Raw genomic sequence first — 56,847 nt, 5'->3', positions numbered from 1 at the left:
GCATCACCACCGACCTCCGCGCCGGCGTCAACGTGGGCTCACGGCTCACCGAGGTCGACGCCCGACTGACGTCCCTGCGCGGCGTACAGTCCGACATCGGGGCACGACAGTCCCAGATCCTGAGAGCCGAGGACACCCTCTTGGACACCAAGACCACGCTCGAGGCGCATCGCGCCGGCATCATGGACCTCGATCTCGGCCAGGCCGTGCTCGACCTGCAGATGCAGAACACGTCGTACCAGGCGGCCCTCGCGGTCACCGCCAAGGTGCTGCAGCCCTCGCTGATGGACTTCCTCCGATGAGCGCGCAGGCAGCCCGCGAGGTCAGCGGCTCCGTCGTCTCGTTCACCGCGCCTCCGTTCGGTCTCGAACCGCTCGTCGACTTCGCCCTCGAACGCATCGAGGGTGCGACCGGCCTGTTCGCCCTGCGCGCCGCCGGCTCGGAGACGCGTCTCTTCGTGCTCGACGCGTCGGTGCACCTGCCCGACTACTCGCCGGTCGTGACCGACGAGCAGACCGACTCCCTCGACCTGCACGACCCCGCCGAGGCCCTGCTGCTCGTCGTCGCGACGCCCGCGGCGACCGGCATGACGGTCAACCTGTTGGCGCCGATCGTCGTCAACGTGCGGACCGGCGCCGGCGCCCAGCTGATCCTCGAGGGCCAGGACTGGCCGCTGCGCGCCGAGCTCAGCCCGCGCGCGTAGGCGGGTCGCCGGGCCAGGCCGCGCCGTCGGCCGGGTCATGCCGTCGACCGGGTCAGGCCGTCGGCCGGGCTGGGCACCGGCTGCGAAGCCGGTCACGGTGTGGTGACGACGGGTGCGGTCGCGCCGGTCGTCCGCTTGCCTTGACCGCAGGAGGCGCGATCATGATCACGACACCCCGCACCACACGGCACCGGCTCGCCGTCGGCACGATGGCGGCGGTCACCGCCGTCCTGCTCGTCGGTTGCACCGCCGGGGCCGACGCCCCCGGATCGGGTGGCCAGGCCGCCACCCGCCCGGCGTCCGAGACCCCGACCGATCCGACCGCCGTCGCGGGCCCCGCCCCGGTCGCGCCGACCACCGGCACGGCCGGCGTCACCGTCGCGGCCGACGCCGAGCCGACGGACGTCGCCACCGACCTGGCCGCGCCCTGGTCGGTCGTGCGACTCGACACCGGATCGTCGTTCGTCAGCCTGCGCGACACCGGCACGGTGCTCGAGCTGCTCGCCGACGGCAGCACGCGCGAGGCCGGCACGATCGACGGCGTCGTCCACGAGGGCGAGGGCGGGCTGCTCGGCCTCGCCGTCCTGCCCGGGTCGCCGTCGTACCTCTACGCCTACGCCACGACGTCGGACGACAACCGCGTGGTGCGGGCGCCGATCACGGGCGAGGCCGGCTCGTACGGCCTCGGCGAACAAGAGGCCGTGATCACGGGCATCCCCAAGGCCAGCAACCACGACGGCGGCCGCATCGCCTTCGGCCCCGACGGCCTGCTCTACGTGACGACGGGCGACGCGAACCAGCGGCCGAACGCCCAGGACCGCGGCTCGCTCGGCGGCAAGATCCTGCGGGCGACGCCGGTCGGCGGGGTGCCCGACGACAACCCGACCGCCGGGTCGCTCGTCTACACGCTCGGTCACCGCAACCCGCAGGGCATCGCCTGGGACGCCACCGGCGCGGCCTGGGCCGCCGAGTTCGGCCAGAACACCTACGACGAGCTGAACGCCCTCGAGGCCGGTGCGAACTACGGCTGGCCCGAGGTCGAGGGCCGGGGCGAGGTCGAGGGCTTCTCGAACCCCGTGCTGCAGTGGTCGACCGACGAGGCGAGCCCGAGCGGGCTGACCGCCGTCGGCACCACGCTCTACCTGGCCGGGCTCGGCGGCGAGAAGCTGTTCGAGATCCAGGCCGCCCCCGGCTCCGAGGCGCAGCCGGTCGAGCTGTTCACCGGCTCGGCCTCGCTCGGTCGCATCCGCGACGTCCTGCCCGGGCCCGACGGCACCCTCTGGCTCGTCACGAACAACACCGACGGGCGCGGAGCACCGGCCGCCGACGACGACCGCATCGTCAGCGTCCCGCTCACCCCGCTCCCGTAACGGCCCGTCCGACCCGAGGAGGCGCGGGTCGTGATCTGCACGCGACCCGAGGAGGCGCGGGTCGGGTCGCGCACATCGGCCCCGACACTCCCCCACACGCTGCGCGCCGCGCGGCCTGTTCGGGGGCCGGGCGGTTACCCTCGTACTCGATGAGCCAGCACGACCGACCCGACACGACAGCACCCGGCAGCGCCCGCCCCCAGACCGTGCCGCCGGGTCTCGCCGCGCCCGTCGTCCGGGGCATCGGGGGTGCCGGCGGATTCGACCCGATCAGCCTGCGCACGGCCGTCGACGTGCCGGCCGCCGAGGCCCGGCTGGCCGCCCTCGGCCAGAGCCGCAGCACGGACGCCCTCGGCGAGCGGGCCGACCTGCTGCGCCTGCTCGGCCGACTCGACGAGGCCCTGGCGATCGCCGAAGAGGCCTTCCGCCTGGCCCACTTCACCGGCGACCGCGCCGACTCGACGGCTGCCCGCATCCGCCGAGCGCACATCTTCCGCGAGCAGGGCAAGCTCGACCGGGCCCTGAACGACCTGCACACCAGCCGCATCACGTCCGCCACCGAAGAGTGGCGCGAGCTCGAGGCGGCCGCCGCCGAGCTCGAGGGCTACACGCTCTACGACCTCGGCCGCAACGAAGAGGCCCGCGAGACGCTCGCGAAGGCGCTCGAGGCGTACGAGGCCTCCGGCGCTCCGCGCGACCGCACCAACGGCCTACGGGTCGCGATCGAGGGCGTCATGCGCGCCTACCTCAGCGACACCGGCCCCCAGCCCCGCCTCGAGGCCCCGGCCGCGGGCGACACCAACCCGGTGCCGCTGCAGCCGCTCGCCCCCGCCTCGCCTGCCGCCCCCGCTCCCGCCCCCCGGGCGAACGCTGCCCAGGGGCGCGTGCAGGTGCCCCGCTTCGACGGCATCGCCGGGCTCTACGGAGGGTCGTCGGCCCCAGCCACGGCCTCCGACGTGTCGTCGGCGTCCGACGCCGACTCGGGCTCGAGCTCGAGCTCGGTCTCGGACTTCACGTCCACCTCCGCCTCCACCGACGACGGAGGCGCGGTGCCGGCCCGTCAGCCCATGGACGCCGCGCGCACGGCCGCGATCAGCTTCGACCCCGAGTCGATGCCCGACGAGGCCGCCGCGTCGCCCGTCGCCGAGGCCGCTGCCGCCCGGGCCGAGAAGGTCGCGGCGACGGCTCCCGCGGCTCCGCGGGACGGGGGGCTCTGGGGCAAGATCAGCCACCTCGCCGAGCGCGCCGCCGGCCACCGCGACCGCGACTCCGACGAGTTCGACGCCGAGCGCCGTGCCGCCCCGCGTCCCACCGACGGCGACGGGCGCCCGGCCGGCGACCGACCCCGCACCGGGGGCACCGGCGTGACCGGCGTGGTCGACGGCCTCCCGCGCGACGACGAGCCCACCACCTGGCCTTTCCCGCGTCGCTGACCCGCGCCTCCTGACCCCGACGTGGCCGACCTCGACCGGGTGCGGCGCTGGGCCGCCGCGCTCATCGACCTGCACCTCGACCCCTCCGTCTGGAGCTTCGGCTTCGACAACGCGAAGACCCGCGCGGGCCTGTGCAACTACACGACCAAGCGCATCACGGTCTCGCGGCACCTCGCGGGCCGCTACGACGACGACGAGATCCACCAGGTGCTGCTGCACGAGGTCGCCCACGCCCTCGCCGGGTCGCGCGCGGGGCACGGCCCGAAGTGGAAGGCCGTGGCGACCGACCTCGGCTACGTCGGTTCGCGCCTGCACGACGGAGCCATCGCCAGCGAACTCGCCCCGTGGGTCGGCGTCTGCCCCGCGGGGCACGAGCACTACCGGTACCGCCAGCCGGCCCGGCCGCTCGCCTGCGGCCGCTGCTCGCGGCGGTACGACCCCGCGCACCTGATCACCTGGACGAAGCGCGAGGTCTGACGCCGCGCCTCCCGGCACGTCGCCGTGCCGAGCCCTGGCGTGCCGTTCGATGGGGATGCGACAGGCAGGAGGCGCGTAACCGGTTAGGGTGGTCAGGTGCAGACCGGACAGTGGCTCAGATCCGACACCGACACCCGGTGGTTCTTCGACTCGGGGGCGCTCAGCCTCGACTTCGCGTACCTCGGCGGGTTCCGGGCCGGGTCGCGCTTCGGGCCGGAGTCCGGCCTCGACCTGCCCGCCGACGGGTCGACGCCGTGGGACGGCCTGCTGCTGCCGGCCGACCTCGACGACTGGACGCGCGAACGCTTCGACGGCATCGCCGGTTCGGCCGGCGACCGCGAGCTCGCCGACGCCCGGGGCCTGCGCGACGCGATCGCCCGGCTCGCCGTGGCCGCGGCCGACGGCACCTCGACCGACCCGGACGACGTCGACACGCTCAACCTGTTCGCCGCGCTGCCGGACGTCCCTCCGTCGCTCGAGGGCGGCCGCCGCCAAGCGGGGGCCGGGCGCCTGCGGCTCGGGCAGGCGATGGCGTCGGTGGCGCGCGACGCGGTGACCCTCTTCACGACCGTCGGGTTCGGTGGCGGACCGGACTCGCGCCTCCGTCGGTGCTCGAACGAGGCGTGCGGGCTCGTGTTCTTCGACGAGTCGCGGGCGGGCAGCCGCCGCTGGTGCTCGATGCAGCGGTGCGGCAACCGGGCGAAGGTGCGGGCGCACCGGGCACGGGCCGCACGGGGCTGAGGCGGCGTCGGCCACGACGGTCGGCGCCGACACCGGCTGGCCCGACCCGACCCGGCGCTGCCCAGCCCCGCCCTGCCCAGCCCTGCCCAGCCCTGCCCCGCCCTGCCCAGCCCTGCCCAGCCCTGCCCCGCCCTGCCCAGCCCTGCCCCACTGCGCTACGCCGCCACGAACTGAACACCCCGCCACGAGATGTCGTGGCGGGGTGTTCAGTTCGTGGCGCAGTGCGTCCGGCGACGAGCGTCGAGCGGCGTGCGTCCGGCGACGAGCGTCAGTCGACGACCGAGACGTCCTTCCAGAAGGCGACGTAGCCCGAGTAGTCCTTGCCGACGCGGTCGAACGAGGTCGGGATGGGCGTGGGGTAGCTCCAGGCGCGGTCCTGCAGCAGGTCGTCGCCCGACTTCACGCTGAAGTACTGGGTGTCGCCCTTCCACGGGCAGTGGTACTGCGTCGGGCTCTCGGTGAGCAGCTCGGTGTGGACGCTCGCGGGAGGGAAGTACCAGTTGCCCTCGATCGAGATCAGCTCGTCTTTCGCGGCCTCGGCGACGACGGTTCCGTCGGTGAGCACTGCCTTCATGGTTCCTCCTGCGGGTCGGGGCGACGTCAGGGTCGCTCTCGCTGCAACGCTACGCCGGCAGGGTTGATTCCTCGACGGAGCCTGCCCGGACGACCACGGCGACGCCCTCACCGGACGAGGAGGCGCGGGCCGCGTCGACCACGTCACCCCGGTCGGTCGCCACCAGCTCGGCGGCCGAGGCCGACGCCGTCAGCAGGTGCGACGAGGCCCGCCGCAGCGCCACGGCGGCGGCGCACGCGGCAGCCGCCTCGGGTGACGAGAAGTCGATGCCGACCGCGGCGAGCGCGTCGACGACCGTGCCGGCGGCGAGCTGGTCCTCGACGGCGGGCCGGAACCCGTCGGGCTCGACCGCCCCGGCGGCGACGATCGCGACGAGGGCCCGGTCGCCTCGACGGGCCTGGCGCTCGACCACGTGCCGGGCGACGTCGGCCGCCGCGTCCGCCGCGGTGACGAGCACGAGGTCGGCGTCGCGAGCGACGTCGGTGAGCTCGGCGACCGCCCGCACGGTCTCGTCACGGCTCAGCGTGCCGTGGCCGTCGAGCACGTCGACCACGACGACGACGTGAGCCCCGGGTGCGACGCGCGCCGCTCCGGCCACCCCGTGGTCGAACCTCACCTGGTACTTCTGCTGGCCGTGCGAACTCATCGGACCAGCCTAGGCAGCCGCTATGGGGCGTCGCCCGTGCGTGACGCGACATGACGGACCGGGCCGACGGCCGCGATCAGGCGGCGGGAGTTGGATCGGTGCATGCACGTGCAGCTCAAGCTCCGCCTCGCCTGTTCCGTCGACGTCGCGACCGACGCCCTGCGCGACCCCCGCGTGATGGTCGCGGTGACGAAGCCGCTCGTGGTCTACCGGTCCGAGTCGCCGTCGGGCTTCCCCGACCGCTGGACCGAGGAGGCGCACCCGGTGTCGGCGAGCATCCTCGGCGTCCTGCCGCTCGGCAGCACGCACGTCGACCTCGACTGGCACGAACGCGACGGGGCGTGGATCCAGCGCGACACGGGACGCGGGACGAGCGGCCAGTTCGCCCGCATGCGCATCAACCACCGGATGGCCGTCGTGCCGGACGGCGCGGGGCACACGCTGTTGCGCGACCGCCTCGAGTTCCACGCCGGTCCGCTCGGCGTGCTGCTCTGGCCCGGTCTCTGGGCGACCTGGCAGTGGCGGGCCCTGCGCATGAAGGCCCTCGCCCCCACCTGGCGCGGCGCCTCGACCCACCCCAAGCACGCCTGACCGTCGGTCGGCACCGACCCCCTCGAGCGGCGTCCAGCAATCCGCCTCGGCAGGGGGTCCGCGCAGAACGCGGGGGTCGCCCGCATATCGGCCGGCGTCAGCCCCAGAAGCCGGCGTGCACGGCGGACGCCTCGTCGAACAGGGCCGGGCCCGACACCGACACCGCGCCTCCGCCCCGGGCGAAGACCTCGCGGCAGGGCAGGTCGAGGGTCGACTCGCCTTCTTGCTCGGTCACCATGCCGAGCAACTGCTGCTCGGCGAGCGCGTAGACGACCCGGCCGATGCCGGCCCAGTGGATCGCGCCGGCGCACATCGCGCACGGCTCGGTGCTCGTGTAGAGCGTCGCGGCCTTCAGCGTCGGCTTGTCGAACCGCTGCGCCACGAGCCGGACGAGGTTCGTCTCGGCATGGCCGGTCGGGTCGCCTTCGGTGACGACGGTGTTCACGGCCTCGACGACGTCGCCACGAGCCGTGAGCAGCAGCGAGCCGAACGGGTGGTTGCCGTGGTCGCGGGCATCTCGTGCGACCTCGATCGCGCGGTGCAGCTGCACCAGGTCTGCCGGGGTGACGGTGGGATCGGTGGTCGTGGTGTCGGTCGTCATGGGGCGAGCGTAGCCACGGGGCGCCCGTGCCCGGGGCCACGAGGGTGGGCTGTGGACGGGTGCGCGACCTGTGAGGGAGCCACGGGCGCGGCGGTGACCGCCTGCGTACGGTGGCAGGGGTGACCGACCCGACCAGCGCCTCCTCGTCTCCCGCCGACACCGCCGCCGACACCGCCGCCGACACCTCGGCCGAGACCACCGCGCCGGCGCCCGCATCGACGCCCGCCCAGGGCGCCCTCGACATCGCGTCGTGGCGCCGGACGATCCACGGGCTCTACCGCGACGTGCGCGAGGCGACCGACCTGGCGGCGGCACACGACCTGTGGCGGCGCACCCGTGACGACCTGTTCTCGACGCACCCGTCGACCCCGCTGCTGCCCGAGGACCGCCCCGACTTCACCGGCCTGCCGACGAAGCCCTACGACCCGGCCTGGCGCTTCGAGGTCGCGGTCGAGCCCGCCGCGCCGCGCCGGATGGTCGTCGAGACCGGCACCGACGGCGACGTGCTGTTCGACCTGGTCGGCGTCGTCGACGTGCCCGGCGTCGGCAGCCTCGACGTGTGGAAGCTGGCGCAGTACGCGGGCGGCCTGTTCATCCCGGTCAAGGACGCCCTGGCCGGCAAGCCCGGCGGCACCTACGGCGGCGGACGGTACCTGATCGACTCGGTCAAGGGCGCCGACCTCGGGGCCGGCGGCGAGCCCGGCACGATCGTGCTCGACTTCAACTTCGCCTACAACCCGAGCTGCGCCTACGACCCCGCCTGGGCGTGCCCGCTCGCGCAGCCCGGCAACACGGTCGCGGTCGAGATCCCCGTCGGCGAACGGTACGGGCGCGCGCACTGACCCAGGCCGTCGAACCGGCCGACCCCGCCGGACCAGAACCCTCGACGCAGGAGGCGCGGTGCTGCCACCGGCCTCGACGGGCTTCCAGCCCCCCTCAGTTCGCCGGGCCCACGTACTCGCCGTCGGACGGGAGCTCCCACCCGGCGAACTCGTCGTCGGCGTGAGGGTCGAAACCGGGCGGTGGCGACGGCGGTGCCGTGGCTTCTTCGGAGGTACGTGTGTCGACCGGGTTCGGCCTGTCACCGGGCGCAGAGTGTGCTGCCTCGTCCCAGGGGCGGAAGAAGAGGAGCCGGGCAGTCGCGGTGAGGACCATGGCCGTGACGACGACCGACACGATCGGGCCGACACGTCGCGTCGATGAGCGCGTCACCGGATCTCGATCTTGTGGACCGTGGGCCCGAAGGAGAAGTGGTAGCACTGCGACCAGTTGCTGTGCCCTGAGCGCCAGACCGAGTTGTACATCGTGTTGTCCGCTTGGTACATCACCCGGCCGGTGTTGTTGCCGGGGCAGAGGCTGCGGACGTTCCAGATGTTGACGAAGCGGTTCCCCGCGTTGCTGAAGCAGTAGGTGTTGCCAGACCAGTCGATCACCCGGTACCAGTCGAGCCTCGTCCCGCACGGCGCGGGGACGGTCAGCAGATCGCTCTGCCGAGCCATGGCTTCCTTCAGTCGGGGAAGGTCACTCGCCGGGCCCACGTACTCGCCGTCCTCCAGGGCTTCGGCACCGTCCTGCGCGGACTCCTCCGCTGCTGCGATGGCATCGATCGAATCCGTCGACCGTCCGGCGACGGGAAGCGACGTCGGAGCCGGCTCGGGCGTGAAGTCGCCGGCAGCCGCCGTGAGCGGCGCCCCCAGGACGAAGAAGACGATCGCCGCGAGTCCGGCCAGGGGTCGGGTGGCAGTCATGTGGTCCTTCCGTTCTTCGGTGCGGACGGTTGTGCACCTGGTATTCATACCGCATGACTGGCATGCTTTCTAGATGTTTCGGACAGAACTTTCACGGCGCCAGGCTCTGAGCGTGGCAGCCGTAGCCATCGGCGCCCCTCTGCTGGCCATCCCCTTCACCGCCCGCCCTGCGGCGGCTTCCGAACAGGACGACGAACCAGCCGGCGGCCAGTTCTTCCTGACAGGCGACGCCACCCACGAGATCGGTGTCCTCGAGCAGGGTTTCGCCGCCGAGCACCTCGTCCAGGTGGCCCTGTCGGCCGCGGTGACCGGAGCCGCAGGGGAGCCGTTCTCGCTCAGCCTCGAGTTCGATCCGCGGCTGTACGACACCAGCGACGGGCTCATCGTCGAGCGGGGCACGAACCTGACCTTCGTGGCGCTGTCCGAACCGTCCCTGCTTTCTCCGACTCGGACCATCGTGACCGCCGACGTCCCGGCCCTCGAAGGGTCCGAGCGAACTCCTCCAGCCGAGGCAGCCCTCTCGCTACCCCTCCGACCAGCCGAGCGGTATCCGGACGACGACATCGGCCCCGTGACCGACACCGCCCTGACCGTGACGCTCACCGACGGCCGTTCGGCTCGCACCACCTGGGGCACGACCGCCACGACCCCGCTGGCCGCGGTCTGGGGTGTCGAGCTCTCGGCGGGCTGGTCGGACCTCGCAGTGACACAGGAGGGCGACTTGCGTCAGTACCGTGTCCCCACCACGGTCCGGTGCGCGAGCGTCGGCCCCGGCAGCGTCCCGGGCGGTGCCGTGCTGACCGTCACCCTCGACGGGACGCTGACCACGCCGCCCTCTCTCACCTCCGCACTGATCGACGACGCCGAGAGCGATGTCTCGCGCTTCACGGTGACCGACGAGAGCGTCGACGGCACACGCTTGCTGCACGTGGCCTTGCCGGACGCGCTCCCCGCCGGAACGACGGTCACGCTCCTCTTCGAACCGGCACCCGTCACCGCTCGATCCCGCCCGAAGGTCACGTCGATCCACGTCGCCACCGTCACGCTCGCCGCACCCGATCAGCCGACAGCCCGCCGCCGCACGACGGGTGCCGACGTGGCGGTCGACATCAGCCCCTCGGGCACTCCCCTGACCACCGACGCCGCCACCGGCACGATCTGAAGGGCAACCGATGACGAGAGATCCATGGGTCGAGAAGTCCCAGAAGCACCTCAACGACACGTACGGCAGCCACTCGTGGTTCACCCGCCTCGCCGTCGACGGGCAGAGTGGCTGGTCGACCATGTTCGCCCTCACGCGCGCCCTGCAACACGAGCTGGGCATCTCGGCCAAGTCGGACTCGTTCGGGCCGACGACCATGTCGACCCTGACCTCCAAGGTCGGATCGCTCTCGGCCGGCAACGCCGCGGCGCACCGGGCGATCACCGCGTTGGCCCAATGCGGGCTCTGGTGCAAGGGCTACCAAGGAGGCGCGACCTTCGGTTCGTTCACCGCCGACGTCGGCGCCGGCATCGTGTCGATGCGCGGCGACATGGGCCTGTCACCTGATCCTTCACTCACGCCCAAGGCGTTCAAGAGCCTCTTCACGATGGACGCCTACGTCCGGATCGGTGCCGGCACGAATGCCGTCCGTGCCGTCCAGAAGTGGATGAACTCGAGGTACCACTCTCGGCAGGACTACTTCATCGTCCCGTGCGACGGCATCTTCTCGCGCGACGTGCAGCGGGGGCTCATGCTGGCCCTTCAGTACGAGATCGGCATGGCGGACGGTGTGGCCAACGGAAACTTCGGCCCCGGCACCCAGGCGGGCATCAAGAGCAGCGCTCTGGTTTCCACAGGCTCGCGAGACAGCGGCAAGGCGTTCGTCCGCCTCTTCCGGGCGGCCCTGACCTTCAACGGCTACGAGGCGCCCTTCGACGGTGTCTTCGGCGCGAGCACAGCCACGGTCGTGCGCGCGTTCCAGTCCTTCGCCGAGCTGGGCGGCAACGGTTCGGGCGATTACCGGACGTGGGCCTCCCTCCTGGTGAGCACGGGTGATCCGACGCGCCCGGGCACCGCGGCGGACGCGTCGACTGTCCTGACGCCCGAGACCGCGGCCTTGCTCACGGCCCACGGCTACACGGCCGTCGGGCGCTATCTGTCCGTGGCCGCCAAACGGCTGGCACCGGGCGAGCTGGACGTCATCTTCGACGCGGGGCTCAAGGTGTTCCCGATCTTCCAGGAGTGGAACAACGCGCCTGGCTACTTCACCGAGGCGGCCGGCTACGGTCAGGCCGTCGCCGCGGCGAAACGGGCTCGCAACCTCGGCTTCACGGCGGGGACGACGATCTTCTTCGCGGTCGACTACGACGCCACTGCGGCCGAGATCCCCGCGCTGATCATCCCGTATTTCCGGGGCATCGCCCGGGGCATCGCCTCGTCGCGCCTGGTGCAGTACAAGGTCGGCATCTACGGCACGCGCAACGTCTGCGCGAAGGTGTCGGAGGCGGGCCTCGCCACCAGCTCGTTCGTGAGTGGCATGTCGACCGGTTACAGCGGCAACCTCGGCTTCCCCCTGCCGAAGAACTGGGCCTACGACCAGGTGCTCGAGTACAAGCTCTCGGCGGGCGGCACTTCCCTCGAGCTCGACAAGGACATCGCCTCGAGCCGGGCCGACCCGGTCGGGCGGGGGCAGGTGCTGCCGGTTCCCGTTCTCGATCGCTCGAGCTCACCGAGGTACGACGAGGCTTTCTCCTGGATCTTCACCGAGTGGAATGTCAGGGCAGAATCTGTCGGGGCGAGCGGAATCAGCGCATGGGAGTACAACGACATTGTTCTGCAGCGCATGCAGAAGCCTGAATACTGGACCCAGGACACGAAGTGGCAGGTGTTCACGCCCCCTATCGAAGGCGACGATCCATCCAGCTCACACCTGAAATCCCTCGCACAGGTACGAGCGCGGTTCGAGACAGTCGACGTTCCGACCAGACCCGGCACCGACTGGTATGACGTCGCTCACTTCGCGGCCACAGCTCGGAGCTACATGCGCTTCGGCGTGCCGGAGGCCACCCCTGAGGCATCGGTGGGCGACTTGGGAGGATGGGCTCTCGACCTTGTCACGTGTTGGCGAGACTACGTAAGCGAATGCCGTGAAGGTACCTTCCGGCATGGCGTCCGTCAATGGATGCGTGAGCGCGTCGGCGGACAGGGCGGTTCCTTCTCACGCGAGGACTTGGTCGCTGACGTCGATGCCTATCTTGCTGCCCGGTGGATGTTGGCCGACAAGGACCGGACCTTGAGCGATGTCGTTCGGGAGATGCGCCTTAAGGAAACGAGCGACTCCCGGTGGCGCGCTAGTCAGTTCTATGCTCGCCGTTTCGGGTCAACGACGACCACCGTTGAATCCGCCGCTAGGAGCATGTTCGTCAGAGGTTGGTGGGTTGACTTGAGATTGCAAGCGCCTGCGGCGCTTCTCCTCCTTGGCTCAAGACTGCCTGGCGAGAGCAACGATGCTCGCGACCCCGACGGGACCGAACTGGCGGGCGAACTGCACGAGCTAGGTGTCGGTTTCCGCGAACGTGTCCAGGATCTTGTTCGCGAAGGGCTGTGATGACCTGGAAGAGAGCATCGTGGGTGGGACTCGGGGCCCTGGGGGCGCCGCTTTACCCGTTCCTCGTCCTCCAACTCTTCTATGAAGCCTCCTTGAGGCCATGGTCTCCTGTCCTGCTGCTGCTGACTCTGACGGCCACCACGCCACTGGTCATCTCGACACGAGCCCTGTCCCCGGCGAAACAAGACGATTTCCAGTCCGGAAGGCCAATTCGCGTTGCTCACCTCGCCTGCTCTCTCGCCGGATCGTGCCTTCTTTTGATACAGGGCCTGATTATCACCGCCGATCCGAACCTGTCGCACGTAGTTCTGGGCTTGGCGCCGATTGCGATGTTCCTCTGTCTGCTAGTCGGGCCATCGCTGGTGAGTCTCGTGCGCTTCGACGTCCAACAGGCCCCGAGCGTTCCAGCGAAGCAACGAGCGCTTCACATCGCCGGGTTGGCTGCCGCATTCATAGCAGCTGCATTCGTCGCGTCCCTCGCATCTCTGCCACCTGCTCACTAGGCCGCAACCGCGCTCGACCAGGCCGAGCCGAATTCAGCGTCGTGACTGATGCACCTTGCGGCTCGACAGCACTGAGGCAGTCACGCCATGGTGGTGAAGGGGTTGCAACGGTCACGACCCAGCCAAGGAGGGTGTCTCGTCGGAATCAACGACCGAGCTTGGTTATGACTGCTGCGACTCGGGCTGGGCATGACGAGCTCGACGCGGGTGGAATGCCGAAGACACATGCGGCTGGCCCGGCAGTTCGCCCTAGGCATCTTGTGGCTGCCTCCGGGGGTGTGGGCTTCGGTGCTCTTGGCAAACCACGTGTTCGCGCTGCAGGGATGCGCCACGGCCAATGCCCCGAACCGGTCACGCCCTCCGAGAGGGCGACAGCGGCCCTCGCGCCCACGCTGTTGACCTTGACGTCGGTGAGCGTGTGCCGTCGGGAGGAAGACCCCTGGCCGAGAACGGAGTGGCCAATCATCTTGGCGGCCATCGTCACCGGAGCCGTCTCGTTGCTCTCCGGACTACTTGCTGTCGTTCTTGCGACGGATGTCTCGCTCCCCAACTCCCCTGACGAGTCCATTCCGGAAGGCGTCGTCGTCATCACCATCTGCCTCCAATCGCTGATGGCCGTCCTGATCGGTTCCGTCACGGCACTCCGGCTGTTCACCTGGCGCTCGACCGTGAGAAGACGCCTCACCGAGGCAACTGTTCTGCTCGTCCTGGTCGGGGCTGCGCTCGTGGGACTCTCCGTCATCGGGAGCCAACTGCTCTGCGCGTGACGGAGCCCTCGAGACGCGACACGCGCCTCCTCGGCTCGTCCGCAACACGGGCGTGACGCGCGCTGCACACCCGTGCAGACCACACCCGTCGCGTTTTCGGGCCCCAGCCGCTAGGCTGGGGTCACTTGCGAGCCGGTCCGATCGGCTCCCTGCGTCGTAGCACGCCCCTCACCGCCTCTCCGTCCTGGCACACACCCAGGCAGAACAGCAGGCGCGCGAAGCTCACTCTGCGGCGAAACGATCGTGCACACCTGCACCGTCGCCACACCTCGAGCCCGGCTACGACAGCCGTTCTCCCGGCACTGCCCCGCCCTCGTGCGAGCACGTCCCCGACGTGCCCTCGCACCAGCAGGTGGTCAGGCAGCCTCGGCCCGGCTCGACACCGATGCCCCGAAAGGTGCACCACATGTCAACGAACACCCTCGACCAGGCGAACACCGCCGCCGAGAACACCGACGCCACGACCGTCGACGAGACGGCCGACGCCGTCACCTTCAGCTCGCTGGGCGTGCCCGCCCCGATCGTGAAGTCCCTCGCCGCCGAAGGCAAGACCACCGCGTTCCCGATCCAGGTCGACACGCTGCCCGACACCCTCGGCGGCCGCGACGTGCTCGGCCGCGGCAAGACCGGCTCGGGCAAGACCCTCGCCTTCTCCATCCCCATGGCCGCCCGCCTCGGCGGCAAGCTCGCCGGCGGCAACCGCCGCGCCGGGCGCCCCCTCGGCCTCGTGCTCGCCCCGACCCGCGAGCTCGCCACCCAGATCGACGCCGTGCTCGCCCCGCTCGCCGAGGCCTACGGCATGCGCACCACCACGATCTTCGGCGGCGTCTCGCAGAACCGTCAGGTGCAGGCCCTCAAGGCCGGCGTCGACATCATCATCGCCTGCCCCGGCCGCCTCGAAGACCTCATGAAGCAGGGCTTCGTCAAGCTCGACGCCATCGAGATCACCGTGCTCGACGAGGCCGACCACATGGCCGACCTGGGCTTCCTGCCCGGCGTCACGCGCATCCTCAAGGCCACCCCGAACGACGGCCAGCGCCTGCTCTTCAGCGCCACCCTCGACAACGGCGTGGACAAGCTGGTCAAGCAGTTCCTCCACAACGAGGTGCTGCACTCGGTCGACGAGGCCAACTCGCCCGTCGCCAAGATGACCCACCACGTCTTCGAGACGCCCGACGTCGACAGCAAGAACGCGCTGATCCAGAAGCTCGCGAGCGGCCAGGGCCGCCGCATCCTCTTCATGCGCACCAAGCACCACGCGAAGAAGCTCGCCAAGAAGCTCACCGAGTCGGGCATCCCCTCGGTCGACCTGCACGGCAACCTTTCCCAGCCGCAGCGTGACCGCAACCTCGCCGCCTTCCAAGACGGCAGCGCCCGCGTCCTCGTCGCCACCGACGTCGCCGCCCGTGGCGTGCACGTCGACGACATCGAGCTGGTCATCCACGTCGACCCGCCGACCGAGCACAAGGCGTACCTGCACCGCTCGGGCCGCACCGCCCGCGCCGGGGCCGAGGGCGACGTCGTCACCCTCGTCATCCCCAGCCAGAAGCGCGACGTCGCCCAGCTGATGAAGAAGGCCGACATCCGCCCGACCATCACCGCCGTGACGCCGAACTCGCCCGAGGTCGACGCCCTCGTCGGCCAGGTCGCCGCCTACGTCAAGCCCTCGCCCAAGGCTGCCGTCCAGCAGCAGCAGGGTGGTGGTGGACGCTCGCAGGGCGCCAACGCCCAGCGCAAGCGCGCCGCCCGTCAAGACAGCACCGGTGCCCCGATCGCCCGCAAGGACCGTTCGGGTCGTCCCAGCCAAGGAGGCGCGGGTCGCGGCTCCGAGGCCGGTCGCGCCGGTGCCGGTGCCGGTCGCTCGGCCGGCTCGCGTGACGGCGGCCGCCAGGGTGGCCGCGACGGCGCGCGTCGCGACGCCGCCCCGCGCGGTGGCGCCTCGACCTTCTACTCGACCGAGTCCGGCCGCGGCGCCGTGACCCCGGTCGCCGACGACGCCCGGGGTGGCCGCGACGGAGCTCGCGACGAGACCCGTGGCACCCGCCAGACCGGTCGCCGCGCCCAGAGCAGCGGCACCCAGAGCGACGGCGGCCAGAGCCGCACCAACGCCGTCCGCAACGACCAGGCCGAGTTCGCCGCGTCGCTCGGCGGCTCGCGCGACGGTGGCGGCTCGCGCGACGGTGGCGGTCAGCGCTCCGGCGGACGCCGCGCCTCCTCCGAGGGCGGCCGTCCCGGCTCGCTCAAGGTCGGCGGCCTCGTCGGCGGCAAGGCCCGCACCGGCGGCGGCCAGCGCGGCGGTCGCTGAGGCGACCACGCCGGTGGGGTGGGTCGTCCTGACGGGACGACCCGCGCCTCCTGAGCTCTGACACACGGACCGACCCCGGTCCGGACGACGCACCCGAAGGCTTGGGTCGCGTCGGCCGGCCCGGGGTCGTTCGTTTCGCGGCCACGGGGCCACGGGGCCTCGGCGGCTAGTGCAGGGCGCCGACGGAGGCGAGGGCGCTGCGGAGCAGGGAGCCGCGGCCGCCCTCCATCTCGGCGGCGACCTCGTCGGAGGCGGCCTGGTGCGGGGTCAGCCAGGTCAGCTCGAGGGCGTCCTGCCGCGGGTCGCAGGTGCCGGTGACGGGCACGACGTAGGCGAGCGACACCGCGTGCTGGCGCGGGTCGGTGTAGACCGACGAGCCGGGCAACGGGAAGTACTCCGCCACCTGGAACGGCACGGGCGACGCCGGCAGCTGTGGGAACGCCATCGGCCCGAGGTCCTTCTCGAGGTGGCGGAAGAGCGCGGTGCGCAGGCTCTCGCCGTACATCACGCGGCCCGAGACGAGCATGCGCGAGATCGACCCCTCGTCGGAGGCGCGGAGCAGCACCCCGACCTCGGTCACGACCCCCATGCCGTCGGTCCGCACGGGCACGGCCTCGACGTACAGGATCGGCAGGTGCTGCCGCGCGTGGAAGAGCTCGTCCTCCGAGAGCCAGCCGGGATTGGGGTCGGGGTCGGGTGTCCGCACGGAACTCATGCGCCATTCTTACCGGTCCGGCAGCGCGATCGCGGCGCGTGACGCTACGGGCGAACAGCACCGGCCCCGATGTCGTCACCCGTCGCTAGGCTCGGCCCATGGTGCAGATCGACCCGTCCCTCGTCCAGTGGTCCGCCGTCGAGGCCGAGCGTGAGGGGCGTCCGTTGCTCGTGCTGCTGCACGGCGTGGGCTCGCACGAGGGCGACCTGATCGGCCTCACCCCGTACCTGCCGCAGCAGTTCGTGGCCGCCTCGCTGCGGGCACCGCTGCCGCACGGCGACGGCTTCTCGTGGTACCCGCTCTCGACGCCCGGCGCACCCGACCCCGGCGCCGTCGACGACGCGGCCGAAGCCGTCCTCGCCTGGCTCGACACCCTGCCCGACGTCCACCCGAGCGTCAGCCTGCTCGGCTTCTCGCAGGGCGGCTCGCTGTCGTTGCAGCTGCTGCGGCACGCGCCCGAGCGGTTCGCCTTCGCCGCCGTGCTGGCCGGCTTCGTGGTCCCCGCCGCGGGTGACGACGACACGCTCGAGCGTGCTGGCGCGCGCGACGAGGCCCTGGCCGCCGCGCGACCCGCGGTGTTCTACGGTCGTGGCGACGTCGACCAGGTCATTCCCGTCGAGGCGGTCGAGCGCACCCAAGCCTGGCTCGACGAGCACGCCGACGCCGAGCAGACCGTCTACCCCGGGCTCGCGCACGGCGTCTCGCAAGAAGAACTCGACGACCTCAACGCGTTCATCGGTCGCGTCACGGCGACACCGATCACCGAGGCCGGCACCCCGGTGGCGACGGCCGACCCGGTCGGGTGAACCGCCGGGCGTGCGCCGGGCCGGCCGCCCACGGCCGCCGACGCACCTCCTGACAGACCCTGCAGCACCCGTCGAGACGAAGGAGGCGCGCGATGGCGACGCTCTCGGTGTCCGGTTCCGCCACCCACCGCCACCGTGCCGAGCGCGGTGTCGTCCACCTCAGCGTGGGCTTCGAGGGCGACGACCGCGAGAAGGTCGTGCGCGACACCGCCGCGGTGCACGTCCGCCTCACCGAACAGGCCACCGCCTGGCGCCGACAGGAGGCCGCCACCTGGTGGAGCGCCCAGAGCGTCACCGTCGGGGTCGTGACCGAGGCGGTGACCGACCGCAGCGACGGCGCCGACGCGAGCCGTGCCTCCTCGGTCGTGAGATTCCGCACGCGGGCGGCCGTCGACGTCCGGTTCAGCGACTTCGACGCGTTGGCGTCGTGGGTGGGCGACGTCGCCGTCGAGCCCGGGGTGACCATCGAGTGGATCGAGTGGTCGCTGAGCCACGCCCGACGCCCCGAGGTCGAGAAGGCCGTGCGGGTCGCCGCGATCGCCGACGCGGTCGGCCGGGCCGGCGACTACGCCGAGGCCCTCGGGCTCGGGCAGCCGACGCTGCAGTCGGTCTTCGAGCCGGGGCTGCGGCCGGGGGCGTCGGGTGGTGGCAGCCCGTTCGGCCTCGCCCGCGCCGCCGCGACGTTCTCGACGGGCGGCCCCACCACGTTCGACCTGCACCCCGACGACATCGAGGTCACCGCCGAGGTGAGCGCCGACTTCGTCGCCTGACCCGGCCGGGCCGCCCGGGGCGGCACGCCTCGGCACCGTCCGCCGGTCGGGGTCGGCACGCGCCTCACAGCAGCCGGTGCCAGACCCCCTCGACGCCGACCGGCACGAACCCGACGGCTTCGTTGACCGCGAGCATCGGGCGGTTCTCCTCGGCGTTGAAGGTCAGCACGGCCGACCGCCCCGGGCGTTCGACGGCGAGCTGGTCGAGGTTCGCGACCTTCACCAGCCAGCCGAGCCGGTGCCCGCGGTGGTCCCGCCGCACGAGGGTCATCTGCTGCATCACCGGGCGGGAGGCGTCGTCGGGCACCGCGAGATCGGAGCACGCCACGAGTCGGCCCGACGGCACGTGCTCCGCCGCGGCGGTCAGCGACGCCCGTCCGGTCGAGGCACGTCGCCGTTCCGCCTCGACGAGTCGTTCGACGGTCCAGACGTCCTCGGGTTCGGGCACGTCGCCCGTCGGCGCGTCGGTGCTCAACGCGGTCGCCATCGCCGCGACGTCGGACCGCCACGGCCGGGGCGTGGGGCCCGACCAGGTGTGGACGCGGTACTCGTCGCCCGCCGCGGCCAGCGCCTCGGAGCGGATCGCGGCCAGCGCCTCCCCGTCCACCGGCAGCGCGAGTCGGCTGATGCGCTCGACCTGGCCGAGCGCGTAGCCGCGCGCGAGCGCGAAGCGGACCTCCGAGGAGGCGCGGGGCACCCAGCCGTGACCGGTCGAGGCCTCGAGGCGGTCGGCCGGGGCGACGCCCCGGGCCGCGGCGACGCCCTGGGTCGAGGCGACGAAGGAGATGGCGTCGGTGCGACCGGCGGCCCGGGCGACGGCCTCGACGTGGTCGAGCAGGGCCGTGCCGACGCCGCGACGACGGTGCTCGCGGGCGACGGCGACCCCGAGCCAGCACGTCGTCACCGCCGGCTCGGCGAGGGTCTCGTACGTCGCCTGCCCGACGATGCGGCCCCCGGACCGGACGACGAAGAGCCGCCGAGGCGAGAAGGGGTCGTGCCACTGCGGGAGTTGTTCGGCGGGGCCGAAGTCGAGGTCGCCGAAGCCGAGCACCTCGGCCTGCACGGCGTTCTCGAGGGCGACGGCCTCGACGTAGTCCGCGACACGGTCGGCGTGCCCGCCGGGCTCGAGGGTGGTGGGGACGACGAGTTCGTCGATGACGAGGTCGGTCACGGGGTCTCCCGGGCTGGAGGTGGTCGGCGGCCACGCGCCTGCCACCCGGTCGGGCAGCCCGCCAGCCTAGCGCCGGGGGCCGTCGTCACGCGAGCACCTGCGGTGGGGGCGCGGCGTAGAACGGGCTCATGGACGATCCCTTCGACCTGCAGCGCTTCGTCGACGCCCAGGACGCCGCCGCCACGCACGAGAGAGCACTCGGCGAGCTGCGCCGGGGACGCAAGTCGTCGCACTGGATGTGGTTCGTCCTGCCCCAGATCGCCGGTCTCGGCCACAGCGGCATGGACCGCACCTACTCGATCCGGTCGCTCGACGAGGCGAGGGCCTACCTCACGCACCCCGTGCTCGGCGCCCGGCTGCGCGAGGCGGCCGGCGTCGTCGCCGAGGCACCCGCCTCGAGCGCGGACGACCTGATGGGCGGCGTCGACGCCGTCAAGCTGCGCTCGTCGATGACGCTGTTCGGGCGGGCCGACCCGTCCGAGCCGGTGTTCCGCGCCGTGCTCGACCGCTGGTTCGACGGCGACGAGGACGACCTGACGCTCGCCCGCCTCTGAGCCCCGCGACCGTCCGGCACGGGTCACCTCGTCCCCAGCCGAGGAGGCGCGGGTCACCACCCACAGGCCCGTCACCTCGCCGTCCGGCGTCGGTACCCCCGGCTACGCTCGTCGACATGCCTCCGCTCTACCCCGAGATCGAACCGTACGACTCCGGCCTGCTCGACGTCGGCGACGGCCAGCACGTCTGGTGGGAAGAATGCGGCGCTCCCGACGGCAAGCCCGTGGTGTTCTTGCACGGCGGGCCCGGCAGCGGCTCGTCACCCGCCCACCGTCGGCTGTTCGACCCGGCGCGGTACCGGATCGTGCTGCTCGACCAGCGCGGGGCGGGCCGCAGCACGCCGCACGCGGGCACGTACGGCACCGACCTCTCGACGAACACGACGCAGCACCTCGTCGCCGACCTCGAGGTGCTGCGCGAGCACCTCGGCATCGAGCGGTGGCAGGTCTTCGGCGGCTCGTGGGGCTCGGCGCTGGCCCTCGCCTACGCCGAGAGCCACCCCGACCGGGTCACCGAGCTCGTGTTGCGAGGCGTCTTCACGCTGCGCCAGAGCGAGCTCGACTGGTTCTACGAGGGTGCCGCCTCGAACGTGCTGCCCGACCGGTGGCAGGGGTACCTCGCCCCCGTGCCGGTGCGAGAACGTCGGCCGGGCGGACTGATCGAGGCCTACTCGCGCCTGCTGGCCGACCCCGATCCGGCCGTGCACGGGCCCGCCGCCGTGGCCTGGTCGACGTGGGAGGCCTCGGCGATCACGCTGCTGCCCCGACCCGACCTCGTCGAGCGCTACTCCGACCCGGCGTTCGCCCTCGCCTTCGCCCGCATCGAGAACCACTACTTCGTCAACCGCGGCTTCGTCGACGAGGGGCAGCTGATCCGTGACGCGCACCTCGTGGCGCACATCCCCACGGTGATCGTGCAGGGCCGCTACGACCTGTGCACCCCGGCGACCACGGCCTTCGACCTGCATGCCGCCCTGCCCGACGCCGAGTTCGTCCTGGTCGACGACGCGGGGCACGCGTTCGACGAGCCGGGCATCCTCGACGCGCTGATCGCGGCGACCGACCGGTTCGTCGGCTCCGCCGACGAGGCGGGCAGTGGTGCGTCGGCTGCGACTCCTGCGTCCGCTTCCGCATCCGGCGAGGCCTCGCGATGACGGTCGTGCTGGCCGGCTGCGGCGACCTCGGCACCGAGGCCGCGCTCCGGTTCAGGGCGCTCGGGCACCGCGTGATCGGGCTCCGGCGGTCCGCCGACGTGGTGCCCGACGCGATCGAGGGCGTGTCGGTCGACCTGAGCACGACCCGCCCGACGCTCCCGGCCGACACCGAGGTCGTCGTCGTCGCCCTCTCGGCAGGGTCGCGCGACGTCGACACCTACCGGGCGTCGTACGTCGACGGTCTGCGGAACGTCCTCGACGCCCTCGACCAAGCGGGGGCCGCCGACGCCCGGGTGCTCTTCGTCTCGTCCACCGCCGTGTACGACGTCGACGACGGCGCCCTCGTCGACGAATCGACCCCGGCGACCGGAGCCTCACCCACGGCCGAGGTGATCCTCGAGGCCGAGGCGTTGCTGCACGAGCGCCGACCCGACGGCATCGTGTTCCGGCTCGGCGGCATCTACGGCCCCGGCCGTGAGCGACTGATCGAGCAGGTGCGAGGGGGCGAGGCCCGGTTGGCCGAGCCGGCCGGCAGCTCGCCGCACACCAACCGCATCCACCGCGACGACGCGGCCGCCGCGATCGTCCACCTCACGACGACCCCGGGCGTGACCGACGACCTGTACGTCGGGGTCGACGACGAGCCGTCGAGGCTCGACGACGTGCTGACGTTCGTGGCCGGCGAACTGGGGGTGCCCGGGCCGCCGAGCGCGCCTCCTCGGGGTCGCCAGGCCGGGGGCGACAAGAGGCTGTCGAACGCCCGCCTGCGCGGCACCGGGTTCGCCTTCACGTACCCGACCTACCGTGAGGGGTACCGTGCCGTGATCGCCGGCGAGGGCGTTCGGCACCCCTGATCCGGGCCCGCGTGGGGCCGGCTCGGTGCGGCCCGGCTCGGCTCGGTGCGGCCCGGCTCGGCCCGGCCCGGCGCGACCCGGCCCGACCCGGCGCGGCACGCCCCGAATCAGAACACCGTCGAGTGGACGAAGCACCGCGGTGTTCAGCGGTGCCTCGTCCACTCGACGGTGTCCTCGTAGGCTGAGTGACCTAGTGGATCGGCGTGCCACCCGTGACGGCGATGGTCTCGCCGCTGATGTAGCTCGACTCCTGGCTGGCCAAGAAGACGAACGACGGGGCGAGCTCGACGGCCTGGCCGGGTCGACCGTAGGCGGCCTCCGAACCGAAGCTCTCGATCTTCTCGTTCGGCACGAAGGCCGGCTGCAGCGGCGTCCAGACCGGGCCGGGTGCGACGCCGTTGACGCGGATGCCGCGCTCGGCGAGCTGCTGGGCCATGGCACGGGTCCAGTTGGCGATGCCGGCCTTCGACACGGCGTACTCGGCGAGGTCGGGCGACGGCTGGAAGCCCTGGATCGACGACGTGGTGATGATCGACGCGCCCGGCTTCAGGTGGGGCGACGCCGCCTTGGTCAGCCAGAAGAGCGGGTAGATGTTGGCCTTCAGCACGTGGTCGAGGGTCTCGGTCTCGAAGTCGTCGATGCTGCTGACGGTCGGCATGACGCCGGCGATGATCGCGAGGATGTCGAGCCCGCCGAGTTCGGCGACCGTCTTCTCGACGACGTCGACGTTGGTCTGCTCGACCTGCAGGTCGCCCGGCAGCAGGACGGCCGTGCGACCGGCCTCGCGGACGAGGGCGGCGACCTCCTCGGCCTGCGACTGCTCGTCGGCGAGGTAGCTCAGCGCGACGTCGGCGCCCTCACGGGCGAAGGCGATGGCGGTGGCGCGACCGATGCCGCTGTCGGCACCGGTGACCAGGGCCTTGCGGCCGGCCAGGCGGCCGCTGCCGACGTAGCTGGTCTCGCCGTGGTCGGGCTCGGGCTTCATGGCGTGGACGTCGCCGGGGGCGCTCTGCTGCTGGTGCTCGAACGGCGGCTGCGGGTACTGGGTGACGGGGTTCTGGGGCGTGTACATGTTGTCGGCCATGTCCCCGGTGTACGCGGCGGCCGTCGCGGACCGGCCAGCTTGTACCCCTCGGCTCGGCCGCCGCCTCGCGCGTCCACCCCCAGGAGGCGCGGGCACGGTCCCCGAGGAAAGATACGGTGGACCGGTGCCCCTGCTTCCCCTCCCCTCCGAGACGCCCCGCCAGGTCCTGCCCGCCTGGGTGCTGCGTGCCGACCGTCGGGCCGCGAAGCGCATCAACGCGGTCCGCGGCGTGCCCGTCGTCGACCGGAACCTCAGCCGCCTCAGCCACTTCGCCGACCACGGGTTGCTGTGGGCCGCCGTGGCCACGGGCCTGGCCCTCGTCGGCCAGCGTCGGGCCGCCGTCCGCGGCGCGCTGTCGCTCGGCTTCGCCAGCGCCATGGCGAACATCGTGGGCAAGCGCATCTTCGGCGGCAACCGCCCGCTGATCGACGACGTCCCGATCGAGCGACGGCTGCGCAGCCAGCCGCTCTCGGCGTCGTTCCCCTCCGGCCACGCGGCGTGTGCCGCCGGCTTCGTCACCGGCGTCGCGATCGAGTCGCCCGGTGCCGCGGCAGCCCTCGTGCCGTTGGCCGGCGCGGTCTCGTGGTCGCGCCTCCACGTGGGGGCCCACTGGACGTCCGACGTCGTCGGCGGGCTGATCATCGGCTCGGGCGTGGCGTTGATCGGCCGCCTCGTGGCGACCCCGGGCCCGCGCTGACCCGACCCGTCACGCGGTGCCCGGCGTCGTGCCGGGGCTACCAGCGACCGTGCACGGCCTCTCGGAAGTACTGGTCGTAGATGCGGACGACCTCGCTGTCGAGCCCGTCGTCGAGCTCGCCCACGCTGCCCGCCGCCGCGTTCGCCGTGGCCTGGGCCACGTTGCGTGCGCCGGGGATCACCGTGCTGACGCCCGGCTGCTCGACGATCCAGGCGAGGGCCGCCTGCGGCACGGTGACGCCGTCGGGGACGGCTGCGGCGAACTCCTGCGCCGCGGCGACGCCCTGCTCGAAGTCGACGCCGCTGAAGGTCTCGCCCTGGTCGAACGCCTCGCCGTGACGGTTGTAGCTGCGGTGGTCGTTCTCGGCGAACGTCGTCTCGGTCGTGTACTTGCCCGACAGCAGGCCGCTGGCCAGGGGCACGCGGGCGATGATGCCGACCCCGGCGCGCTGCGCGGCGGGCAGCACCTCGTCGAGCGGCTTGAGCCGGAAGGCGTTGAGGATGATCTGCACGGTCGCGAGGTTCGGCCGCGCGATGGCGGTCAGGGCCTGGGCGGTCTCCTCGACGCTGACGCCGTAGGCGCGGATCGCCCCGGCCTCGACCAGCTCGTCGAGCGCGTCGTAGACGGCGTCGCTCTCGAACACGGCGGTCGGCGGGCAGTGCAGCTGCACCAGGTCGAGCGTGTCGACGCCGAGGTTGCGACGCGAACGGTCGGTCCAGGCGACGAAGTTCTCCTTGACGTAGTTCGACGGCACCTGCTCGAGACGACGACCCATCTTGGTCGCGACGGTCAGCGGCACGTCGGGGTTCGACGCACGGAAGCGCCCGATGATCTGCTCGCTCCGGCCGTCGCCGTAGACGTCGGCGGTGTCGAAGAAGGTCACCCCCGACTCGACGGAGGCGCCCAGCACGTCGAGCGCGTCGCTCTCGGAGACGTCGCCCCAGTCGGCTCCGAGCTGCCAGGTGCCGAGGCCGACGACCGAGACGGGTCGGTCGGCGAGGAAGGATGAACGGGTTCCGAGGGTGCGGCTCTGCATGCCGCCGAGCCTAGCGACGCCGGTCGTCGCCCCGCCCAGGCGGCGCGTCGGGACGAGGCTGCCCGTCGGGACGAGGCCGCCCGTCGGGACGTCGCTGCCCGTCGGGACGGCGCTGCCCGTCGGTCCGACTCCGGGACGCGTTGACGCTGCGGACGAGCGCGTACGACACGACGACCGAGACGAACGCGGCGAACAGGAAGGCGGCGCCGAACCCGGCTTGCCCCTGCAGCAGCCGCACGAGCCCGATGATGGCGAGGGCCGCGGACAGCATGCCGAAGACCCGAGCGACGACGGACTTCACGCGACGCGCGGCACCGGCCCGGCGACCGCCCCGGGGACGCGACGACACGGTCAGCCGAGGCGACGGGCCGAGGCGACCGCCGCCTCCTTCGCCTCGCCGAGCTCGCGGACGGCACGCTCGCGCGCCTCGTCGGGCATGGGCAGGCGATCGCTCAGCGTGAGGTTCGTGGTGATGGTCTCGACGCGCATGCCGAGGGTCGCGCCGAGGACGATCTCGAGCACCGGGACGGCGTGGTCCCAGCCCGCCGTGGGCGTGCCGGGGTCGTAGGAGCCGCCACGGCTGGTCACGACGACCGCGGTGCGTCCGAGCATCGGCTGCTGGTCGTCGCCGTCGAAGGGTGCGGTGACGCCGGGAAGGTGGATGTTGTCGACCCAGGCCTTCAGCGTCGACGGCAGCGAGTAGTTGTACAGCGGGGCGCCGATCAGCACGACGTCGGCGGCCACGAGCTCGGCGACGAGCGCCTGTTGCAGGGCCTCGTGCGCGGGGTCGGGGGCGTCGCCCGCCCGCCGCAACCGCGGGGGCCAGTGCAACGCGCTGTCGCTCAGGTGCGGCAGGGGGTCGACGTGCAGGTCGCGACGGGTGACGGCGTGGTCGTCGCCGAGGGCGCGCCAGGCGTCGGCGAACGCCGCGGTGATCGCGCGCGAACGGCTCGTCGTGAGGTCGGCGGACGAGTCGAGGTGCAACAGGTTCGGCATGCGCCCACCGTAGCCGGGGCCGCCGACGCCGTCGGCCGGTTGCGCCGTCGCGGAGAGCGCCGTAACCTCGCGGTGGCGTTTTGTGAGATCGATGCACAGCTCATAAAATGCTCCGGTCCCGTTCTGACTTGCGAGGTGACGTGTCGACACCCTGGCCACCGATCGGTCACGAGAAGGTCGACTGGGTCCCGTCCGGGCGACCGACGGCGGGCCTCCGTGCCGAGCCGCTCCGGGCGGTCGTCTTCGAGGCAGCGGTGCCTCCTCTCATCCGCGACTCGAGTCCCGCCCCGTCACCCGAGGTCGCCGCCCTGGCCGAGGACGCGTCACTCGAACTGACGCGGTTCGACGCCACCCTCGGTGGCGAAGTGGCCGCTTTCGCGCCACTCCTGCTGCGAAGCGAGGCCGTGGCCTCGTCCCGCATCGAGAACCTGACCGCGACCGCGCGCTCCGTGTTCACAGCCGAGCTCGGGGACGAGCGCAAGCGCAACGCCACCCTGATCGCCGCGAACACGCGGGCCATGGCGGCAGCGATCGACCTGGCCGACGACCTGACCCGCGCCTCCGTGCTCACGATGCACGCCACGCTGATGGCCTCGGACGCACGCCACACGCCAGGGGCCCTCCGCGACGAACAGGTCTGGATCGGTCGCAGCAGTTCCAGCCCGGTCGGCGCCGAGTTCGTCGCGCCGGTCAGCGGCCGGGTCCCGGCCCTGCTGGACGACTGTCTGGCGTTCGCGCGGCGCGACGATCTGCCGGTCCTCGTCCAGACGGCCGTGACCCACGCCCAGTTCGAGACGATCCACCCCTTCACGGACGGCAACGGCAGGACGGGGCGATCGTTGACCCAGGCGATGCTGCGCTCCAAGGGGGTCACGCGATCCGTGACCGTGCCGGTCTCGGCCGGCCTCTTGACCGACGTCGACGCCTACCACCGGGCCCTGACCGCCTACCGAGCAGGCGAGCTGGACCCGATCGTGCGGTTGACGGCCGAGGCGTCCCTGCGGGCGGTCGCGAACGCCCGCAGGCTCGTGGACGACCTCCACGACGTGAGGGCATCGTGGACGACCCGGGTGACTGCACGGAGCGATTCGTCGGTCTGGCGCCTGCTCGACCTGCTCGTCCACCAGCCCGTCGTCGACGCCGCGACGGCCGCCAGCCGTCTGTCGCTCGCCCCGAGCAACGTCTACCCGCTGCTCCGTCGGCTGGTCGAGTCGGGCGTCCTCAAGCAGAAGGCCGAGTACAAGTTGGGCACGATCTGGCGAGCCGACGAGGTCCTCTCGGCGCTCGACGCCTTCGCGGCACGCTCCGGACGCCGGGGCGAGGCCACCGCGCTCAGCTGAACCCCCGGCGGAATGTCGGTGGTGCAGAGCAGGATGGCACCGATGACCGACGTGCTCGACCGCTTCTCCCCCGCGACCCGCGAGTGGTTCCGGGGGGCCTTCGCCGCGCCGACGCGGGCACAAGAGGGCGCCTGGACGGCCATCAGCCAGGGCGACCACGCCCTCGTCATCGCGCCCACCGGCTCGGGCAAGACGCTCGCGTCGTTCCTGTGGTCGATCGACTCGCTGGCCTCGTCGCCCCCACCCGACGAGAAGCTGCACCGCACCCGCGTGCTCTACATCTCGCCCCTCAAGGCGCTCGGCGTCGACGTCGAGCGCAACCTCCGCTCGCCGCTCGTGGGCATCACCCAGACCGCCCGGCGGCTGGGCACCGAGGCTCCCGACATCACGGTCGGCGTCCGGTCGGGCGACACCAGCTCGAGCGACCGGGGTCGCCTCGCCCGCACCCCCACCGACATCCTCATCACGACGCCCGAGTCGCTCTACCTGATGCTCACGTCCCAGGCACGCGAGACCCTCAAGGGCGTGCAGACCGTCATCATCGACGAGGTGCACGCCGTCGCGTCCACCAAGCGCGGTGCCCACCTGGCCCTCTCGCTCGAACGACTCGACGCCCTGCTCGAGAAGCCCGCCCAGCGCATCGGCCTCAGCGCCACCGTGCGACCGCCCGAAGAGGTCGCGCGGTTCCTCGCCGGGCCGGCACCGGTCACGATCGTCAACCCGCGCGCCGACAAGAAGTTCGACCTGCGGGTCGTGGTGCCCGTCGACGACATGACCGAGCTCGGCACCGCCGCTCCGCTCGAGGGCTCGGCGGCCGGCGCGGCACCGCAGGGCTCGATCTGGCCGCACGTCGAAGAGGGCATCGTCGACCTGATCGCCGCGCACCGGTCGACCATCGTCTTCTCGAACTCGCGCCGCCTGGCCGAACGCCTCACCGCCCGGCTCAACGACATCTGGATCGAACGTCAGGGCGGCGACCTCGAGGCCGCCGAGCGCGCGACCGAGAACGCGCGGTCCGGTGCCTCCGCGACCCGCGCCTCCTCGACGGACGGCGACGACGACGACCAGGAGGCGCGGGGCGAGCTGGTCGCGGCCGGTCGCGTCGGCGACGGCGCGGCCGGTGACACCGTCGACCCGTTCGCCCCGGCCCCCGCGTCGCAGCGCAACCCGTCCGTCGGCGGCGGCGCCCCCGCCCAGCTGATGGGCGGCTCGGGCCAGACCGCGGGCAGCGACCCCCTGCTCGCCCGGGCCCACCACGGGTCGGTGTCGAAAGACCAGCGGGCCCTCATCGAGGACGACCTCAAGAGCGGCCGCCTGCGCTGCGTCGTCGCGACGAGCTCGCTCGAGCTCGGCATCGACATGGGCGCCGTCGACCTGGTGATCCAGGTCGAGTCGCCGCCCTCGGTCGCCAGCGGCCTGCAGCGCGTCGGGCGGGCCGGGCACCAGGTCGGCGAGACCTCGCGCGGCGTGCTGTTCCCGAAGCACCGCGCCGACCTGATCCACTCCGCCGTGGCGGCCGAGCGGATGGTCGCCGGGCTCATCGAAGAGTTGCGCGTGCCGACCAACCCCCTCGACGTGCTGGCCCAGCAGACCGTCGCGGCCGTGGCCCTCGACGAGCTCGACGCCGACGACTGGTTCGACACCGTGCGGCGCAGTGCGCCCTTCGCGACGCTGCCCCGGTCGGCCTTCGACGCCACCCTCGACCTGCTCAGCGGCAAGTACCCGTCCGACGAGTTCGCCGAGCTGCGACCCCGCATCGTATGGGACCGCGTCCACGGCACGCTGACCGGTCGACCCGGCGCCCAGCGCCTCGCCGTCACGAGCGGCGGCACCATCCCCGACCGGGGCCTGTTCGGGGTCTTCATGGTCGGCGAGAAGGCCGCCCGCGTCGGCGAGCTCGACGAAGAGATGGTCTACGAGTCGCGGGTCGGCGACGTCTTCGCCCTCGGGGCGACCAGCTGGCGGATCGAAGACATCACCCACGACCGCGTGCTCGTGTCGCCCGCGTACGGCCAGCCCGGCCGCGTCCCCTTCTGGAAGGGCGACGGCATCGGGCGGCCCGCCGAGCTCGGCAAGGCGATCGGCGGCTACGTCCGCGAGTTGTCGAACTCGAACGAGGTCGACGCCACGACCCGTGTCGCGGCCGGTGGCCTCGACGAGCGCGCCGCCCGCAACCTGATCGCGTTCCTCGCCGAGCAGAAGGCCGCCACCTCGTACGTGCCGACCGACACCACCCTCGTCGTCGAACGCTTCCGAGACGAGCTCGGCGACTGGCGGCTCATCCTGCACTCGCCGTACGGCATGCAGGTCCACGCCCCCTGGGCCCTGGCCGTCTCGGCCCGCATCCGCGACCAGCTCGGGGTCGACGGCGGAGCGATGGCGGCCGACGACGGCATCGTCGTGCGCATCCCCGACACCGACGCCGAGCCTCCCGGGGCCGAACTGTTCTCGTTCGAGCTCGACGACCTCGACGAGATCGTCACCGAAGAGGTCGGCGGCTCGGCGCTCTTCTCGTCGCGCTTCCGCGAGTGCGCCGCCCGGGCCCTGCTGCTGCCGCGCTACAACCCGGGCAAGCGGTCCCCGCTCTGGCAGCAGCGCCAACGGTCGTCGCAACTGCTCGACGTCGCCCGCAAGTACCCGCAGTTCCCGATCGTGCTCGAGGCCGTGCGCGAGGTGCTGCAAGACGTCTACGACCTGCCGGCCCTCATGAGCCTCACCCGCGACCTCGCCAGCCGCACCGTGCGCATCGTCGAGACCGAGACCGAGGTGCCGTCGCCCTTCGCCCGCTCGCTGCTGTTCGGCTACGTCGCCGCCTTCATGTACGAGGGCGACTCGCCGCTGGCCGAACGCCGGGCCGCCGCCCTCTCCCTCGACTCGAGCCTGCTGCAAGAGCTGCTCGGCCGGGCCGAGCTGCGCGAGCTGCTCGACGCCGACGTCATCGACCAGCACGAACTCGAACTGCAGCGCCTCGCGCCCGACCGTCGGGCCCGCGACATCGAGGGCGTCGTCGACCTGCTGCGTCTGCTCGGCCCGCTGACGACCGACGAGATCATCGACCGCAGCTGGCTGGCCGCCACCCTGGTCACGGGCGACGTCGCCGCACGCGACGACGCCCACCGGTCACTCGAGACCGCCCTGACCGACCTCGCCTGGTCCAACCGGGTGCTGCGCTTCACCCACGCCGGCACCGTGCGCTGGGCCGGCATCGAAGACGCCTCGCGCCTGCGCGACGCCCTCGGGGTCGCCCTGCCCATCGGCGTGCCCACCGCGTTCGTCGAGCCCGTCGACGACCCGCTGGGCGACCTGATCGGTCGGTTCGCCCGCACCCACGGGCCGTTCACCCCCGCGATGGTGGCCGACCGGTTGGGCCTCGGCACCGCCGTCGTCCTGGACACCCTGCGCAAGCTCGCCACCCAGCGTCGCGTCGTCGAGGGCGAGTTCCGACCCCGGCAGCAGGGCAGCGAGTGGTGCGACTCCGAGGTCTTGCGTCGGCTGCGCGGCAAGTCGCTCGCCGCGCTGCGGCACGAGGTCGAACCCGTCGCACCCGAGACCCTCGGTCGCTTCCTGCCCGCCTGGCAGCACGTCGCCACCGGGCTCAAGGGCTCGGGCCTGCGCGGGCTCGACGGCGTCGTCCAGGTCGTCGACCAGCTGAGCGGCGTCTCGCTGCCCGCCTCGGCGTGGGAGTCCCTGATCTTGCCCGCCCGCGTGACCGACTACAACCCCTCGATGCTCGACGAGCTCACCGCGACCGGAGACGTCATCTGGTCGGGCACGGGCACCCTGCCCGGTCACGACGGCTGGGTCAGCCTGCACCTCGCCGACGGCGCCCAGGTCACCCTGCCCGAACCGTCCGGCGCCGAGACCGACGACCTGCAGCGCGAGGTGCTCGCCGCCCTCGCCGGTGGTGGCGCCTACTTTTTCCGGCAGCTCTCCGACGCCGTCGGCAGCACCGACGACGACTCGTTGGTCACCGCGATCTGGCAACTCGTCTGGGCGGGCCAGATCACCAACGACACGTTCGCCCCGCTGCGCACCCAGGTCGGCGGCGGACGCACGTCGAAGCCGCGCACGCCCACCCGGTCCCGCTCGTCGTACCGCAGCCGCGGTCGCGTGGCCATGCCACGCCAGGCCGGCCCACCGACCGTCGGCGGGCGGTGGTCGCTGCTGCCCCTCGCCGAACCCGACGGCACGGTGCGCGCCGCGGCGACCGCCGAGATCCTGCTCGAACGCCACGGCGTCGTCACGCGGGGCGCGGTCGTCAACGAGGGCGTCCGCGGCGGCTTCTCGACGGCCTACAAGGTGCTGAGCGGCTTCGAAGAGACCGGGCGTGCTCGTCGCGGCTACTTCGTCGAGGGGCTCGGCGCCGCACAGTTCGCGACCGGGCCGACCGTCGACCGCCTGCGCTCGTTCGTCCGCGACGAGGGCGACCGACGCGACGACGACGCCCTGGTCGCCGCAGGCCGTCAGCGCGACGTGCCCGTGGTCACGCTCGCCGCGACCGACCCGGCCAACCCCTACGGCGCCGCCCTGCCGTGGCCCGGCCAGACGCTCGACGGCGCGTCCGCCGACGAGGCCGCGGCCGTGGCGAGCGCGGCGGCACGAGCCGCCACCTCGGCGGCGGCGACCACGGCGACCGGGGCCGGGACGCGCGACGACGCGGACTCCACGGCGGGCACGACCCGCGCCTCCTCGGGGTCCGGCCGCGCCGACACGGCCGACGCCGCAGGGGGCGGCAAGAAGAAGTCCGGGCACCGGCCGGGCCGCAAGGCCGGGTCGCTCGTCGTGCTCGTCGACGGCCGACTCGTCGTCTACGTCGAGCGCGGCGGCAAGACCGTCCTCACCTTCGGCGAACCCGACGAACGAGAGCTCGCCCTCGCGGCCGCGTCGCTCGCGGCCACCGTCCGCACGCGCCTCGGCAAGCTGGCCGTCGAACGGGTCGACGGCGAGTTCGTGCTGGGCACCCCGCTCGGCGACGCCCTGCGCGACGCCGGCTTCGCGCCCACGCCGAGCGGCATCCGGTTGAGGTCCTGACCGATGCCCGAGGGAGACACCGTCTACCGCGCCGCGAAGAACCTCGACGCGGTGCTGCACGGCCAGACGCTCACGGCCAGCGACTTCCGTGTGCCGGCGTTCGCCACGGTCGACCTGACCGGCGAGGTCGTCGACGACGTCATCGCCCGCGGCAAGCACCTGCTGCACCACATCGGCGACCTGACCTTGCACACGCACCTCAAGATGGAGGGGTCGTGGCACGTCTACCGGCACGGCACCAACTGGAAGCGCCCGGCCTACCAGGCCCGCGTCGTGCTCGAGACCGCCGAGTGGGTGGCCGTCGGCTTCGACCTGGGCATCGTCGAGCTGGTGGCCCGCGACGACGACGACAGCGTCGTCTCGTACCTCGGCCCCGACCTGCTCGGCCCCGACTGGGACGCCGCCCGGGCCCTCGCGAACCTCGAGGCCGACCCGACCCGCGAGGTCGGGCTCGCCCTGCTCGACCAGCGGGTGCTCGCCGGGGTCGGCAACGTGTACCGCAACGAGCTCTGCTTCTTGCGGGGCGTGCTGCCCACGCGGCCCGTCGGCGAGGTCGAGAACCGGCCGAAGATGATCGACCTGGCCCACCGGCTGATCCAGGCCAACAAGGAGCGCGTCGACCGCACCACCACGGGCAACCTGCGGGGCACGACCGACTGGGTCTACGGCCGGGCGGGCAAGCCCTGCCTGCGCTGCGGCACGAAGATCGTCCGTGGCGAACTCGGCGAGAGCGAGCTCGAGCTGCGCGACACGTACTGGTGCCCGCACTGCCAGAGCTGAGCAGGGCCAGGGCTGATGACCGGCGGAGCTGATCACTGCCGGAGCTGAACACCGGCGGAGCTGATCACCGGCCGCGCCCGCACCCATGTGTGACGCTCCGTGACGACGTCCCAGCTCGGCCTGGTGCGACGTGCCTACGATCGGCGGCATCCGACGGCCGTACCCGGCGAGCCCGTCACCGCGAGAGGACGACCATGTCGAACGCCAGCAACCCCACCCCCGACCGCCGCATCGCCGACCAGGTCGCCGAGTTCGACGAGGGCTTCAGCGCCCAGATCGGCCCCGACTTCTCAAAGGTGTTCGCCGACGAGCAGAGCGCCCTGCGCGAGGCCGGCGTGCCCGACGACGCGGTGGAGCCCGGCGACACCCTCGTCGAGGCGACGCTGCTCACGCCCCAGGGCGACGAGGTCTCGCTGGCCGAGACGGTCGGTGAGGGCCCGGCCGTGCTGGTGTTCTACCGGGGCGCCTGGTGCCCGTACTGCAACCTCACCCTCAAGACGTACCAGGCCGAGCTGCTGCCCCGGCTCCGCGAGCGGGGCGTCGCGCTCGTCGCCATCAGCCCCCAGACGCCCGAGGGCTCCGAGGCGTCCGTGACGAACGGCGCGCTCGAGTTCCCCGTGCTGTCCGACCCGGGCAACGTGCTGACCGACGCCCTGGGCATCCGCACCGAGCCCAGCGCCGACGCGCGGGCCGTGCACACGCAGCTCGGCTTCGACGTCGCCGACAGCAACGCCGACGCGACCGGCGACATCCCCTTCCCGACCGTGCTCGTGATCGACCGTGACGGCACGGTCGTCTTCGCCGACGTCCACACCGACTACACCACCCGCACCGAGGTCGACGAGATCGTCGCCGCCCTCGACCTGCTGGAGGCGCGGGCGGCCTGACCACGCAGGCGGGCGGCCCTGCGGCAACCACAGCGCGAGCGACCTGACCACGGCGGCGAGCGGCCCGACGGCGATGGCAGGCGGTGCGACGGCAGCACCGACGGCGAGCCGCCCGTCCGACTCGACCGCGGGGCCCGGGGCCCGGGCCCGGGGACGAATGCGAACGGCGCCCGGTGCGGGACGGACGACACCGGTCGCACCGTCTACGATCGACCCCGGCGACCGGACGTGACCCCACGTCCCCACTTGCGCCGCGCCTCCCGGGCTCGACGCCGCAGGCCGGTCGCCGAGGGCACGCACCCGACGAGCCACCGCCCCGCCGAGAGGACCACATGTCGACCCACGACGCCAGCGCCGCGAGTTCCATCGCCGACCAGGTGAGCGAGTTCACCGAGGGGTTCAACGCCCGGATCGGTGCCGACGCCACCAAGGTCTTCGACGACGAGCAGTCCGGCCTGCGCGACGCGGGCGTCCCCGCCTCGGCCGTGCGACTCGGCGACACGATCGTCGACGCCACCCTGGTCGACACGGCAGGCGACGAGGTGTCGCTGTCCGAGACGGTGGGCGAGACGGCTGCCGTTCTCGTCTTCTACCGCGGCGCCTGGTGCCCGTACTGCAACCTGACCCTCAAGACCTACCAGGCCGACCTGCTGCCCCTCCTGCGCGAGCGCGGCGTCGCCCTGGTCGCCATCAGCCCCCAGACGCCCGAGGGCAGCGAACGATCGGTCGTGAACGGCGGCCTCGAGTTCCCCGTGCTGTCCGACCCGGGCAACGTGCTCGTGCGGGCGCTGGGCATCCAGACCGAACCGGCCGCCGAGGCCCGTGCGGTGCACTCCGGCCTCGGCTTCGACGTCGCCGACAGCAACGCCGACGCCACCGCCGACGTGCCGTTCCCGACCGTGCTGGTCGTCGACCGCGACGGCAAGGTCGTCTTCGCCGACGTCCACGTCGACTACACGACGCGCACCGAGGTCGACGACGTCGTGGCCGCGGTGGACGCGCTCGACGCGCCCCGCCCCTCCTGACCCTCGCGCGCCTCCCGACCCCCGCGCGCCTTCCGACCCCGAGGAGGCGCGCTCGGCCCGGCCGCGTCGGTCACCACTGCGCCGGTCATCCTCTGCGCCGGCCAGGCCCCTGCGCCGTTCATGCCCAGGCACACCGCGAAGAACCCCGTTCACGTCGATGAACCCCGAACAGTCGGGGTTCATCGTCGCGAACGGGGTTCTCCGTCGATCGGCGGTGCGACTCAGCGCGGCCGGCCACCCGCGTCGACGGCCGGAGCGGGCGCCGCGGCGTCCTCACCGAGCCCGACCCGCGAGTGCCGACGCCCGTAGGCGAAGTACACGATCACGCCGATGACGAGCCACACCGCGAACCGCGCCCAGGTGAGCGTCGTCAGGTTGAACATCAGCCAGACGCAGAGCACGGCCGAGAGGATCGGCAGCACGGGCGACAGCGGGACGCGGAAGGCGCGCGGCAGGTCGGGGCGCGTCCGGCGCAGCACGATCACGCCGATGCTGACCAGCACGAAGGCCGACAGGGTGCCGATGTTGATCATCTCTTCGAGGACGCCGACGTCGGTGAACCCGGCGATGAGGGCGACGAGCACGCCGGCGATGACCTGCACGCGCACGGGCGTCTTGCGGACGGCCGAGGTCTTCGCGAGCCAGCGGGGCAGGAGGCCGTCACGGGCCATCGAGAAGACGATGCGGGCGAGACCGAGCAGCAGCACCATGATGACCGTGGTCAGGCCGATCAGGGCGCCGATCGCGATCACCTGGGCGGCCCAGCCCACGCCGACCAGGTCGAACGCGGTCGCCAGGGTGGGTGCCTCGACGGAGGCGAGGTCACGGTACGACACCATGCCGGTCAGCACGATCGAGACGAGGACGTAGAGCACCGTGACGATGGCGAGTCCGAGGAAGATGCCGCGCGGCATGGTCTTCTGCGGGTTCTTGACCTCTTCGGCGCTGGTGGCGACGACGTCGAAGCCGATGAAGGCGAAGAAGACGAGCGAGGCACCGGCGAGCAGGCCGAAGACACCGTACTGCGCCGGCTCGGCACCCGAGACGAACGAGAAGAGGGACTGCGTCCAGACGTCGCCCTCACCGGCCGGGCGGGGCTGCGACTCGGGCACGAACGGCGTGTAGTTCGACGCCTTGACGAAGAAGAAGCCGACGACGATGACGAACAGGACGATCGCGACCTTGACGACGGTGAAGATGCTGCCGACGCGCGAACTGAGCTGCGTGCCGAGCACGAGCAGCACGGTGAAGAACGCGACGATGACGAACGGTGCCCAGCTGAGCTCGAGCGGCCCGATCGACAGGGTGGCGGGCACGTCGAGGCCGAAGCCCTCGAACACCGTGCTGAGGTAGATGCCCCAGTACTTGGCGAGCACCGCGGCGCCGGTGAGGGTCTCGAGGATGAGGTCCCACCCGATGATCCAGGCCAGGAACTCGCCGAGGGTGGCGTAGGTGAAGGTGTACGCGCTGCCGGCGACGGGGATCGTCGAGGCGAACTCGGCGTAGCACATGATCGCCAGGCCGCAGGTGACCGCGGCCAGCAGGAACGACAACGTGACGCCCGGCCCCGCGAAGTTCGCGGCAGCGTTGGCGCCGACCGAGAAGATGCCGGCCCCGACGGCGACGGCGATGCCCATCAGGGTCAGGTCGGTGACTCCGAGCGAGCGCTTCAGCCCGTTCTCGGGCCCGGTCGAGTCGGCGAGCGACGACTCGACCGACTTGGTGCGCCACAGGGTGCCGAGACCCCGGGCCTTGGGGACGGTGCTCATGCTGCCTCCTGGGTGGTGCGGGCTGGTCGGTGCGGCGGGGTGGTGCGGCGGAGTGGTGCGGGCCTGGTGGTGCGGGCCGGTCGTGGCCCCCTGCTCGGGGGACGACGCGCCAGCATACCGGTGGACCGGCCCGGTCTCGTAGCATGGCGACCGGAGGGGGTCGGCATGAGCGAACGGTCGTGGCAGCCGGTGCGTCCCGTGCGCCCGCCGGCAGCCTGGGAGGCGCGGGCCGGCTCATCGACGACGCCCGCCTCCGCGTCCGGTCACCTCGGCGACCGCGCGGCCGCCCTCGGCGGTCATGACGACGTCGACGACCACGACGACCACGACGACCACGACGGCGGGGAGGCGACCGGAGCAGCCCGGCGCGGGCGGCGGTCACCGCGGCAGACGCCGGGCAGCCGTGCGCCGGGTGCGGTGCGTCGGTTCTGGACCCGCGCCTCCCGGGCTCGACGCCTGGGCCTGACGATCGCCGCCGTCGCCGCCGTGACCGCGGTCGTCGCCGGGGCGGGGCTCGCGGTGCAACCGCGGTACGACGAGCCGGCGCGGCCCGCGATGCTGGTCGACGACCTGCGGGGCGAGCCGACCACGACGGTCTGGCGCACCGACCTGACCGACGAGCTGACGCCGGGCACGCCCGACGGCTGCGCCTACTACCTGCGGGTCGGCGGGGTGGACGACGACGCGATCATGGCGGCGCAGTCGGCCGAGCTCTCCGACCGGTGCGGCGGGGCGGGCGGGCGACTGGCACGGGTCGACGGCGAGACCGGCGAGGTGGCCTGGAGCGCGAACGTGGCGACGGCCCTCGGCCGGGCGGTGCGCTCGGTGTCGGTCACGCCCGACGACGACGGCCGGGCGGCCACCCTGACCGTCGAGGTCGAGACCGGCTCGACCCTCGCACGGCTCGACCTCGTGACGGGTGAGGTCACCGACCGGTCCGCGGCCGTCGAGTCGACCGACGCCGACCAGGTCACGCGCATCGAGGGCGTCTCGTCGTCGAGCGTCCTGGTCTCGCACCAGCCGCGGTCGCGGTTCGGGGCCGACGGCACGGGCCCGACGACGAACGACGGCGACCGGACGGCGTTCGAACTGCACCCCCTCGACGATCTGGACGCCGTGACCTGGCGCGGAGACGAGCCGGCGCAGGCGACCGTGACCCTGTTCGACGACGAGCTCTACGTGCTGACGACGGCGGGCGAGGGGCCGCGGGTGATCGACGCCGCAACCGGTGCCGAGCACCCCGTGGCGATCGACGACGAGACCTCGGGCTGGCCCGAGCAGGCCGGCGACCACGTGCTCGTGGCGTTCGCGGCGAACGACGGCCAGCGCCTCGTCGCGTTCTCGCAGGACGACCCCGGCGCGATCGGCTGGTCGGCCGACCTGCCGGGCGACGCCTCGCTGATCGTCTCGGACCGCTGCGTCACCGTCACGGCCACCGTCGTCAGCGGCGACCCCGTCGTCGAGGGCCCGAGGGGCGGCGGCGGCGCCGGCGACGGGGACGACGCGGACGCCCCCGTAGGACGAGTCTCGGTGACCTGCCTGTCGCCCTCGACCGGCGAGACCCGGTGGACGACGACCGTCCCGGTCCGCAGCGGGCAGACCGTGCAGTCGGGCTGGAACCCCCTGCCCGACTCGGCGTTCGACCAGGTACAGGTGTCCGTCTCGCCCTCGAGCAGCTTCGGCGACGAGACGTCGACCGTCACGACCTTCGACGCCGACGACGGGCACGTGGCCTTCGAGGCGACGCTGCCGGGCTATTCGGCGCCTCTGGCCCAGGGCCGCACGACCACCTACCAGCTCGCCTTCGGCGTCGACGGCCGGTCGTCCGTCGTCGCCTTCGACGGGCACAGCCACCGCGAGCTCTGGCGGACCTCGCTCGGCGACGCGATCGACGTCGGCTTCTGGGGTCCGCACCTGGTGGTCACGGGGCAGGACGGCGTCGTCCGCCGCCTCGACGACCCGACGGCGGTGGCCGACCGCGGGTGACGGCGCGGTGCCGATCGGGCACGACACCACGAGATGGGCACAGCACCACGACTAGTCGTGGTGCTGTGCCCAGGACGTGGCGCTGTGGGCGGGCGGGGCTCACAGCAGGCCGGTCAGCACCCCGCCGTCGGCTCGCAGCGCGGCGCCGTTCGTCGCCGACGCCAGGGGGCTCGCGAGGTAGGCGACGAGCGAGGAGATCTCGTCGGGGTCGATGAAGCGCTGCAGCAGGGACGTCCCTCGCCGGGCGACCAGCGCCTCCTTCAGCTGGTCGACGGAGACACCCTGGGCGGCCGCGACGCCGGCGACCGCGGTGGCGACGCCGTCCGACCAGGTCGGGCCGCCGAGGACGGTGTTGACCGTGACGCCCGTGCCGCGCGTGAGCTTGGCCAGCCCGGCGCCGAGCGCGATCGTCGCCGACTTGGTGACGCCGTAGGGGATCATGTCGCCCGGCACGTCGACCCCCGACTCGCTGCCGACGAAGACGATGCGACCCCTGCCGCGCTCGAGCATGCCGCCGAGCAGGTGCCTCGAGAGGCGGACGCCGCTCATCAGGTTGACGTCGAGGTAGCGCGCCCAGACATCGTCACCCGCCGAGGTGAACTCGTCCAGGCCGAAGAGGCCCACGTTGTTCACCAGGACGTCGACGCCGCCTCGGTCGTCGAGCGCGACGAGCAGGCGGGCGGTGTCGGCGGCGTCGGCGAGGTCGGCGGGGACGCCCTCGACGGACGCACCCGGGTGGGCCGCCCGCAGGGCCTCGACGGTGGAGGCGACCCTGGCCTCGTCCCGGCCGTTCACGATCACCGCCGCTCCCTCGGCGGCGAGCCGGTCGGCGACGGCACGGCCGATGCCCTGGGTCGAGCCGGTGACGAGGGCGGTCGTGCCGTCGAGTCGTAGATCCATGGTTCCTCCTGGTGCTGGTGCGGTGGCTGTCGCTGTGGCTGTCGCCCGCCGGGTGCTGGCTTGCTCAGGCAAGTCAATCTAGGCGTCAGCGCTTGCCTGGGCAAGTCGCCGTCCGCCCGGCCGTGCCGTACCCTCGAGGCGTGCCGACGCCTCCCCCGCCCCGCGCCCTGACGAACGAGCAACTCGACGTCTGGGCGGCGGTCGCGACCCTGCTCGAGCGGCTGCCCGCCGCCCTCGACGCCCAACTGCTGCGCGACAGCGGGGTCACGCACTTCGAGCACGGCCTCATGACCGCACTCGACGGCGCCCCCGAGCGGACCCTGCGCCTCAGCACCCTCGCCGGCTACGCGAGCTGCACCCTGTCGCGGTTGTCCCGTGCGGTGACGCGGCTCGAGGGCAAGGGCTGGGTGCGTCGCCTCGTCGACCCGTCCGACGGCCGGTTCACCCTGGCCGTGCTGACCGACGACGGCCACGAGCAGGTCGGGCAGGCGACCCCGGGGCACCAGGCCCTCGTCGGCCGACTCGTCTTCGACAGCCTGACCGCGGCCCAGGCACGACAGCTCGGCGCCACCGCCCGACGCGTCGCCGAGGCCGTCGACCCCACGCCCGTCTGGCGTCCAGGGGCGCAGCGCTGACCGGAGGCGCTCGCACCCGGACCGGTCAGAGCACCCGCTCGAACCGCTGCGTGGGCCGCTTCAGCAGGGAGTGCTCGAAAGGCGTGCCCGCGGCCACCCACCCCTCGGACTCGTAGAGCCGGACGGCCCCGACGTTGTCGAGGAGCACGTGCAGCACGACGCGCTCGTGACCGCGAGCCGCGAGCTCTCGCGTCGCCGCCCTCAGCAGGGAGCGCCCGAGCCCCCGGGCCTGGGCGCCGGGGTTCGTCGCCAGCAGGCCGAGGACCGGTGCGTCGACGGGATCGCCGGGCAGACCGCTGCCGGGACGCGTCGCGAGCACGAAGCCGTCGATGCCGTCGGAACCGTCCGAGCCGTCGATGCCGTCCGAGCCGTCGACGACCAGCCAGACGAGGGCCGCGTCGAACTTCGGCCGGGCCCTCTCGGCGACCCCGTCGACGGCGCGCCCGTCGCGGGCCGCGCACGCCGCGACCCACACCGCCACGCACGCCTCGACGTCGGCCGCCTCACCGGGGCGCATCTCGCCGGTCCCCCTGCTCGAATCGATGTCGGACATGGTCGCAAAGCTAAGGCCTACGAGCTAGGATCGAAGCAATCGACCCCCTCCCAAGCCTCTCCACGATGCTCACATGGGAGGGGCCTTTTTCGTTCTGGAACACGTCATGAAGCCGAACCTCTCCCTCGAACAGCAGACGGACCTGCTCAGATCGCGCGGCCTGATCGTCGCCGACGAGACAGAATGCCGGTCGTTCCTCTCGACCCACAACTACTACCGCCTGTCCGGTTGGGCGAGGTACTTCCAGACCGCGCCGCACGAGGGTGACGACTCCTTCCGACCGGGTACCAGCTTCGACGACATCCGACGCGTCTACGAAGCGGACGAAACCCTTCGAGCACGCCTCGTGGCCCCGCTGGCGCGGGCCGAGCTGGTCCTCCGAACGCACGTGGCCAGGGTGATCAGCGACAGGCACGGCCCTCGTGGGCGTTACCTGGAGCAGAGTTTCTACACCGACGTCGGCGATGCCGAACCCACCGTCACGGCGTGCCTACGGGATGTCGGCCGCAGCAAGGAGCGGCACATCCTCCACTTCAAGACCGATGACGGGACTGGCGCCCCGTTCGCTGACCTACCGATCTGGTCGGCGGTCGAGGCCTTCTCGTTCGGAACGCTGTCCCGGTGCATCGAGCGAGGGGCTGGGGGCACACTCGCTGCTGAGGTGGCGAGCAGCGTCGGGGTCGCCACGGCAGGTTTCGCGTACCGCGTGAGGGCCTTGGTCTACCTGCGGAACCGCTGCGCCCACCACAGCCGACTCTGGCATCACTCCATCATCGACGCCGGCCCGACACCCAACAACGTCCGAGCCAAGGCGAAGAGGCTGGTGGGCCAGTTCGGACCACGTTCGGTTCTCGACGTCGTCGCCTCCCTGGACGACGTCCTGGTCCGCAGTGGGGCTTCTGAGGCCACGCTTCCCGACCTCGTTCTCGATCGGACCGGAGGCGAGGACTTCTGGCCCGGCATCGCGGCCCCTCGGGTGCCGATCGACCACCGGCCCTGATCGGTCACTGCCCGAAGGCCGCTACCCCCGCACGAGCAGCGGGAACACGAACACCGCGAAGAGGAAGAACGCTGCCATCACGCCGAACACGACGTAGGTGCCGCGGCCGACGACGCGCTGCCCCGAGGCCTCACGGCGCTGCAGCACACGACGGCGGTAGATCACCTGGATCACCACGAGCACGACGATCGCCAGGGCGAGGATCGAGATGACGACGGCTTCGATGGCGCGGCTCCTTCGGGCGGGGTCGGGCGTGGCGGGCGGGGCGGGCGTGTGAGGGTCGGGCATGGGCGCTCCCGGTGCGCCCGGACGGCCCGCACCAGCCTAACGGGCGACCCCGAGGGCCCGGGAGGCGCGGGTCGAGCCCCCGGGCGAGGTCACGGCCCGTGCGCGCACCCGACTCGTAGCATGGCCGGGTGACGGACCAGGCCTCGCCGAGCGACCAGCCGCTCGCGCGCGCCCGTCGGCGCTCCGGGGCCGCCTGGCACCGCGCCTCCCGCGCTCGTCGCCTCGCCCTCGTCACCGCCGCGGTCGTCGTGATCGCGGCCCTGGTCACCACCGTCGGCCTGGTCGAGGCTCCCCGGTACTCGTCGGCCGACGCGCTCGACGGCGTCGACGGCGACGACCTGCGACACGAGCCCGTCGCCGCGTCGTGGACCCTCACCCCCGCCGACGTCGGGGTGCCCGACGACCGGGCCGAGTGCCTGCTCTGGCAGGCCGAGCCCGGGGTGGGCACCGGCGGGCTCGACGGCGACGTGCTGGTCAGCGCGAGCGGCGACGGCACGGACGACGGCGCCGCCACGAGCGCCGCGAGCGACACCGGGTGCAGCTTCGACGGGGGCTTCGGCGGCACGGCGCAGACCTCCAGCCGGCTGGCGCGCGTCGACCCCGTCGACGGCACGGTCCGCTGGTGGGTCGACCTCGGCACCGAGCTCGACGCGGGCAGCGGGTTCGTCCAGGTCTGGCCGGCCGACGAGGCCACGGGCACGGCGCTCGTCTCGTCGCTCGGCTTCGGCGACGACGGCTTCGCCTCGGCCTACGGCCGCCTCGACCTCGCGACGGGTGAGCTGACCGACGTGACCACCTCGCCGAACGGACGCGCCCGCCTGACCGACGCCACCGCCTCCTGGGTGCTCGTCTCGAGCGACCCCGAGTTCTCGTACCAGGACTCGGCCGTCTACTACGACTCCGAGCCCGGCACGGGCGAGTTCTCGCTCTACCGCGCCGACGACCTCGACACCCCGGTCTGGACGGGCGAGACGACGGGCCGGCAGGACGAGGCGCTCACGCCCGACGGCCTGCTCGTCCTCGACGACGGCGTGATCACCGCGGTCGACGGGCGGACCGGCGACACCACCCCGTGGGGCCCCGACCTGCCCACGGCCACGACGCTCACCGTCGACGGCGACCTCGTCGTGGTCGGCCTCGACCCCGCGATCCCCACCTCGACCGGCGACACGGACGGCACGGTGGTCGCCCTCTCGCTCGACGGCACCGAGCGGTGGCGACACGGCTACCGCCAGGACCGCGGCGTGCAGCCGACCGACGACTGCCTCGTCTTCTCGACCACACCCGGGGTCGTCTGCGTCGACCGACGCACCGGCGCCGAGCTCTGGACCACCCCGCCGCGCGACCGCCGCCACGGCCTCGCCCGCGTGACGACCGACCCGGCCGGCGGCCGCGGCTCGCTCGTCTTCGCCCAGACCTTCGAACCGGGAGGCGCGGCGGCGGCCTCGGGCGACCTCACGTCGGACCAGGCGGACGAACGCACCGTCCGGCTGCTGGACGCGACGACCGGTGACGAGGTCGCCCGCGCCGCCGTGCCGGGCGAGTCCGAGATCGCCCTCGTCGGCCGGACGACCGGGTACGCCACGACCTCGCCGTCGGGCGGTCGCACCTCCGTCGTCACGGCGTTCGACCTCGCCGACGGCCACCGCCTCTGGCAGCTCGACAGCGACGGCGACCAGCTCGGCTTCTGGGGCGGCGCGCTCGTCGCGAACCGGCCCGACGGCAGCGTGCACCGCCTGGTCGACCCGGTGCGGCTGGTCGACCCGGTGCGCGAGGTCGGCTGAGGCCGCACGCTGCTCCGACGCCGCGGAGTGGACAGGGCACCGCCGCATGCCGCGGTGCGTCGTCCACTCGGCGGTGTCTCGTGACCGGACCCGCGCCTCCTGCGCCCCGCGCCCGCTCCTGCGCCCTGCGCCCCGCGCCCGCACCCCGCGCCCGCGCCAGCGCGCCGGGCCCTGCGCCTACCGGGCCCCGGCGCTCATGACGTACGCCATCGCGTAGGCCCGAGAGTTGCCGTCGTCGATGCCCGACTCGGGCAGGTCGGCCAGCGTCGACAGGGCCTGGGCGGCCTGGTCGGGCCCCTGCAGGGCCGAGTACATCAGCACGTAGTCGCCGAGGGGCGCGTCGAAGCCCGAGGCCGCGGCCTCGTCGACCACGCGGGCGATCTGCTCGGCACCGCCGGCCGCCGACGACGTCAGGTACGACACCGAGCTCGGGGCGAGCGGGATCAGCTGGATGCCCGCTATCGCGGACGGCTCGGCCGAGAACCAGGTGCCGTAGTCGCGCTTGCCACCCCAGGTCAGCGAGACGATCGCGTGGTCGTACCCGTCCGCGGTCGGGCCGCTCAGGTCGGGGTTCAGCCAGTAGGCCAGCGCCGACGACGCCTCGCTGCTGAGCATCCACGACGCCTCGCCGCCGAGAGCGTCGTCGCCCGTCGCGGCGGCCCAGAGCGACAGCCCGGCGTAGGCGGTGACCGCCTCGGACGACGACTCCTGGTTGTTGCCGTCCGCGAACGGCGCGTAGCCCGAGGCCCAGCTGTGCGACCAGTACGGGTCGAACGCCCGCTGGTCGGGGAACGAGCCGTTGCCCGAGCCCGAGGCGATGTCGGCCGCGAGCAGGTCCATCACGGGCTGCCACCGCTCGGCCAGCTCGGGGTCGTCGGCCGCGACCACGCCGGCGGCGTAGAGGAAGTACCCGTAGTGGAAGTAGTGGTCGTTGAACTCGTCCGACCCGAACGACGCCACCTTGCCGACGACGCCCTTCACGGCGGGGTCGTAGACGAAGCACTCCTGCTCGCGCGTCTCGCAGCCCGAGGGGTCGGTCCAGGTGTCGAGCCGGTCGACGATCGACGTGCGCAGGGTGTCGGCCGAGGCGTCGTCGCCGAGCTGCTCGGCGAGCTGCATCAGCATCACCGACCGGTACAGCGCCTTGCCGCCGAAGTAGGTGTCGGCCGCGGGCGCCGTCGTCGAGGCGACGTCGGCCCGCACCTGGTCGCCGAGCTGCTGCCGCTGGTCGTCGCTCAGGCCCGAGAGGTCGAGTTCGGCCGAGGCCGTCGTGACGGGCGCGTCGAAGGAGAGTGACGAGCCGACCGCCAGCGGCACGGTGCCGTAGATCGTCTCGTAGCTCAGCCCGGTGTCACCACCCGTCGCCGAGCCGCCCATGTGCGGCGCCGACACCAGCAGGGTGTCGCCGCCGGGCGCGGTCTCGTAGCCGAGCTCGGTGGTCGAGATCGCCGACGACCCGGACCCGGAGGCGCGGTGCCCGGTGGTCACCGACACCAGCGGCGAGGCGGCCGCGTCGAGCACCGTCCCCACCTGGTCGTCGGTGGCGCCGTCCGGCACCGGCACGAGCACGACCGAGCCGCCCTCGTCGAGCCGGACGGACGTGCCGTCGAGGTCACCGCCCGTGACGACGACGCCCCACGTGGTGGCGCCGACGGTCAGCGTGCCGCGTCCGTCGCCGGTGCTCGTCACGGCGGTGCCGAGGGTGTCGGTCTGCGCCGAGGCGGCGGTGTACGAGACGAGCGGTGAGCCCTCGGCGACGGTCGTGTGACCGAGCACCGTGTCGCCGTCGAGGTGCGCGACCGTCACCGAGACCTTGTCGTAGGCGCTGACCTCGGTCGCGGTGGCACCGACGTCGAGGGTGACGTCGGGCAGGGCGGGCCCGACGATCGCCTTCTCGGAGGCCACGGGCATGGGCAGCCCCGCGGCGAAGCCGTCGTCGGTCAGCTGGAACGAGACCGGGAACGGGAACACCGGCTGAGGCTGGTCGCCGAACACGAGGCCCGAGAACCAGGCGTTGGTCGGCGGGACGAGCCCGTCGGCGAGGCGCATGGCCGGCACGGCGCCGACCGACTCCTGCGGCAGGGCGGCGACGAGGGGGTCGACCTGCGAGGCCGGCAGCACGTCGCCCGTGGCGTCGGGGCGCCCGGTCGTGTCGCCGTCGCCGTCCGTGCCCGAACCGCCGGTGCAGCCGGCCAGCACGAGCGCGCCGGCGGTGCCGAGGGCGACGCCGGTGACCAGGCGGCGGAGGGCCGGGAGGCGCGGGGCGCGTCGGGTCTCGACCCGCGCCTCCCGGGGGTGACGGGCCGGCCCGGCGTCGATCGGTGATCCCGAACGATCCCGTCGGTCGGACCGACCCGTCGTCTCTCTCGCTGCGCCGCGGATCGTCAGACCCCGATCTGGCGCAGGAAGTCCTGCATGGTGTCCACCGGACCGGCGAGGATGCCGTCGTCGCGCAGGTGCATGGTCGCCTCGACCGGCGTGCCGCTCGCCACCAGGCCGTTGTAGGCACCCTCGGTCAGCTGGTCGCTGACGACGCGGACCGTGGCCGCGGCCGCGCCGTCCTTCGTCTGGACGCTGACCAGGTCGACGCTGCCCTCGACCACGACCTGGTTCGGCAGCATGACGTCGACGGTGGCGCCGTCCTGGATGCGCTCGTAGTCGCGAGGCGTCAGGGTGAAGTCGGCGTCCACGAAGAGCGTGCCGGCCTTCTCGATGGTCGCGACGGACGTGCCCGACCCGAGGAACCCGCCCTCACGGACGTCGAGGCGCGACAAGGTGCCGTCGACGGTGGCCATGAAGGTGATCGTGCCGTCGTCCGCCACGGTGTACGCCTCGGTGTCGGGGACGACCACGTCGTCGGCGAGGTCCTTCTGCAGCGAGGGGCTCTGCAGCGAGAACAGCACGTCGCCCTTCTTCACGACGTCGCCCACCTCGGCGTCGGTCGAGGTGACCGTGCCGCTGTAGTCGGTGCCGACCGGGAAGTCCTGGCTCGCGATGGCGGCGCTCGTGCTGATGACCTGCGCCTGACGCTGCGTGAAGATCACGGTGAAGACGGCCACGAGGGCGATCACCACGAGGATGCCCACGGTCATCTTGATCCTGTTGCCCCAGGTCATGAGACCACCTTCTCTCGGTCGTTCGTGTCGTGTCGGTCGGGTCGGGGGGTGCCGGGCTCGTGCTCGGCCTCGTCGGCGTGGTGCTCGTCGACGATCGCCAGCTCGGCCTCGAGCAGGTGGCGGCGTTCGTCGTCGCGGCGCAGCTGCTCGGATCGCTGCTCGGCCGACAGCTCGAGGAACTCGTCGTGGCTGCGCGGCAACGGCCGGGCGACCTGGGTGCGGAGCGTGCGGTCGGGCTCGGGCTGCGTGCCGATCGGGTGCGCCATCGTCGTGCGGGCACTCGAGCCCGTGCGAGCCGCACGCTTGATGGAGCGGGCCTCGCGCAGCGCCGCCAGCAGGAACGCCGACAGCACCGCGGTGTTGATGAGGTTCCAGACCGTGGCCAGGGTGAGCACGCGGTTGTCCCAGTCGCGCCAGATGGCGACGAGCGAGGTCAGCGTGAGGAACAGCCAGAACAGCACCTGCGGCACGAGCACGTTGAACGGACTCGCCGCCTTGCCTCCGCCGGTCACGTGCCAGGCGGTGTCCTTGCCGCTCAGCACGTTCCAGAGCGCCTTGACGTAGATCGGGAACGACACGGACGCCAGCATCAGCACCTCCCACCGGAACGACCCGAGCGTGAAGAAGGCCAGGGCGATCTGCAGCAGGTAGAAGCCCGAGTAGAAGAGCAGCCACTGCAGCACCGAGATGTGCAGGTTCATCGGGCGCAGGTCGAAGAAGATCTCCATCGGCGGCACCATGATCAGCAGCAGCGGGGCGATGCCCGTCAGGTAGTGCGTCGCCGTCAGCGTGTACTGGAACCGCTGGTCCATCGTGAGGGTGCGACGGGGGCTCAGCGGGTTGTGGCGGAAGAGGATCTCGAAGCCGCCGGTCGCCCAGCGCAGCTGCTGCTTGCTGTAGGCCTCGATGGTCTCGGGGGCGTCGCCGATCGCGAGCGTCATCGGGATGTAGATCGAGCGCCAGCCGGCCTCGTGCAAGAAGAGGCTGGTCCAGACGTCCTCGGACTTCGAGTCGGTGTCGATGCCGCCGACCTCGTCGATCGCCGCTCGGCGGAAGATCACGTTGGTGCCGACGCAGAACGCCGCGTTGAAGCGGTTGCGACCCGGCTGGATGTACCGGTAGAAGACGGCCTGCATGTAGCCGGCGCCGCGGCTGACGATGCTCACGAGGTTGCCGTACGACTGCGGGGTCTGCACGAAGGCGACCTTCTCGTCGATGAAGAACGGCACGGTCTCGTGCAAGAACATCGGCTTGGGCACGAAGTCCGCGTCGAAGATGGCGAAGTAGTCGCCCTTCGCCACCGACAGGGCGTAGTTGACGTTGCCGGCCTTGGCCCCGTTGCTCGTCAACCGACGGATGTACCGGGCGCCGAGGGTCGCCGCGAGGTCCTTGACCTCGTCGCTGCGACCGTCGTCGAGCACCCAGGTGCGGTGCTCGCCCTGCATCGCGAGCGCTGCCTGCACGGTCATCGCGATCTTCGACAGCTCCTCGCCGTAGACGGTGACGAAGACGTCGACCACCACGGTCTTGCCGTCGACGACGATCGGCCACAGGTGCGGCTGGTCGCGCACGCCGAGGCGGTCGATGGCCTCTTCGTCGTAGAGCGTGTCCTGCGTCGAGTGGAAGTCGAAGTCGCGGGGGTTCTGGCCCCCCGAGAGGATCGTCCACATGGCCAGCAGCGCCTGCAGGACCAGGACTGCCTCGGCGATGATCACGGCAACGTAGGGCAGCAGGTCGCCGCGGTTCGCCGGGTTCAGCAAGAACTGCCCGTAGAGCAGGATGCCCATGGTGCAGGCGAGCACCAGCAGCACCATGAACGGCGAGTGGGCACGCCCCTCGGTCCGCGAGACGACCGACGCGTGGTGGTCGCTCGTGATGCGGCTCGAGGGTCGCGCACGCGCCCCTCGCTCCTCGTCGCGCTGTGCCAGGCGCCTCAGCTCGCCCCGCGAGCGGGGTGCCGCGTCGAGGGCGGGGCCGGTGTCGGGTGCACCGGTGGTGGGTCGGTTCTCGGCGTCGCTGTCGCTGACGCGCATGGTTCGGGACATGCGTGTTCTCTCCGGGTTCGGGTCTGAGAGACGACCGGACGCCGGCAGGCGGTGAGAGCTGCCGTCGGACGTCCGGAGGGGCGTCGGCGACAGCGGCGACTCGAGTGACTCGCCGGGGTGGGCGGCGGTCGGGTGGGAGCTAGGGACTCCCGATTCGGGTCCGTCGACTGCGAGAGGGGTCAGTCGTCTCGATCGACGGGCTCGTCTCCGGTGTGGGCCTTTCGGGGGACCGTTCCGGGGACGTGACGAAACAGTACAGGGTCGATCCGGCTCCGACGCGACACCCGTTCGGGGGGCACGCCCCCTCGAACGGGTCACAGCCCGCCAGGTCAGCGGGTGGGTGACACCCGTCCGCGACCCAGACTCACCCACCTCACCCGTCCGGGGGCACGCCGACGCGGCTCGACGCGCCGGACGAGGAGGCGCGGGTCGGGCGCGTCGCATCGACCCGCGACCCCGGGCGGTCGGGTCGTCCGGCGGGCCCGGGTGCCGGGCGCGTCGGCCGGCCCGGGGCGCGTCGGCCGGTCCGGGCTCCGGGCGTGTCGGCCGGCCCGGGCTCCGGGCGCGTCGGGCGGCTGGTCTAGGCGCTCAGGTCGGCCAGCCACGCGGCGAGGAACTCGGCACCGGCCTCGTCGTGGATCGCGCCCGTGGCGCTCGTCAACACGGGGTAGGGCGTCGCCGGGACGCCGTCGGCGGGTCGGACGTCGACGTGGGCGACCGCGTGCCCCTGGGCGTGCAGCCAGTCGGCCATGGCGTAGTCGCTGCGCGAGTCGCCGACCGTGCGCCAGGCGAGTGGGGGCTCGCCGTCGGCCGCCAGCAGCTCGAGGGCCCGCTCGGCGCCGAGGTCTTTGCCGAGCCGCACCGACTCGACGTCGGTCGAGATGATCGTGGGGTCGACGCGCCACTGCACCCCGCCGGACGCGTCGGGCCGGACGTCGTCGAGCCGTCGGACGCCGAAGCCGCGCCGGACGAGCGCCGCCATGGCCCGCTCGTCGAGGGCGCGCTGCCGGGCCAGGTAGGTCGACGACTCGACGCTGGTGAGCTGCTCGATCGAGACCATGGCGTGCTTCGTGGTGTCGTAGAAGACCAGGTCGGCGTACTCGTCCGCGACCAGCGCCTGCATCTCGTCGCCGAAGTCCGCGGGCATGGCGAGAGACGGGTCGACCTCGATCGGGCCGATGCCGTCGGCACCGTGCTCGGGGCCGATCGTGAACCAGACGGCGCCCTTCTCGCAGACGCCGTGCACGCGCGACCCCTCGGGCAGGCCGGCGGCGAGCAACGGGCCGACGACCTCGTCGCGGATGAACGCGTCCGACCGGCCGGTGTTGAAGACGATCGGGACGCCGAGGGCGGCGAGCGCCACGAGGTCGCGGGTGATCTCGGGCAGCGCGATGCTGCGGGTCACGGGGCTGGCGATCGGGCCGTCGACGTCGAGCAGCAGGCCGAGGCGGGGTGCGGTGGAGGAGGTCACGGGTCCATCCTCGCAGTCGGACCGACTACGGCGCCGTCGGCAGCGAGGGCATCGTCTGCACGAACTCGGCGAACGCCGAGATGAACACCACGAACGCGACGACGATGGTCACCACGTAGGCGGCGACGAAGACCCACAGCGGGGCGAGGCCGCCTCCGGTCCGGCGCTTCACGACGACCGAGCGGCCGATGACGTAGACGATGCTGAGGAACGCCCAGGGCCACGGGAACGGCCGGACGAGGCCGCGCGCGGTCAGGGCGCGGTGGTCGAGCCAGGCGAAGACGACCGTCAGGGCGTAGACCGCGAACGAGTAGCCCATGTAGGCCGCGTAGCCGGGGGTGAAGGGCGACTGGTAGACGCCGGGGGTGATCGTGGCCATGCGCTCGAGGTAGTCCCCGAGGTCGAAGAACGTGAGGCCGATGAGGCTCAACAGCGGGGCGAGGGCGATCACCCAGATGAACGGGGTCGACGTGCCGAGGCCCGGGTTGGTGTTCTTGAGGGGGTCGGAGCGCCCGCCGGGGCCGGGGTAGGGCTGCTGGCCGTGCTGCGTGTAGGGCGGCTGGCCCTGCTGCGGGTGGGGGTGCTGGGGGTTCTGCGGCTGCTGGCCGGGGGCGTCGCTCACGGTGTCTCCGTCGTCGTCGTGGTGGGGGTCGGTCGGGGTCGGGGTGGCGCGCGTCGCGCGGCTCCCAGGCAGCGTAGTGCGGCGGCTCCACCCGACGCCCGCTCGGGTTTCCGCCTGTGGACGGACCAGCGAGGGCACCCCGGGTGGGAGGATGGTCGGAACCGCTCGACAGGAGAACCCCCGTGGCGTCGCTCCCCCCTTCCGTGATCACCGCACTCGAGGCCTTCGCCGCGCCCGATCGCAAGCAGTCCGTGCACGAGCTCGCGGTCGACCCGTCCGGCCCGGCCGAGGTGACCCTCGCCGACCTGACCGGCTCGGTCGAGTGGGTCGACATGGCCGTGGCCCACCCGCTCGGCCCCGACCGCAGCGACCCCGAGGGCATGCGCCGGCTGCTGCAGGCGATGGGCGCCGAGGGCCGCTGCGCCGTCCTGTCGGCCGCGGGTTCCGAAGACGACCGCGACCTCGGCGGCGCGCTCGACGGCGTGCTGCACCAGGACGGCGGCGCGCTCGTCGTCTGCCGGCCGGGTCCCCTCGCGCTGCTCATCACCGGCCGCGGCGAGCACTGGCTGCTCAGCGACCGCGACATCCCGCAGCTGACCGGCCCGATCGGCGTCGTCCAGCCGTAGCCTCGCCCCGCCCCTCGCACCCGCCCCGCCCGCAGCCGCACCCGGCCCGCCCGCCTCTGCACTGCGTTTCGTGCAGCGCGCCGCGACTAGTCGGGTCGCGGTGCACGAATCGCGGTGCGATGCGTGGCGGCGGGCGAGCCGTCGCCCCCGGGCCACTCCGTGGCGTCAGCCGCGGCGGATCGGGTCGCCCGTCGTCAGCTGCCAGATCGCGACGCCGTGCAGTCCCTTCGACGCGGCCAGCTCGGCGCGGGCCGTGATCGACCGGCCGTCCGACCACCAGAGGGTCGACCCGTCGCCGGGTGACGCCGTGTACTCGGCCTGGTCGGCGTCCCACGAACCCGTGGACCGCGCGGCGGTGCGTGCCTCGGCGACCGACACCGCGCCTCCTGCGGTGCCCTCGCCGGTCCAGCGGTAGCCGTAGCCGGCGACGCCGAGGTCGAGGCGGTCGGCCGGGACGAGCCCGAGCGCGGCGTCGAGCACCTCGCCGACCCACGGCAGCCCGCCGACGGGCCCGGGGTCGCTGAAGCCGGCGCCGTGCTGGTCGTACGCCATGAGCACGAATCGGTCGACCGGGTCGGCGAGTGCGGCGAGGTCGTAGCCGAGGTCGAGGTACCCGGCCTCGTCGGTGCTCGGCTGCACGGCCATCGAGATCGTGGCGTCGTCGGGCAGGGCGTCGCGCAGCTCGACGGCGAAGTCGACCAGGCCCGGGGCGTCGTCGGCCGAGAGCGACTCGAAGTCGATCTGGACGCCGTCCCAACCGCCGTTGACGACCTCGCCGGTCAGGCCCGACACGACGAACTCCCGGTTGGCCCGGCTCGACAGCAGCTGCGTCGCGAGCTCGCCGCTGAAGCCGTCCTGCCCGGCGTTGACGACGAGCAGCTCGGCCTGCTTGCCCGCCGACTGGGCGGCCTCTCGCAGCGCGTTGGCCGACTCGTCACTCGGGGCGACCCCGGCCCCGCCGGTCGTGATCGCGACGCCCGAGACGCCGACGGTGTCGACGGCGTCGTCGCTGCGGTCGAGCGCGTCGACGGCCGCGGTGGTCGCGTCGGGCGAGGCGATGGCGTAGCCCTCGACGGCCAGCCCGGCGGGGATCTTCGCCTGCGGGGCCACCGTCGGGTTGGTGCCGTCGGCCGAGCACGAGGTCAGCGTGACGGCGAGCGAGGTGGCGAGCAGCAGGGCGGCGGTGCCGGCGGTCAGGGTGCGCACCGTGCCATCTTCGCCGATCCGGGCGGGCCGTGGTGCCGAGGCGACGCGCTGCAGGACGCGCCGGGCGCGACGCCGCGACCCGCGCCTCCCGGGCTCGGCGACGGCGGGCGTGCTTGGCTCGGTCCATGGCAGACGACCGGCAGCAGACCTGGGACGAGTTCCACGACGACGTGAACATGACGGCCTCGACGCTCCGCGACTGGCTCGACACCGACGAGTCGCGCGAGGTGGGGCAGAAGGACGGCGGCGAGTCCGTCGGGCACGAGAGCGGCCGGCACATCGTGCGCATCCTCGAGAAGAAGAAGGCCGACCTGACCGACGCCGACTGGCAGCACATGGAGAAGGTGCACGGCTACGTCGCGCGCCACTCGAAGCAACGCCCCTCGGGCGACGTCACCGACACGAAGTGGCGCTGGTCGCTGATGAACTGGGGCCACGACCCGCTGGCCTGACGGCGCCCGTCGACCGGCAGACTGGGGCGATGAAGACCGCACTCGTCACCGGGGGCTCGCGGGGCATCGGCCTCGCCGTCGTCCGCGACCTCGCCCGCACGCACCACGTGATCGTCCACGGCCGGGACGAGGAGGCGCTGCGGGCGATCACCGCGGGCCTCCCGTCCGCGACGGTGTGGGCCGCCGACCTCTCGGGCCCGGCCCTCACGGTGCCCCACCTCGACGAACTCGACGTGCTGGTGCACGCCGCCGGGGTGATCGGCGGCCGGGCCGTCGCCGACACCGACCGCGACGCCTGGCGGCGGGTCTTCGAGGTCAACGTGTTCGCCGTGGCCGAGGTGACGCGTCAGCTGCTGCCGGCGCTGCGAGCCGCACAGGGCACCGTCGTCGCGATCAACAGCGGCTCGGGCTTCACCGCCGGGCCGAACGGCAGCACCTACGCGGCGAGCAAGTTCGCCCTGCGGGCCCTGACCGACGCCCTGCGCGAGGAGGAACGCCCGAACGGCGTCCGCGTCAGCTCGGTGCACCCGGGTCGCGTCGACACCGACATGCAGCACGAGCTGGTCACCGCCGAGGGCGGCGCCTACGACGCCTCGCTCTACCTCGAGCCGGAGTCGGTCGCGGACGCCGTGCGCCTCGTGGTCGACCTGCCGCACGGCGCGACGGCCGAGGTCGTCTCGGTGCGCCCCACCCGCCGGGCCTGACCTGCGGCGCCCTGCCGGGCGCACCGGGCGGCGCCAGCCGGTCAGGAGGCGCGGGTCAGGTCAGGCGGCGCGGGCCGAGTCAGACAGGGCCGGCCGGGTCAGCTGTAGTCGTGGCCCGAGACGCCGAGCGAGCGGTAGACGTGCTCGCCGCCCTCGCCGGCGTCGTCGTCGAGCTCCCACATGAGGTCCTCGCCGTCCGAGGCCCCGGGGCGGGTGACGCTCTTCTGCGGCAGGCCGTCGATGAGGGTGAGTTCTTCGGTGGTGGTCTCGTCGTGGCCGACGAAGCGGGCGGTGTAGGTCTGGTCGCTCATGGCGTGGACGCTACGCCGCACCGGCCCCGGCGGTGTGCGCCGACCCCCGGGCACGCCAGGACCCGAACCACTACCGTGCACGGCATGACGGCGAAGAAGGCTCCCGAGCCCGCGACCCTGTTGATCCTCGGGGCGAGCGGAGACCTCGCCGCGCGCCTCCTGATGCCCGGCCTCGGCGGCCTGCTGGCGCTCGAGCCGAAGCGCCGCGTCCAGCTGATCGGCGCCGGCGTCGAGGAGTACACCGACGCCGAGTGGAAGCAGCGCGTGAAGACGTCCTTCGACAGCGTCCACGCGAGCGGCCCCGCCGTCGACGCGCTGCTCGAGTCGACGACGTACATCACCGCCGACGTGACCGGGGTGGACGGCCTCCGCAGCCTCGTCGAGGCCTGTGACGCGCCTCCGTCGATCTACTTCGCCCTGCCACCCGCCATCACCGAGAAGGCCTGTGCCGCCCTGCGGAAGGTCGACCTGCCCGAGGGCACCGCGCTCGCCCTCGAGAAGCCGTTCGGCACCGACCTGGCCAGCGCGAAGAAGCTGAACCACGAGGTGCTGAAGCTCGTGCCCGAGGACCAGGTGCACCGCGTCGACCACTTCCTCGGCCGGTCGACCGTGCTGAACCTGCTCGGCCTGCGGTTCGCGAACCGCCTGATCGAGCCGATGCTCAACAACCAACACGTCGAGAGCATCGAGATCGTCTACGACGAGGAGCTCGGCCTCGAGAACCGCGCCCGCTACTACGACCACGCGGGTGCCATGGTCGACATGATCCAGAGCCACCTGCTGCAGGTCATGGCCGTGCTGACGATGAACGCCCCCGCGACGCTCGGACCCGCCGACCTGCGCGACGAGAAAGAACTCGTGCTGCGCGCCACCCACGTCTGGGACGACGACGCGGTCGCCAACACCCGTCGCGCCCGCTACGCGAAGGGCGAGGTCGACGGCCGCACCCTGCCCGCCTACGTCGACGAGGACGGCGTCGACCCGTCGCTCGAGACCGAGACCCTGGCCGAGGTCGTCGTCGAGGTGGCGAACTGGCGCTGGGCCGGGGTGCCCATCCTGCTGCGGTCGGGCAAGGCGCTCGCCTCACGTCGGCGCGAGATCGTCATCACCTTCCGCCCGCCGACCCACGTGCCGAAGGAGTTCGTCGGCGGCGGCACCCCCGACCGCCTGCGCATCGCGATCTCGCCCGATGAGATGTCGCTCGAGCTGAACGTCAACGGGCCGGGCGACTCGTACGACCTGTCGCGCGCCTCCCTGCACGCCGACTTCGGCGCGTCCGACCTGACGGCGTACGGCGAGGTGCTCGAGGGCATCCTCGACGACGACCCGACGCTGTCGGTGCGCGGCGACTCGGCGGAAGAGGGGTGGCGCATCGTCGCCCCCGTCGTCAAGGCCTGGAACTCGGGCGACGTCGCCATCGACGAGTACCCGGCCGGGTCGGCCGGGCCGACGTCGTGGCCGGCCGGCGTGCACCAGAACGAACCGGCCGTGCGGGCCCGCGAGGGCGCGAAGCTGGCGCACCGCGAGGACTGAGGCGCGCCGCCAGGCCGCCAGGCCGCCACGAAGTAAACAGCCCGCCACGCGATCACGTGGCGGGCTGTTTACTTCGTGGCGGGATCGGCGGTGTCGCCGGGCCGGCGGGCCGGCGGGCCGGCGGGGCGGCGGGGTCGGCGGAGCGCGGATCGGCGAGCGCAGGAGGCGCGGTGCCGGCGGGCGCTCAGCCCAGGCTGACGAAGGTGGTCACGTCGTCGCGCGGCAGCACGTCGGCGACGGCGCCGACCTGCATGCCCGCGACGGTGACGCGGCCGCCGTGGCTCGACAGGAACGCGGTGTCGGAGGCGTCCCGCCCGGTCGCGATGCGCAGCAGCGTCTGGCGCGGGGCCAGCCCGGTGGCGTCGACCACGTGCCAGGCACCGTCGACGAAGGCCTCGGCCACGGCGTGGAAGTCCATCGGCGACAGCCCCGGCGCGTAGACGCTGACGAGCCGGGCGGGCACGTCGAGCCCGCGCAGCAGGGCGATCACGAGGTGGGCGTAGTCGCGGCAGACGCCCTGCCGGTCGAGCAGGGTCTGCACGGCGCCGTCGGTCGGCGCGCTCGCCCCGGGCACGTAGGCGAGGTGCGAGCCGACCCAGGTCGCGACCGCCGCCAGCAGCTCGCGCCCCTCGAGGCCGCCGAACTCGGCTCGGGCGGTCGGGCTCAGGGTGTCGGACTCGCAGTAGCGGCTCGGTCGTCGGTAGCGGACCAGGTCCAGCTCGTCGACGGGCGGCTCGTCGAGACGGCCCTCGACGACCACCCGGTAGTCGACGGTGACGCGGCCGGCCCCGACCTCGCACAGGTGGAGGAGGGTGCCGTGGTGGTCGTGCACCTCGCGGACCTCGAGGGGTGCGCCGTGCTGGGTCACGGCCAGCGCCTCCTCGGTGATGCGGACGG

Annotated in this window: 53 protein-coding genes (2 of these 53 running past the window's edge); 31 read left to right on the top strand and 22 right to left on the bottom strand. The window is 72.7% G+C overall.

The features are described from left to right. The 6 genes from flgL to ITJ55_RS07835 all read left to right on the top strand — a co-directional run. Positions 1-302, top strand: the 3' portion of a protein-coding gene (gene flgL / locus ITJ55_RS07860) for a flagellar hook-associated protein FlgL (RefSeq protein ID WP_194594927.1). It extends 583 nt beyond the left edge of the window; only the last 302 of its 885 coding nucleotides appear in the window; its start codon lies off the left edge, out of view; its stop codon occupies positions 300-302. Then, positions 299-703 (top strand): flagellar assembly protein FliW, encoded by a 405-nt coding sequence (locus ITJ55_RS07855; protein WP_194594926.1) that lies wholly within the window; start codon positions 299-301, stop codon positions 701-703. The genes flgL and ITJ55_RS07855 overlap by 4 nt, the downstream gene beginning before the upstream one ends. A gap of 161 nt (positions 704-864) precedes the next feature. Further along, the gene (locus ITJ55_RS07850; protein WP_194594925.1) at positions 865-2,073 is read left to right on the top strand and encodes a sorbosone dehydrogenase family protein; all 1,209 of its coding nucleotides are present in this window, start codon (positions 865-867) and stop codon (positions 2,071-2,073) included. A gap of 149 nt (positions 2,074-2,222) precedes the next feature. Further along, positions 2,223-3,506, top strand: a complete 1,284-nt coding sequence (locus ITJ55_RS07845; protein WP_194594924.1) for a hypothetical protein — start codon at positions 2,223-2,225, stop codon at positions 3,504-3,506. A 21-nt stretch (positions 3,507-3,527) separates the two neighbouring features. Continuing rightward, positions 3,528-3,983, top strand: coding sequence for a SprT-like domain-containing protein (locus ITJ55_RS07840; protein WP_194594923.1), 456 nt, complete (start codon positions 3,528-3,530; stop codon positions 3,981-3,983). 96 nt (positions 3,984-4,079) lie between these two features. Then, positions 4,080-4,724 carry a CGNR zinc finger domain-containing protein gene (locus tag ITJ55_RS07835; protein ID WP_056259835.1) on the top strand — a complete coding sequence of 215 codons (645 nt, stop codon included), beginning with the start codon at positions 4,080-4,082 and terminating at the stop codon, positions 4,722-4,724. 268 nt (positions 4,725-4,992) lie between these two features. Here ITJ55_RS07835 and ITJ55_RS07830 read toward each other — a convergent pair whose 3' ends face one another. Continuing rightward, positions 4,993-5,298, bottom strand: a complete 306-nt coding sequence (locus ITJ55_RS07830; RefSeq protein WP_194594922.1) for a DUF427 domain-containing protein — start codon at positions 5,296-5,298, stop codon at positions 4,993-4,995. A gap of 49 nt (positions 5,299-5,347) precedes the next feature. Further along, the gene (locus ITJ55_RS07825; protein WP_194594921.1) at positions 5,348-5,944 is read right to left on the bottom strand and encodes a hypothetical protein; all 597 of its coding nucleotides are present in this window, start codon (positions 5,942-5,944) and stop codon (positions 5,348-5,350) included. A 102-nt stretch (positions 5,945-6,046) separates the two neighbouring features. On the opposite strand from ITJ55_RS07825, the gene ITJ55_RS07820 reads away from it, so the two are divergent. Beyond that, positions 6,047-6,535 (top strand): hypothetical protein, encoded by a 489-nt coding sequence (locus tag ITJ55_RS07820; protein ID WP_056259839.1) that lies wholly within the window; start codon positions 6,047-6,049, stop codon positions 6,533-6,535. A 97-nt stretch (positions 6,536-6,632) separates the two neighbouring features. Here the strand turns inward: ITJ55_RS07820 and ITJ55_RS07815 are convergent, their stop codons facing one another. Beyond that, complete coding sequence (locus ITJ55_RS07815; RefSeq protein WP_194594920.1) at positions 6,633-7,136, bottom strand: nucleoside deaminase; 504 nt, start codon at positions 7,134-7,136, stop codon at positions 6,633-6,635. Positions 7,137-7,378: 242 nt separating this feature from the next. Here ITJ55_RS07815 and ITJ55_RS07810 point away from each other — a divergent pair, with 242 nt between their 5' ends. Next, a complete protein-coding gene (locus tag ITJ55_RS07810; protein ID WP_370544146.1) occupies positions 7,379-7,978 on the top strand; it encodes a DUF1684 domain-containing protein in 600 nt (199 codons plus the stop codon). A gap of 366 nt (positions 7,979-8,344) precedes the next feature. Here the strand turns inward: ITJ55_RS07810 and ITJ55_RS07805 are convergent, their stop codons facing one another. Further along, positions 8,345-8,884 (bottom strand): hypothetical protein, encoded by a 540-nt coding sequence (locus ITJ55_RS07805; RefSeq protein ID WP_194594918.1) that lies wholly within the window; start codon positions 8,882-8,884, stop codon positions 8,345-8,347. A gap of 112 nt (positions 8,885-8,996) precedes the next feature. On the opposite strand from ITJ55_RS07805, the gene ITJ55_RS07800 reads away from it, so the two are divergent. The 4 genes from ITJ55_RS07800 (at position 8,997) to ITJ55_RS07785 (ending at position 16,049) form a co-directional block, all read left to right on the top strand. Then, the gene (locus ITJ55_RS07800; protein WP_194594917.1) at positions 8,997-10,046 is read left to right on the top strand and encodes a hypothetical protein; all 1,050 of its coding nucleotides are present in this window, start codon (positions 8,997-8,999) and stop codon (positions 10,044-10,046) included. Between the two features lie 10 nt (positions 10,047-10,056). Next, complete coding sequence (locus ITJ55_RS07795) at positions 10,057-12,474, top strand: glycoside hydrolase domain-containing protein (protein ID WP_194594916.1); 2,418 nt, start codon at positions 10,057-10,059, stop codon at positions 12,472-12,474. A gap of 970 nt (positions 12,475-13,444) precedes the next feature. Then, positions 13,445-13,744: a hypothetical protein gene (locus ITJ55_RS07790; protein ID WP_194594915.1), complete on the top strand. Its 300-nt coding sequence runs from the start codon at positions 13,445-13,447 to the stop codon at positions 13,742-13,744. A 406-nt stretch (positions 13,745-14,150) separates the two neighbouring features. Beyond that, positions 14,151-16,049, top strand: coding sequence for a DEAD/DEAH box helicase (locus ITJ55_RS07785; RefSeq protein WP_194594914.1), 1,899 nt, complete (start codon positions 14,151-14,153; stop codon positions 16,047-16,049). Between the two features lie 166 nt (positions 16,050-16,215). On the opposite strand, the gene ITJ55_RS07780 is transcribed toward ITJ55_RS07785, so the two are convergent. Beyond that, positions 16,216-16,764 (bottom strand): NUDIX hydrolase family protein, encoded by a 549-nt coding sequence (locus tag ITJ55_RS07780; RefSeq protein WP_056259849.1) that lies wholly within the window; start codon positions 16,762-16,764, stop codon positions 16,216-16,218. A 98-nt stretch (positions 16,765-16,862) separates the two neighbouring features. Here ITJ55_RS07780 and ITJ55_RS07775 point away from each other — a divergent pair, with 98 nt between their 5' ends. After that, positions 16,863-17,570, top strand: coding sequence for an alpha/beta hydrolase (locus tag ITJ55_RS07775; RefSeq protein ID WP_194594913.1), 708 nt, complete (start codon positions 16,863-16,865; stop codon positions 17,568-17,570). 92 nt (positions 17,571-17,662) lie between these two features. After that, the gene (locus ITJ55_RS07770; protein ID WP_194594912.1) at positions 17,663-18,340 is read left to right on the top strand and encodes an SIMPL domain-containing protein; all 678 of its coding nucleotides are present in this window, start codon (positions 17,663-17,665) and stop codon (positions 18,338-18,340) included. A gap of 64 nt (positions 18,341-18,404) precedes the next feature. On the opposite strand, the gene ITJ55_RS07765 is transcribed toward ITJ55_RS07770, so the two are convergent. Then, positions 18,405-19,511 carry a GNAT family N-acetyltransferase gene (locus ITJ55_RS07765; protein ID WP_194594911.1) on the bottom strand — a complete coding sequence of 369 codons (1,107 nt, stop codon included), beginning with the start codon at positions 19,509-19,511 and terminating at the stop codon, positions 18,405-18,407. A 128-nt stretch (positions 19,512-19,639) separates the two neighbouring features. Here ITJ55_RS07765 and ITJ55_RS07760 point away from each other — a divergent pair, with 128 nt between their 5' ends. From ITJ55_RS07760 to ITJ55_RS07750, 3 genes are all read left to right on the top strand, one after another. Further along, positions 19,640-20,065 carry a DUF1810 domain-containing protein gene (locus tag ITJ55_RS07760; protein WP_194594910.1) on the top strand — a complete coding sequence of 142 codons (426 nt, stop codon included), beginning with the start codon at positions 19,640-19,642 and terminating at the stop codon, positions 20,063-20,065. Between the two features lie 116 nt (positions 20,066-20,181). Next, positions 20,182-21,219 (top strand): prolyl aminopeptidase, encoded by a 1,038-nt coding sequence (pip, locus tag ITJ55_RS07755; protein WP_194594909.1) that lies wholly within the window; start codon positions 20,182-20,184, stop codon positions 21,217-21,219. After that, on the top strand, positions 21,216-22,073 hold the full coding sequence (locus ITJ55_RS07750; protein ID WP_194594908.1) for an NAD-dependent epimerase/dehydratase family protein: 858 nt from the start codon (positions 21,216-21,218) through the stop codon (positions 22,071-22,073). The genes pip and ITJ55_RS07750 overlap by 4 nt, the downstream gene beginning before the upstream one ends. Before the next feature lie 190 nt (positions 22,074-22,263). Here the strand turns inward: ITJ55_RS07750 and ITJ55_RS07745 are convergent, their stop codons facing one another. Then, a complete protein-coding gene (locus tag ITJ55_RS07745; RefSeq protein WP_305038562.1) occupies positions 22,264-23,157 on the bottom strand; it encodes an SDR family oxidoreductase in 894 nt (297 codons plus the stop codon). A gap of 124 nt (positions 23,158-23,281) precedes the next feature. Here ITJ55_RS07745 and ITJ55_RS07740 point away from each other — a divergent pair, with 124 nt between their 5' ends. After that, entirely contained in the window at positions 23,282-23,854 is a 573-nt protein-coding gene (locus tag ITJ55_RS07740; RefSeq protein ID WP_056259865.1) for a phosphatase PAP2 family protein, read from the top strand. Between the two features lie 37 nt (positions 23,855-23,891). On the opposite strand, the gene ITJ55_RS07735 is transcribed toward ITJ55_RS07740, so the two are convergent. The 3 genes from ITJ55_RS07735 to ITJ55_RS07725 are packed head-to-tail and all read right to left on the bottom strand — an operon-like array spanning position 23,892 to position 25,886. After that, positions 23,892-24,890: an aldo/keto reductase gene (locus ITJ55_RS07735; RefSeq protein ID WP_194594907.1), complete on the bottom strand. Its 999-nt coding sequence runs from the start codon at positions 24,888-24,890 to the stop codon at positions 23,892-23,894. A gap of 10 nt (positions 24,891-24,900) precedes the next feature. Next, the gene (locus tag ITJ55_RS07730) at positions 24,901-25,191 is read right to left on the bottom strand and encodes a hypothetical protein (RefSeq protein WP_194594906.1); all 291 of its coding nucleotides are present in this window, start codon (positions 25,189-25,191) and stop codon (positions 24,901-24,903) included. 50 nt (positions 25,192-25,241) lie between these two features. Then, on the bottom strand, positions 25,242-25,886 hold the full coding sequence (locus ITJ55_RS07725; protein WP_194594905.1) for an FMN-dependent NADH-azoreductase: 645 nt from the start codon (positions 25,884-25,886) through the stop codon (positions 25,242-25,244). Positions 25,887-26,026: 140 nt separating this feature from the next. Here ITJ55_RS07725 and ITJ55_RS07720 point away from each other — a divergent pair, with 140 nt between their 5' ends. The 5 genes from ITJ55_RS07720 (at position 26,027) to ITJ55_RS07700 (ending at position 34,949) form a co-directional block, all read left to right on the top strand. Beyond that, complete coding sequence (locus ITJ55_RS07720) at positions 26,027-27,226, top strand: Fic family protein (RefSeq protein ID WP_370544074.1); 1,200 nt, start codon at positions 26,027-26,029, stop codon at positions 27,224-27,226. Positions 27,227-27,268: 42 nt separating this feature from the next. Continuing rightward, complete coding sequence (locus ITJ55_RS07715) at positions 27,269-32,257, top strand: DEAD/DEAH box helicase (RefSeq protein ID WP_194594903.1); 4,989 nt, start codon at positions 27,269-27,271, stop codon at positions 32,255-32,257. Between the two features lie 3 nt (positions 32,258-32,260). Beyond that, positions 32,261-33,037, top strand: coding sequence for an Fpg/Nei family DNA glycosylase (locus tag ITJ55_RS07710; RefSeq protein ID WP_194594902.1), 777 nt, complete (start codon positions 32,261-32,263; stop codon positions 33,035-33,037). A 194-nt stretch (positions 33,038-33,231) separates the two neighbouring features. Beyond that, on the top strand, positions 33,232-33,924 hold the full coding sequence (locus ITJ55_RS07705) for a peroxiredoxin-like family protein (protein ID WP_194594901.1): 693 nt from the start codon (positions 33,232-33,234) through the stop codon (positions 33,922-33,924). Positions 33,925-34,256: 332 nt separating this feature from the next. Further along, positions 34,257-34,949: a peroxiredoxin-like family protein gene (locus tag ITJ55_RS07700; protein WP_194594900.1), complete on the top strand. Its 693-nt coding sequence runs from the start codon at positions 34,257-34,259 to the stop codon at positions 34,947-34,949. Positions 34,950-35,170: 221 nt separating this feature from the next. On the opposite strand, the gene ITJ55_RS07695 is transcribed toward ITJ55_RS07700, so the two are convergent. Then, on the bottom strand, positions 35,171-36,718 hold the full coding sequence (locus tag ITJ55_RS07695; RefSeq protein WP_194594899.1) for an APC family permease: 1,548 nt from the start codon (positions 36,716-36,718) through the stop codon (positions 35,171-35,173). A 165-nt stretch (positions 36,719-36,883) separates the two neighbouring features. Between ITJ55_RS07695 and ITJ55_RS07690 the strand changes: the two genes are divergently transcribed. Beyond that, a complete protein-coding gene (locus ITJ55_RS07690; protein ID WP_194594898.1) occupies positions 36,884-38,704 on the top strand; it encodes a PQQ-binding-like beta-propeller repeat protein in 1,821 nt (606 codons plus the stop codon). A gap of 99 nt (positions 38,705-38,803) precedes the next feature. On the opposite strand, the gene ITJ55_RS07685 is transcribed toward ITJ55_RS07690, so the two are convergent. After that, a complete protein-coding gene (locus tag ITJ55_RS07685) occupies positions 38,804-39,604 on the bottom strand; it encodes an SDR family NAD(P)-dependent oxidoreductase (protein ID WP_194594897.1) in 801 nt (266 codons plus the stop codon). 140 nt (positions 39,605-39,744) lie between these two features. Here ITJ55_RS07685 and ITJ55_RS07680 point away from each other — a divergent pair, with 140 nt between their 5' ends. Continuing rightward, positions 39,745-40,239 (top strand): MarR family transcriptional regulator, encoded by a 495-nt coding sequence (locus tag ITJ55_RS07680; RefSeq protein ID WP_194594896.1) that lies wholly within the window; start codon positions 39,745-39,747, stop codon positions 40,237-40,239. A gap of 25 nt (positions 40,240-40,264) precedes the next feature. Here the strand turns inward: ITJ55_RS07680 and ITJ55_RS07675 are convergent, their stop codons facing one another. Further along, positions 40,265-40,792, bottom strand: a complete 528-nt coding sequence (locus tag ITJ55_RS07675) for an N-acetyltransferase (protein ID WP_194594895.1) — start codon at positions 40,790-40,792, stop codon at positions 40,265-40,267. A 106-nt stretch (positions 40,793-40,898) separates the two neighbouring features. Here ITJ55_RS07675 and ITJ55_RS07670 point away from each other — a divergent pair, with 106 nt between their 5' ends. Next, positions 40,899-41,792, top strand: a complete 894-nt coding sequence (locus ITJ55_RS07670; RefSeq protein WP_194594894.1) for an Abi family protein — start codon at positions 40,899-40,901, stop codon at positions 41,790-41,792. A 21-nt stretch (positions 41,793-41,813) separates the two neighbouring features. Here the strand turns inward: ITJ55_RS07670 and ITJ55_RS07665 are convergent, their stop codons facing one another. Then, positions 41,814-42,080 (bottom strand): hypothetical protein, encoded by a 267-nt coding sequence (locus ITJ55_RS07665; protein ID WP_194594893.1) that lies wholly within the window; start codon positions 42,078-42,080, stop codon positions 41,814-41,816. A 128-nt stretch (positions 42,081-42,208) separates the two neighbouring features. On the opposite strand from ITJ55_RS07665, the gene ITJ55_RS16495 reads away from it, so the two are divergent. After that, on the top strand, positions 42,209-43,864 hold the full coding sequence (locus ITJ55_RS16495; protein ID WP_194594892.1) for a PQQ-binding-like beta-propeller repeat protein: 1,656 nt from the start codon (positions 42,209-42,211) through the stop codon (positions 43,862-43,864). Positions 43,865-44,041: 177 nt separating this feature from the next. Here the strand turns inward: ITJ55_RS16495 and ITJ55_RS07655 are convergent, their stop codons facing one another. From ITJ55_RS07655 to ITJ55_RS07635, 5 genes are all read right to left on the bottom strand, one after another. After that, positions 44,042-46,063 (bottom strand): glycosyl hydrolase, encoded by a 2,022-nt coding sequence (locus ITJ55_RS07655; RefSeq protein WP_194594891.1) that lies wholly within the window; start codon positions 46,061-46,063, stop codon positions 44,042-44,044. 185 nt (positions 46,064-46,248) lie between these two features. Then, positions 46,249-46,980, bottom strand: a complete 732-nt coding sequence (locus ITJ55_RS07650; protein ID WP_194594890.1) for an HlyD family efflux transporter periplasmic adaptor subunit — start codon at positions 46,978-46,980, stop codon at positions 46,249-46,251. Then, positions 46,977-49,025, bottom strand: a complete 2,049-nt coding sequence (locus ITJ55_RS07645; protein ID WP_228498075.1) for a glycosyltransferase — start codon at positions 49,023-49,025, stop codon at positions 46,977-46,979. Before ITJ55_RS07645 ends, ITJ55_RS07650 begins: the two co-directional genes overlap by 4 nt. 580 nt (positions 49,026-49,605) lie before the next feature. Beyond that, positions 49,606-50,496 carry a hypothetical protein gene (locus tag ITJ55_RS07640; protein ID WP_194594889.1) on the bottom strand — a complete coding sequence of 297 codons (891 nt, stop codon included), beginning with the start codon at positions 50,494-50,496 and terminating at the stop codon, positions 49,606-49,608. A 25-nt stretch (positions 50,497-50,521) separates the two neighbouring features. Further along, positions 50,522-51,118 (bottom strand): hypothetical protein, encoded by a 597-nt coding sequence (locus tag ITJ55_RS07635; RefSeq protein ID WP_194594888.1) that lies wholly within the window; start codon positions 51,116-51,118, stop codon positions 50,522-50,524. 182 nt (positions 51,119-51,300) lie between these two features. On the opposite strand from ITJ55_RS07635, the gene ITJ55_RS07630 reads away from it, so the two are divergent. Further along, the gene (locus ITJ55_RS07630; protein ID WP_194594887.1) at positions 51,301-51,744 is read left to right on the top strand and encodes a hypothetical protein; all 444 of its coding nucleotides are present in this window, start codon (positions 51,301-51,303) and stop codon (positions 51,742-51,744) included. A gap of 165 nt (positions 51,745-51,909) precedes the next feature. Here ITJ55_RS07630 and ITJ55_RS07625 read toward each other — a convergent pair whose 3' ends face one another. Continuing rightward, on the bottom strand, positions 51,910-52,950 hold the full coding sequence (locus tag ITJ55_RS07625) for a glycosyl hydrolase family 18 protein (RefSeq protein ID WP_194594886.1): 1,041 nt from the start codon (positions 52,948-52,950) through the stop codon (positions 51,910-51,912). A 125-nt stretch (positions 52,951-53,075) separates the two neighbouring features. Between ITJ55_RS07625 and ITJ55_RS07620 the strand changes: the two genes are divergently transcribed. Beyond that, positions 53,076-53,402: a DUF3140 domain-containing protein gene (locus tag ITJ55_RS07620; RefSeq protein ID WP_056259916.1), complete on the top strand. Its 327-nt coding sequence runs from the start codon at positions 53,076-53,078 to the stop codon at positions 53,400-53,402. A gap of 29 nt (positions 53,403-53,431) precedes the next feature. Beyond that, complete coding sequence (locus ITJ55_RS07615; protein ID WP_194594885.1) at positions 53,432-54,106, top strand: SDR family oxidoreductase; 675 nt, start codon at positions 53,432-53,434, stop codon at positions 54,104-54,106. A 98-nt stretch (positions 54,107-54,204) separates the two neighbouring features. Here the strand turns inward: ITJ55_RS07615 and ITJ55_RS07610 are convergent, their stop codons facing one another. Then, a complete protein-coding gene (locus ITJ55_RS07610; RefSeq protein WP_194594884.1) occupies positions 54,205-54,417 on the bottom strand; it encodes a hypothetical protein in 213 nt (70 codons plus the stop codon). Positions 54,418-54,501: 84 nt separating this feature from the next. Here ITJ55_RS07610 and ITJ55_RS07605 point away from each other — a divergent pair, with 84 nt between their 5' ends. Then, the gene (locus tag ITJ55_RS07605; protein WP_194594883.1) at positions 54,502-55,950 is read left to right on the top strand and encodes a glucose-6-phosphate dehydrogenase; all 1,449 of its coding nucleotides are present in this window, start codon (positions 54,502-54,504) and stop codon (positions 55,948-55,950) included. A gap of 184 nt (positions 55,951-56,134) precedes the next feature. Here the strand turns inward: ITJ55_RS07605 and ITJ55_RS07600 are convergent, their stop codons facing one another. Then, positions 56,135-56,847 carry the 3' portion of a transglutaminase family protein gene (locus ITJ55_RS07600; RefSeq protein WP_194594882.1) on the bottom strand. The gene runs 154 nt beyond the window's last position, so only the last 713 of its 867 coding nucleotides appear in the window; its start codon lies beyond the right edge, outside the window — the gene reads right to left on this strand; it ends in the stop codon at positions 56,135-56,137.

This window comes from Frigoribacterium sp. VKM Ac-1396 (genome assembly GCF_015350895.1).
In the GTDB taxonomy this organism is placed as follows: Bacteria; Actinomycetota; Actinomycetes; order Actinomycetales; family Microbacteriaceae; genus Frigoribacterium.
Note: the sequence above shows the minus strand (reverse complement) of the source record. Positions and strands in the feature narration are given on the sequence as shown.

Coding starts and splice junctions, on each gene's coding strand:
- ITJ55_RS07855 (WP_194594926.1), top strand. CDS start 299: ATGAGCGCGCAGGCAGCCCGCGAGGTCAGCGGCTCCGTCGTCTCGTTC.
- ITJ55_RS07850 (WP_194594925.1), top strand. CDS start 865: ATGATCACGACACCCCGCACCACACGGCACCGGCTCGCCGTCGGCACG.
- ITJ55_RS07845 (WP_194594924.1), top strand. CDS start 2,223: ATGAGCCAGCACGACCGACCCGACACGACAGCACCCGGCAGCGCCCGC.
- ITJ55_RS07830 (WP_194594922.1), bottom strand. CDS start 5,298: ATGAAGGCAGTGCTCACCGACGGAACCGTCGTCGCCGAGGCCGCGAAA.
- ITJ55_RS07825 (WP_194594921.1), bottom strand. CDS start 5,944: ATGAGTTCGCACGGCCAGCAGAAGTACCAGGTGAGGTTCGACCACGGG.
- ITJ55_RS07820 (WP_056259839.1), top strand. CDS start 6,047: ATGCACGTGCAGCTCAAGCTCCGCCTCGCCTGTTCCGTCGACGTCGCG.
- ITJ55_RS07815 (WP_194594920.1), bottom strand. CDS start 7,136: ATGACGACCGACACCACGACCACCGATCCCACCGTCACCCCGGCAGAC.
- ITJ55_RS07805 (WP_194594918.1), bottom strand. CDS start 8,884: ATGACTGCCACCCGACCCCTGGCCGGACTCGCGGCGATCGTCTTCTTC.
- ITJ55_RS07795 (WP_194594916.1), top strand. CDS start 10,057: ATGACGAGAGATCCATGGGTCGAGAAGTCCCAGAAGCACCTCAACGAC.
- ITJ55_RS07785 (WP_194594914.1), top strand. CDS start 14,151: ATGTCAACGAACACCCTCGACCAGGCGAACACCGCCGCCGAGAACACC.
- ITJ55_RS07780 (WP_056259849.1), bottom strand. CDS start 16,764: ATGAGTTCCGTGCGGACACCCGACCCCGACCCCAATCCCGGCTGGCTC.
- ITJ55_RS07775 (WP_194594913.1), top strand. CDS start 16,863: ATGGTGCAGATCGACCCGTCCCTCGTCCAGTGGTCCGCCGTCGAGGCC.
- ITJ55_RS07770 (WP_194594912.1), top strand. CDS start 17,663: ATGGCGACGCTCTCGGTGTCCGGTTCCGCCACCCACCGCCACCGTGCC.
- ITJ55_RS07760 (WP_194594910.1), top strand. CDS start 19,640: ATGGACGATCCCTTCGACCTGCAGCGCTTCGTCGACGCCCAGGACGCC.
- pip (WP_194594909.1), top strand. CDS start 20,182: ATGCCTCCGCTCTACCCCGAGATCGAACCGTACGACTCCGGCCTGCTC.
- ITJ55_RS07750 (WP_194594908.1), top strand. CDS start 21,216: ATGACGGTCGTGCTGGCCGGCTGCGGCGACCTCGGCACCGAGGCCGCG.
- ITJ55_RS07745 (WP_305038562.1), bottom strand. CDS start 23,157: ATGGCCGACAACATGTACACGCCCCAGAACCCCGTCACCCAGTACCCG.
- ITJ55_RS07735 (WP_194594907.1), bottom strand. CDS start 24,890: ATGCAGAGCCGCACCCTCGGAACCCGTTCATCCTTCCTCGCCGACCGA.
- ITJ55_RS07725 (WP_194594905.1), bottom strand. CDS start 25,886: ATGCCGAACCTGTTGCACCTCGACTCGTCCGCCGACCTCACGACGAGC.
- ITJ55_RS07715 (WP_194594903.1), top strand. CDS start 27,269: ATGACCGACGTGCTCGACCGCTTCTCCCCCGCGACCCGCGAGTGGTTC.
- ITJ55_RS07710 (WP_194594902.1), top strand. CDS start 32,261: ATGCCCGAGGGAGACACCGTCTACCGCGCCGCGAAGAACCTCGACGCG.
- ITJ55_RS07705 (WP_194594901.1), top strand. CDS start 33,232: ATGTCGAACGCCAGCAACCCCACCCCCGACCGCCGCATCGCCGACCAG.
- ITJ55_RS07700 (WP_194594900.1), top strand. CDS start 34,257: ATGTCGACCCACGACGCCAGCGCCGCGAGTTCCATCGCCGACCAGGTG.
- ITJ55_RS07695 (WP_194594899.1), bottom strand. CDS start 36,718: ATGAGCACCGTCCCCAAGGCCCGGGGTCTCGGCACCCTGTGGCGCACC.
- ITJ55_RS07690 (WP_194594898.1), top strand. CDS start 36,884: ATGAGCGAACGGTCGTGGCAGCCGGTGCGTCCCGTGCGCCCGCCGGCA.
- ITJ55_RS07685 (WP_194594897.1), bottom strand. CDS start 39,604: ATGGATCTACGACTCGACGGCACGACCGCCCTCGTCACCGGCTCGACC.
- ITJ55_RS07675 (WP_194594895.1), bottom strand. CDS start 40,792: ATGTCCGACATCGATTCGAGCAGGGGGACCGGCGAGATGCGCCCCGGT.
- ITJ55_RS07670 (WP_194594894.1), top strand. CDS start 40,899: ATGAAGCCGAACCTCTCCCTCGAACAGCAGACGGACCTGCTCAGATCG.
- ITJ55_RS07665 (WP_194594893.1), bottom strand. CDS start 42,080: ATGCCCGACCCTCACACGCCCGCCCCGCCCGCCACGCCCGACCCCGCC.
- ITJ55_RS07650 (WP_194594890.1), bottom strand. CDS start 46,980: ATGACCTGGGGCAACAGGATCAAGATGACCGTGGGCATCCTCGTGGTG.
- ITJ55_RS07645 (WP_228498075.1), bottom strand. CDS start 49,025: ATGTCCCGAACCATGCGCGTCAGCGACAGCGACGCCGAGAACCGACCC.
- ITJ55_RS07620 (WP_056259916.1), top strand. CDS start 53,076: ATGGCAGACGACCGGCAGCAGACCTGGGACGAGTTCCACGACGACGTG.
- ITJ55_RS07615 (WP_194594885.1), top strand. CDS start 53,432: ATGAAGACCGCACTCGTCACCGGGGGCTCGCGGGGCATCGGCCTCGCC.
- ITJ55_RS07610 (WP_194594884.1), bottom strand. CDS start 54,417: ATGAGCGACCAGACCTACACCGCCCGCTTCGTCGGCCACGACGAGACC.
- ITJ55_RS07605 (WP_194594883.1), top strand. CDS start 54,502: ATGACGGCGAAGAAGGCTCCCGAGCCCGCGACCCTGTTGATCCTCGGG.